Annotated in this window: 61 protein-coding genes (1 of these 61 only partly in view); 27 read left to right on the forward strand and 34 right to left on the reverse strand. The window is 65.9% G+C overall.

Annotated features, from left to right (window positions below; genetic code table 11):
- The first annotated feature begins 793 nt into the window (after positions 1–793).
- The 4 genes from N800_RS02240 to N800_RS02260 all read left to right on the forward strand — a co-directional run bounded on the left by N800_RS02240 (position 794) and on the right by N800_RS02260 (position 4726).
- A complete protein-coding gene (locus N800_RS02240; RefSeq protein WP_156962837.1) occupies positions 794–1696 on the forward strand; it encodes a hypothetical protein in 903 nt (300 codons plus the stop codon).
- A 450-nt stretch (positions 1697–2146) separates the two neighbouring features.
- On the forward strand, positions 2147–3262 hold the full coding sequence (locus N800_RS02245) for a hypothetical protein (RefSeq protein WP_036134365.1): 1116 nt from the start codon (positions 2147–2149) through the stop codon (positions 3260–3262).
- A 384-nt stretch (positions 3263–3646) separates the two neighbouring features.
- Positions 3647–3916, forward strand: a complete 270-nt coding sequence (locus N800_RS02255) for a hypothetical protein (RefSeq protein WP_036134367.1) — start codon at positions 3647–3649, stop codon at positions 3914–3916.
- Positions 3917–4048: 132 nt separating this feature from the next.
- Entirely contained in the window at positions 4049–4726 is a 678-nt protein-coding gene (locus tag N800_RS02260; protein ID WP_036134368.1) for a L,D-transpeptidase, read from the forward strand.
- Between the two features lie 29 nt (positions 4727–4755).
- On the opposite strand, the gene N800_RS02265 is transcribed toward N800_RS02260, so the two are convergent.
- On the reverse strand, positions 4756–5721 hold the full coding sequence (locus N800_RS02265) for a tetratricopeptide repeat protein (RefSeq protein WP_036134369.1): 966 nt from the start codon (positions 5719–5721) through the stop codon (positions 4756–4758).
- 198 nt (positions 5722–5919) lie between these two features.
- Complete coding sequence (locus N800_RS02270) at positions 5920–6636, reverse strand: hypothetical protein (protein WP_198032446.1); 717 nt, start codon at positions 6634–6636, stop codon at positions 5920–5922.
- Positions 6637–6942: 306 nt separating this feature from the next.
- Here N800_RS02270 and N800_RS02275 point away from each other — a divergent pair, with 306 nt between their 5' ends.
- Both N800_RS02275 and N800_RS02280 read left to right on the forward strand, forming a co-directional pair.
- Positions 6943–7221: a hypothetical protein gene (locus N800_RS02275; RefSeq protein WP_036134370.1), complete on the forward strand. Its 279-nt coding sequence runs from the start codon at positions 6943–6945 to the stop codon at positions 7219–7221.
- On the forward strand, positions 7218–7625 hold the full coding sequence (locus N800_RS02280; RefSeq protein ID WP_036134371.1) for a hypothetical protein: 408 nt from the start codon (positions 7218–7220) through the stop codon (positions 7623–7625). The genes N800_RS02275 and N800_RS02280 overlap by 4 nt, the downstream gene beginning before the upstream one ends.
- A 26-nt stretch (positions 7626–7651) precedes the next feature.
- Here the strand turns inward: N800_RS02280 and N800_RS15150 are convergent, their stop codons facing one another.
- The 3 genes from N800_RS15150 to N800_RS02295 are packed head-to-tail and all read right to left on the reverse strand — an operon-like array spanning position 7652 to position 10229.
- Positions 7652–8299, reverse strand: a complete 648-nt coding sequence (locus N800_RS15150; RefSeq protein WP_156962838.1) for a hypothetical protein — start codon at positions 8297–8299, stop codon at positions 7652–7654.
- A gap of 38 nt (positions 8300–8337) precedes the next feature.
- Positions 8338–9129 (reverse strand): hypothetical protein, encoded by a 792-nt coding sequence (locus N800_RS02290; protein ID WP_084087102.1) that lies wholly within the window; start codon positions 9127–9129, stop codon positions 8338–8340.
- Between the two features lie 32 nt (positions 9130–9161).
- Positions 9162–10229: a L,D-transpeptidase gene (locus N800_RS02295; protein WP_232227519.1), complete on the reverse strand. Its 1068-nt coding sequence runs from the start codon at positions 10227–10229 to the stop codon at positions 9162–9164.
- 237 nt (positions 10230–10466) lie between these two features.
- On the opposite strand from N800_RS02295, the gene N800_RS02300 reads away from it, so the two are divergent.
- Together N800_RS02300 and N800_RS15155 are read left to right on the forward strand one after the other, a co-directional pair.
- Entirely contained in the window at positions 10467–10670 is a 204-nt protein-coding gene (locus tag N800_RS02300; protein WP_036134374.1) for a hypothetical protein, read from the forward strand.
- The gene (locus N800_RS15155; RefSeq protein ID WP_156962839.1) at positions 10667–11212 is read left to right on the forward strand and encodes a hypothetical protein; all 546 of its coding nucleotides are present in this window, start codon (positions 10667–10669) and stop codon (positions 11210–11212) included. Before N800_RS02300 ends, N800_RS15155 begins: the two co-directional genes overlap by 4 nt.
- An 11-nt stretch (positions 11213–11223) precedes the next feature.
- Here N800_RS15155 and N800_RS02310 read toward each other — a convergent pair whose 3' ends face one another.
- Positions 11224–12027 carry an SDR family NAD(P)-dependent oxidoreductase gene (locus N800_RS02310; RefSeq protein ID WP_036134376.1) on the reverse strand — a complete coding sequence of 268 codons (804 nt, stop codon included), beginning with the start codon at positions 12025–12027 and terminating at the stop codon, positions 11224–11226.
- Positions 12024–12536 carry a hypothetical protein gene (locus N800_RS02315; protein ID WP_036134378.1) on the reverse strand — a complete coding sequence of 171 codons (513 nt, stop codon included), beginning with the start codon at positions 12534–12536 and terminating at the stop codon, positions 12024–12026. Before N800_RS02315 ends, N800_RS02310 begins: the two co-directional genes overlap by 4 nt.
- Positions 12537–12888: 352 nt before the next feature.
- Between N800_RS02315 and N800_RS02320 the strand changes: the two genes are divergently transcribed.
- Positions 12889–13773: a LysR family transcriptional regulator gene (locus tag N800_RS02320; RefSeq protein WP_036134697.1), complete on the forward strand. Its 885-nt coding sequence runs from the start codon at positions 12889–12891 to the stop codon at positions 13771–13773.
- Between the two features lie 310 nt (positions 13774–14083).
- Positions 14084–15562, forward strand: a complete 1479-nt coding sequence (locus N800_RS02325; RefSeq protein ID WP_036134379.1) for a SulP family inorganic anion transporter — start codon at positions 14084–14086, stop codon at positions 15560–15562.
- Here the strand turns inward: N800_RS02325 and N800_RS02330 are convergent.
- Positions 15559–16473, reverse strand: coding sequence for an AraC family transcriptional regulator (locus N800_RS02330; RefSeq protein WP_036134381.1), 915 nt, complete (start codon positions 16471–16473; stop codon positions 15559–15561). The two genes, N800_RS02325 and N800_RS02330, sit on opposite strands and share 4 nt — an antisense overlap.
- 96 nt (positions 16474–16569) lie before the next feature.
- Here N800_RS02330 and N800_RS02335 point away from each other — a divergent pair, with 96 nt between their 5' ends.
- The gene (locus tag N800_RS02335; protein WP_036134383.1) at positions 16570–17313 is read left to right on the forward strand and encodes an SDR family oxidoreductase; all 744 of its coding nucleotides are present in this window, start codon (positions 16570–16572) and stop codon (positions 17311–17313) included.
- Between the two features lie 261 nt (positions 17314–17574).
- Positions 17575–19176 carry a hypothetical protein gene (locus N800_RS02340; protein WP_036134385.1) on the forward strand — a complete coding sequence of 534 codons (1602 nt, stop codon included), beginning with the start codon at positions 17575–17577 and terminating at the stop codon, positions 19174–19176.
- Between the two features lie 45 nt (positions 19177–19221).
- Here the strand turns inward: N800_RS02340 and N800_RS02345 are convergent, their stop codons facing one another.
- The 8 genes from N800_RS02345 to N800_RS02380 all read right to left on the reverse strand — a co-directional run bounded on the left by N800_RS02345 (position 19222) and on the right by N800_RS02380 (position 28424).
- A complete protein-coding gene (locus N800_RS02345; RefSeq protein ID WP_036134388.1) occupies positions 19222–19893 on the reverse strand; it encodes a class I SAM-dependent methyltransferase in 672 nt (223 codons plus the stop codon).
- Between the two features lie 303 nt (positions 19894–20196).
- Positions 20197–20523 (reverse strand): RcnB family protein, encoded by a 327-nt coding sequence (locus tag N800_RS02350; protein WP_052107828.1) that lies wholly within the window; start codon positions 20521–20523, stop codon positions 20197–20199.
- Between the two features lie 137 nt (positions 20524–20660).
- Positions 20661–22106 (reverse strand): efflux transporter outer membrane subunit, encoded by a 1446-nt coding sequence (locus tag N800_RS02355; protein ID WP_036134390.1) that lies wholly within the window; start codon positions 22104–22106, stop codon positions 20661–20663.
- Positions 22100–22834, reverse strand: coding sequence for an SDR family oxidoreductase (locus N800_RS02360; protein ID WP_036134392.1), 735 nt, complete (start codon positions 22832–22834; stop codon positions 22100–22102). Before N800_RS02360 ends, N800_RS02355 begins: the two co-directional genes overlap by 7 nt.
- 30 nt (positions 22835–22864) lie before the next feature.
- Positions 22865–26029 carry an efflux RND transporter permease subunit gene (locus N800_RS02365; protein ID WP_036134394.1) on the reverse strand — a complete coding sequence of 1055 codons (3165 nt, stop codon included), beginning with the start codon at positions 26027–26029 and terminating at the stop codon, positions 22865–22867.
- A gap of 127 nt (positions 26030–26156) precedes the next feature.
- Positions 26157–27305: an efflux RND transporter periplasmic adaptor subunit gene (locus tag N800_RS02370; protein ID WP_084087104.1), complete on the reverse strand. Its 1149-nt coding sequence runs from the start codon at positions 27303–27305 to the stop codon at positions 26157–26159.
- Positions 27306–27342: 37 nt separating this feature from the next.
- A complete protein-coding gene (locus N800_RS02375) occupies positions 27343–28182 on the reverse strand; it encodes an SDR family oxidoreductase (protein WP_198032447.1) in 840 nt (279 codons plus the stop codon).
- Entirely contained in the window at positions 28179–28424 is a 246-nt protein-coding gene (locus tag N800_RS02380) for a hypothetical protein (RefSeq protein WP_036134396.1), read from the reverse strand. Before N800_RS02380 ends, N800_RS02375 begins: the two co-directional genes overlap by 4 nt.
- A gap of 126 nt (positions 28425–28550) precedes the next feature.
- Here N800_RS02380 and N800_RS02385 point away from each other — a divergent pair, with 126 nt between their 5' ends.
- Positions 28551–29573, forward strand: coding sequence for a LysR family transcriptional regulator (locus tag N800_RS02385; protein ID WP_036134398.1), 1023 nt, complete (start codon positions 28551–28553; stop codon positions 29571–29573).
- Positions 29574–29660: 87 nt separating this feature from the next.
- Here the strand turns inward: N800_RS02385 and N800_RS02390 are convergent, their stop codons facing one another.
- Both N800_RS02390 and N800_RS02395 read right to left on the reverse strand, forming a co-directional pair.
- Entirely contained in the window at positions 29661–30590 is a 930-nt protein-coding gene (locus tag N800_RS02390) for an alpha/beta fold hydrolase (RefSeq protein WP_036134400.1), read from the reverse strand.
- Between the two features lie 106 nt (positions 30591–30696).
- Entirely contained in the window at positions 30697–31446 is a 750-nt protein-coding gene (locus N800_RS02395) for an SDR family oxidoreductase (RefSeq protein ID WP_036134402.1), read from the reverse strand.
- Positions 31447–31550: 104 nt separating this feature from the next.
- Between N800_RS02395 and N800_RS02400 the strand changes: the two genes are divergently transcribed.
- The 5 genes from N800_RS02400 (at position 31551) to N800_RS02415 (ending at position 35140) form a co-directional block, all read left to right on the forward strand.
- A complete protein-coding gene (locus N800_RS02400) occupies positions 31551–32477 on the forward strand; it encodes a LysR family transcriptional regulator (protein ID WP_036134404.1) in 927 nt (308 codons plus the stop codon).
- A gap of 72 nt (positions 32478–32549) precedes the next feature.
- Positions 32550–33107: a DUF3228 family protein gene (locus N800_RS02405; protein ID WP_036134406.1), complete on the forward strand. Its 558-nt coding sequence runs from the start codon at positions 32550–32552 to the stop codon at positions 33105–33107.
- Between the two features lie 142 nt (positions 33108–33249).
- Positions 33250–34080, forward strand: coding sequence for a helix-turn-helix transcriptional regulator (locus N800_RS02410; protein ID WP_036134409.1), 831 nt, complete (start codon positions 33250–33252; stop codon positions 34078–34080).
- Positions 34081–34193: 113 nt separating this feature from the next.
- A complete protein-coding gene (locus N800_RS16040; RefSeq protein ID WP_198032448.1) occupies positions 34194–34349 on the forward strand; it encodes a hypothetical protein in 156 nt (51 codons plus the stop codon).
- Between the two features lie 8 nt (positions 34350–34357).
- On the forward strand, positions 34358–35140 hold the full coding sequence (locus N800_RS02415; protein WP_036134411.1) for an isocitrate lyase/PEP mutase family protein: 783 nt from the start codon (positions 34358–34360) through the stop codon (positions 35138–35140).
- A 28-nt stretch (positions 35141–35168) separates the two neighbouring features.
- On the opposite strand, the gene N800_RS02420 is transcribed toward N800_RS02415, so the two are convergent.
- From N800_RS02420 to N800_RS02445, 6 genes are all read right to left on the reverse strand, one after another.
- Entirely contained in the window at positions 35169–35468 is a 300-nt protein-coding gene (locus N800_RS02420; protein ID WP_036134413.1) for a DUF3303 domain-containing protein, read from the reverse strand.
- A 180-nt stretch (positions 35469–35648) separates the two neighbouring features.
- Complete coding sequence (locus tag N800_RS02425; protein WP_036134416.1) at positions 35649–36542, reverse strand: hypothetical protein; 894 nt, start codon at positions 36540–36542, stop codon at positions 35649–35651.
- A gap of 32 nt (positions 36543–36574) precedes the next feature.
- A complete protein-coding gene (locus N800_RS02430; RefSeq protein WP_156962840.1) occupies positions 36575–36973 on the reverse strand; it encodes a hypothetical protein in 399 nt (132 codons plus the stop codon).
- A 12-nt stretch (positions 36974–36985) separates the two neighbouring features.
- Positions 36986–38440 (reverse strand): hypothetical protein, encoded by a 1455-nt coding sequence (locus N800_RS02435; protein WP_156962841.1) that lies wholly within the window; start codon positions 38438–38440, stop codon positions 36986–36988.
- A gap of 194 nt (positions 38441–38634) precedes the next feature.
- Positions 38635–39114 (reverse strand): VOC family protein, encoded by a 480-nt coding sequence (locus tag N800_RS02440; protein WP_036134422.1) that lies wholly within the window; start codon positions 39112–39114, stop codon positions 38635–38637.
- A complete protein-coding gene (locus tag N800_RS02445) occupies positions 39111–39752 on the reverse strand; it encodes a dihydrofolate reductase family protein (RefSeq protein ID WP_036134424.1) in 642 nt (213 codons plus the stop codon). Before N800_RS02445 ends, N800_RS02440 begins: the two co-directional genes overlap by 4 nt.
- Before the next feature lie 280 nt (positions 39753–40032).
- On the opposite strand from N800_RS02445, the gene N800_RS02450 reads away from it, so the two are divergent.
- Complete coding sequence (locus N800_RS02450; RefSeq protein ID WP_036134426.1) at positions 40033–40704, forward strand: phytanoyl-CoA dioxygenase family protein; 672 nt, start codon at positions 40033–40035, stop codon at positions 40702–40704.
- Between the two features lie 70 nt (positions 40705–40774).
- Here the strand turns inward: N800_RS02450 and yghX are convergent, their stop codons facing one another.
- On the reverse strand, positions 40775–41662 hold the full coding sequence (gene yghX, locus N800_RS02455) for a YghX family hydrolase (protein WP_036134428.1): 888 nt from the start codon (positions 41660–41662) through the stop codon (positions 40775–40777).
- Positions 41663–41808: 146 nt separating this feature from the next.
- Between yghX and N800_RS02460 the strand changes: the two genes are divergently transcribed.
- A complete protein-coding gene (locus N800_RS02460; RefSeq protein ID WP_036134431.1) occupies positions 41809–43065 on the forward strand; it encodes an FAD-dependent oxidoreductase in 1257 nt (418 codons plus the stop codon).
- A gap of 142 nt (positions 43066–43207) precedes the next feature.
- Here the strand turns inward: N800_RS02460 and N800_RS02465 are convergent, their stop codons facing one another.
- Both N800_RS02465 and N800_RS02470 read right to left on the reverse strand, forming a co-directional pair.
- A complete protein-coding gene (locus N800_RS02465) occupies positions 43208–43825 on the reverse strand; it encodes a hypothetical protein (protein ID WP_052107831.1) in 618 nt (205 codons plus the stop codon).
- A 76-nt stretch (positions 43826–43901) separates the two neighbouring features.
- Complete coding sequence (locus N800_RS02470; RefSeq protein ID WP_156962843.1) at positions 43902–44057, reverse strand: hypothetical protein; 156 nt, start codon at positions 44055–44057, stop codon at positions 43902–43904.
- 35 nt (positions 44058–44092) lie between these two features.
- Between N800_RS02470 and N800_RS02475 the strand changes: the two genes are divergently transcribed.
- Both N800_RS02475 and N800_RS02480 read left to right on the forward strand, forming a co-directional pair.
- Entirely contained in the window at positions 44093–45457 is a 1365-nt protein-coding gene (locus N800_RS02475; RefSeq protein ID WP_036134434.1) for a hypothetical protein, read from the forward strand.
- A 38-nt stretch (positions 45458–45495) separates the two neighbouring features.
- Positions 45496–45861 carry a DUF6164 family protein gene (locus N800_RS02480; protein ID WP_036134437.1) on the forward strand — a complete coding sequence of 122 codons (366 nt, stop codon included), beginning with the start codon at positions 45496–45498 and terminating at the stop codon, positions 45859–45861.
- A gap of 30 nt (positions 45862–45891) precedes the next feature.
- On the opposite strand, the gene N800_RS02485 is transcribed toward N800_RS02480, so the two are convergent.
- Positions 45892–46257: a DUF1428 domain-containing protein gene (locus N800_RS02485; protein WP_036134439.1), complete on the reverse strand. Its 366-nt coding sequence runs from the start codon at positions 46255–46257 to the stop codon at positions 45892–45894.
- 272 nt (positions 46258–46529) lie between these two features.
- Between N800_RS02485 and N800_RS02490 the strand changes: the two genes are divergently transcribed.
- Positions 46530–47126 (forward strand): DUF6151 family protein, encoded by a 597-nt coding sequence (locus tag N800_RS02490; protein WP_084087108.1) that lies wholly within the window; start codon positions 46530–46532, stop codon positions 47124–47126.
- A gap of 53 nt (positions 47127–47179) precedes the next feature.
- Here the strand turns inward: N800_RS02490 and N800_RS02495 are convergent, their stop codons facing one another.
- Positions 47180–47998, reverse strand: coding sequence for a class I SAM-dependent methyltransferase (locus tag N800_RS02495; RefSeq protein ID WP_036134441.1), 819 nt, complete (start codon positions 47996–47998; stop codon positions 47180–47182).
- Positions 47999–48186: 188 nt separating this feature from the next.
- Between N800_RS02495 and N800_RS02500 the strand changes: the two genes are divergently transcribed.
- The 3 genes from N800_RS02500 (at position 48187) to N800_RS02510 (ending at position 50072) form a co-directional block, all read left to right on the forward strand.
- The gene (locus N800_RS02500) at positions 48187–48765 is read left to right on the forward strand and encodes a YceI family protein (RefSeq protein ID WP_036134444.1); all 579 of its coding nucleotides are present in this window, start codon (positions 48187–48189) and stop codon (positions 48763–48765) included.
- A gap of 78 nt (positions 48766–48843) precedes the next feature.
- Positions 48844–49098 (forward strand): hypothetical protein, encoded by a 255-nt coding sequence (locus N800_RS02505; RefSeq protein WP_156962844.1) that lies wholly within the window; start codon positions 48844–48846, stop codon positions 49096–49098.
- Positions 49099–49184: 86 nt separating this feature from the next.
- Positions 49185–50072 (forward strand): acyltransferase, encoded by an 888-nt coding sequence (locus N800_RS02510; protein ID WP_332257246.1) that lies wholly within the window; start codon positions 49185–49187, stop codon positions 50070–50072.
- Between the two features lie 60 nt (positions 50073–50132).
- Here N800_RS02510 and N800_RS02515 read toward each other — a convergent pair whose 3' ends face one another.
- Positions 50133–50777, reverse strand: a complete 645-nt coding sequence (locus tag N800_RS02515) for an outer membrane beta-barrel protein (protein ID WP_036134451.1) — start codon at positions 50775–50777, stop codon at positions 50133–50135.
- Between the two features lie 209 nt (positions 50778–50986).
- On the opposite strand from N800_RS02515, the gene N800_RS02520 reads away from it, so the two are divergent.
- Positions 50987–52501 carry a serine hydrolase domain-containing protein gene (locus tag N800_RS02520; protein WP_084087112.1) on the forward strand — a complete coding sequence of 505 codons (1515 nt, stop codon included), beginning with the start codon at positions 50987–50989 and terminating at the stop codon, positions 52499–52501.
- Here N800_RS02520 and N800_RS02525 read toward each other — a convergent pair.
- The 4 genes from N800_RS02525 to N800_RS02540 all read right to left on the reverse strand — a co-directional run.
- Complete coding sequence (locus N800_RS02525; RefSeq protein WP_036134454.1) at positions 52431–53093, reverse strand: glutathione S-transferase family protein; 663 nt, start codon at positions 53091–53093, stop codon at positions 52431–52433. The genes N800_RS02520 and N800_RS02525 overlap by 71 nt on opposite strands.
- A gap of 70 nt (positions 53094–53163) precedes the next feature.
- The gene (locus N800_RS02530; protein ID WP_036134456.1) at positions 53164–53385 is read right to left on the reverse strand and encodes a helix-turn-helix domain-containing protein; all 222 of its coding nucleotides are present in this window, start codon (positions 53383–53385) and stop codon (positions 53164–53166) included.
- A gap of 1 nt (position 53386) precedes the next feature.
- Positions 53387–53899 (reverse strand): DUF2975 domain-containing protein, encoded by a 513-nt coding sequence (locus N800_RS15160; protein ID WP_052107833.1) that lies wholly within the window; start codon positions 53897–53899, stop codon positions 53387–53389.
- Positions 53900–53970: 71 nt separating this feature from the next.
- Positions 53971–54309, reverse strand: partial view of an NAD(P)/FAD-dependent oxidoreductase gene (locus tag N800_RS02540; RefSeq protein ID WP_052107834.1) — the end only. Its footprint extends 975 nt past the window's final position; only the last 339 of its 1314 coding nucleotides appear in the window; its start codon lies beyond the right edge, outside the window; the stop codon is at positions 53971–53973.

Consider the following 54309-nt stretch of genomic DNA (forward strand, 5'->3'; position numbering starts at 1 on the left):
GAACCCGATCAACCGATACGACTCATCCGTGTATGGGTGCTTTTCTAGCCATGTTTCGACAAAACTGGTGGTTTGGCCCTGCGGATTCATCAAGGCAACTCCGGCGGCCATTGATATGCGACTGCCCAGTGCTCGGTAGACCACCTTGTGACATTCGTGCCATGTCTCCGGTGGTGGGGCCGTTGCGCACAGCTCAGGAAACTTGCTGCATACACCCTGTGCCAGCGCTGCTTGGCTGCAGGTAAGGGAACACGCCGCTGCAATGAAACGCCAAAAGACATTCATTTCGCTAATCCCTTTTAGTTGAGCGACTTCAATTGCTTACAACGCAGGGCCTCAAGTGAACAGGCCTTGAAAATTTCGGTGGTTGCGGGACCGGGGGACGTTTACGGCTGGCCAAGCTGCAGCCGGGTGAGCTTCGCTAGCTGCATGGGTTTGGCGCCAAGAACGAGGTCTTCGCCCGTGGCATCCTGCGGGCGCTGCAGACGCACCCGCACATCGTGCCTGAGCCGGCTCCGGCTCCGGCGGGCCGACGCCGGCTGGCTGAACCCCAAAGCCGCCTTCGGGCGGCTTTTCTTTTGGGGGCTTGGGGTGGGGGCGATGGGTGCATCCGGTTGCCGGAGCCAATCACTACGCGGCGGGCCATACAGGCTAGGCGAAGGGGGGGGACGTCGGACCCACCGCGATTGCGGTGCCGCATGGCCACCCGCGAACTATGGAAACGCCGAGGAAGCCGGGGGGCTTTCCGTCACGAGGTTAAACTCACAACGGGCAATCAAACGGAGGTGATGACGTGCAACGAACTGATAGTGCGGTGAGCGACCGGCCAGAAGGGGGGCATGCGGTTGTTGAAGCTGACAGGTCGTCGAACAGTTTGGAAGATCCGTCGAAAATGGACGCGAAGAGCGGCTCGTCCACTCAGGGGGGCGTGGTTGCAAACGGTTCGAAACGCGTTCGCCTGACGGTGCTCCTGTCGGCACTTCTTGTGCCGGTCGCGTACGTGTTTGGGCGATCCTATATTGAAGCTTGGATCAAGGCGCACGGTCTTCCTGTCGAAGCTTTCGCCATTTCAATCGAAGAGGCGTTGCTTGGTGCTTACATTGGAATGCTGCAAGGCGCGACTCGACTCATCAGGATGGTGGTTCCCGATTCTGATCTTCTTTTGCCGGGATACATCGCGCTAATCGCGCTCTGCTTCCTTCTTGCCTATATTTGGATGTGGCTCTCAGGCGCCATCATTAGGACGACCACCACGCTTCTTCGACGGATGTTGAGGTTCGCTGGAGACAAGTTGCATGCAGATCGGTTTACCCTACTTCGTCAAAGGGTGGTGCCTGCGTTCTTTGCTGGCTACTTTGTCGCTTCATTACCCCTCGTAATAGTCGCGGGATTCGGTTACTTGGTTCTTTTGTCGATATTGCCCGCATTGGCTGGTTCCAAGATCGGCGAATTGGAGGGGCTGGACGCGAAGAATAGGGCGATGAGCGCAGTTGCTAGGGGGGAATTCAACCCTGAGCATCAGTTCGCGGAACTGGATGATCACGGAGGGGGGGCGACAGCCCTCGTCGTCAAATGCGGCGACCGGGGGTGTGGGGTAATGGGGAAGGCCGGTCCTGCTTTTGTGACTTGGGAGGGGATCAAGCGGATATCTGCGGGGGGGCCGTTTCCACCCGCACCCGCCGCCGCCCGGCGCTGACGCCAGAGCCGGCCCCGGTGGGCCGACGCCGGCACGCTGAACCTCAAAGCCGCCTGTGGGCGGCTTCTCTTTTGGGGCGGGAGGGGGTGGATGGGGTCCGCGACCCCATCACATGGGGGCGGCGACTGCCTCGATGGGGTGTGGGACCCCATCACATGGGGTCAGCGACTGCCTCGTTGGGCCGGGGGCCCTGTCGCAGCGGGTGTCAGAAATCTTGTGTGCGAGGCCCGTAGCCCGTCCAGCCTGGCCAATCCTCTTGGCCGGTCGACAGTGAACTGCACCGGTTGGATTCGATGCTTGACTAGGGATAGACTGGCCGCGGCGCCCGCCCTGCTTGCACACGAGCAAAAACAGGTCTGATCTCCATTTCTGATTCGACTTCTGGCCCGGCTGCCGGGGAGTTAAACGTGTGCGCCTGACCCGGATCGGCTTGGCCATCGAGGACGAGTCATGACTATCAAAGAACAGGCCTACCGCGCACACGCGTTCCTCCGGGCACGCGGTGTCGCCTCACTCAAGCGCAGCCACGTCCACGAACTGCTAGCAGCCGCGGTGGGCTATTCCACCCACGCCGCGTTCCAGCACGACGCGACCTGGTGCGACATGCCGTTTAGCGTCACCGGTATCGATCCCGACCTCAGCGCAATCAGAGCCCGCTGCCAAGATCTCGGCCTTCCAGCGGACGAGGGTGAGCAAATCGTCGAGGTGCTGCCGTTTTTTCTGCGGGACGCCGGCCACGCGCCGGTGCGGTTCGACGCCCTGATCGCGGCGATTGAGGGGTATGACGATGACCCCGACTGGCTCGAATGGGTTTGGCATGTAGTCGAGCCCAGGTACACGGCTTCGGGTCGCGACATTGAACACCAACGGGTACTTCGAGAAGGCTTGGAACAGGCGGCCGAGCGAGGGGTGTCGGCTGCGCACTTGGCCATCGCGAAGCTGCTGGAGGCCGAGGCGATGCTGTTTGGCGACGAAGAAGAACGGATGAGGAGGCAAGTAATGCGCGAGGGCACGTGGACAAGCCCGTTCGTGAGCTTTGCAGAGATTGAGGCCAACGGACTGCGCGTGTACGACAAGCACCGCCATCACCTGCTGGCCGCTGCGCGGGGCGGAAACATTCGCGCGCTCATGGAAACGGCCCAACGCTACGGCGATCCGGCGGTTCTGGAGCAGGCGCCCTCGGATGAAATGGATCCGATGGCCATGGCTGAGATTGCTGCCGAGCATGACGATATAGAGAAGGTACGTTTTTGGCTGACGGTCGCAGCTCAGGAAGGCGACATCGGCGCAATGCGCGAGCTAATCCTCGGATATGGTGAGCAAGGCGAGCAGGCTTGGGTGTGGATGCACCTGTCTCGACTGCTGGACGACGATCTGAGTCAGGACCGGTACGAGGCTATCAATGAGGACGGCTCGCCCTACGACGATGACATAGGGGGGGCGGCTTACGTCGGCGGCTACGAGGGCATCAATTTGAAACCACTACCGAGTGAAGCGGATGCCGCTGCTCGGCAGATGGCGAGGCAGCTTTTCGCTCAGATCAACGCCGAATGCGGCCCAATCTGACAACGCCGCTGCACAGAGCCCTGGGGACGCCGGCAAACGCCGGCGTTCCCCTGCCGAGACTGGACCACTTCGCGGGCACCTACATCGATCACTGCGCGAAAGGTGCGTCCGCTAGCACGGTCACTGAGGCGGAAATGCGCGAGCAACAACGCGGGGCTGACGAGGCCATCAAGGTCATCGAGGCCACAACACCTGAGGTGAGATAACCCCGCATCTTTTCGCCGCGGATGCGTGAAGTAGCAGTTTTCGCGCGATGAAGTAGTGCTTTTGGATGAGACACGCTTCACAGCTTTTATGCCTATCCCAACCTCAGCTGAAGCTCAGGTCATGACTTAGGCAAAAACGCCGTTATATTCCCGGCACCACAAACAAAGGAGAGTTGGCATGTTTTTGACCAAGCAGCATCTCGTGATGGCGCGTACGCTCGGCGTGGCTATCGTCGCCACCGTAGGCCTTTCCGCGTGCGCCACCTACAAGGACGAGTTTGCCGGGATCAACTCGCGCTTGGATCAGCTCGACGCGAAGGTGCAGAGCGCGGCCCAGAGCGCCGACGCCGCCAATCAGTCGGCGCAGCAGGCCAACCAGCGCCTGGATCAGATGGAAAGCCGCGTCCAGTCGCTCGAGTCGGCGCCGACCCGCGTGCCGCGCGGTTAATCGCTCTTGAAGCATGACCCGGTGGCCTTTGCGGGCCACCGGGGTTTTCACTACTGAGTCATCGTTCCAGGGAACTACCCCATCAATACGTGCATACACCCTGCGATCCGGGCCGCTTATGGCGCGCTGGCGCTGGCGCTGGCATTCGCGAGCATCGGCGTGGCCAACGCCGAGGACGCCGCCGCGCAACCGGCCGCCGCGGTCGACCAGCTGCCGCAAGACCAGGATGTTTCCAGCACGGTGATTGAACTTGCAGGCTGGGTTGTCGCCGCCAAGGACAGCCAAGGCTATCCGTTTGCGGTCATCGACAAGGCCGCCGCACAGATCCTGGTGTTCGGTGGCGACGGCCGGCTTCGTGGTGCGGCACCTGGGCTCTTTGGCTCGGCGGTCGGCGATCATTCGGCCCCCGGCATCGCCGGCCTCGCGCTTCGCGAGATTCCGGGCAGGGATCGCACGACGCCTGCGGGTCGTTTTGTGGGCGGTTTCGGTCCGTCAATCGACGCTGGGCGCGTGCTGTGGGTGGACTACGATTCAGCGGTCTCCATCCACCCCACCGCTAACGTCCCGGCCGAGAAACGCGCCGAACGCCTTGCATCGCCTTCGCCGGACGACAACCGCGTCACGCATGGCTGCATCAACGTCTCGCCCGAGTTTTACGAGCAGGTCATCCGTCCGACGTTCGAGCGGGGCGGGGTGTTCTACGTCTTGCCGGATGAGGCGTCGATAGCGGAGACCTTCCCGGAGTTCGCGCAAAGTCGCACGACTACGAAACGCAAGGGTTGGAGACGCGCAGGGCGCGCGCGCAAATAGTTGGTTGGCAATGCGAGGCGCGTCAGCAGCTAGGCATCCAACTCGTCTGCTGCATCCTCGTCCGGCCCCCGCCACCATGTGAATCCATGTTCCACCTTCGGTGGTTCATGGTCCGGGCTCTCGATACCGTCGAGGTGGCGACCGGGCCCGCGCGACACCCATTCCTTGAGCAGGCGGCTCACCGCGGCCTTGCTCTGCGACCCGATGCCCAGGTTGCGCTCGCTTTCCCAGTCCAGCGATTCGGTGGCCTCATCGTCGTGACGATGCGGAGTGCCGTAGCTACAGCGCAGGCAGTAGTGGGAAATGGAACCGGTCCAATCCTCCGTGTAGCCGATGCCGGGTAGCGTGGCATTCCTGAGATCTTCGATATCGGCAGGCGAGTCGCAGCGGACGAAAGCCACATAAGTGCGGTAGTCGGACGGCGCCAGCCGCGCGAGGCCGTTGAACACTGGCACGACGCCGCCTTCGATCCGGCGCTCGCCGGTCTTGGCTCCATCGTGCAGCACGATGTCGAACAGCCGGTGCCCGCTCTCTGGCAGCGGCACATTCAGTAACCGGGCCCGTACCACGTCGATGCGCCGTGCGAACACCGTCTCACCCTCGGCCCACGGGTTGAGGCGGATGCTGACCAGCCCGAAGTCGCCCTCGATGGGACCTTCGCCTTCCGGAATCCCGATACCGCACTGGGTCCACTGTCGCCGTGCTTCCGCCCAGTCGCCCAGCGCGGTGGCCGCGATGCCGGCATTCCACGCGGACGACTCGTCGAACTCCTCGTCCAACTGCTGCGAGCGCAGGTTGTGGTGCAACGACTCCTGCCAGTCCAGCTGGTACTTGTGGCTCAGGCCAAGCATGTAGTGGAAGTGGGCGGTGGTCGGTTCCTGTTCCACCAGCTTGCCGAAGAGCCGGGACGCTTCCTGCAGGTCGCCACGGTCGAATGCCTGATAGGCGTCCTTTTCCAAGGACTGCGCAGCGGACGTTTCTGGGCTCGGGGTCATGTGAGGCTTCGAGAGGGGACGTGCCGAAGGATAGGGGAGTCCGGTTGCTCAGGGGAGCGCCGCGCCGGTGGAGGGCCAGCCCCTGCGCGATGGCGCCGACCGCAGACAGCAGCAGCCAGGCCGAGACCGGGCGCCGCAGGAACAGCGTGGACGGTTCCAGCGCCTGACGCGGTGCCATGGGCATCGCATCGCTGCCTGCTAGCCGCCGACGATCAATGCATCCGTGATGACGTAGTGCTCAGGGCCGTAATCGATGATGGTGTTGTCGCTGCTGCGCGTCGCCTTGAAGGTGTATCCCGAGGCGCCATCGGCCTGGCTGCCATCGGCACCGATCGCGGTGGTGGCGCGGAACGAAATCACCCGCTTGCGGCCATCGGGCCGGGTGATCTCCACGGTGGTGAACTGGTCGGGGGCCTGTGCCCGTATCACGCCTGCCTCGCAGGTGGCCATCGTCCTGCCGCCGTCCGCCGAGCACGGTAGCGAAGTGGTGGCATGGAACGCGGTGCCGGGCACCAGCGCGTCTGTCGTCCCTTCCACCGGCTGGGAGGCGGGAGGAACTGCGCGGGGGACGGAGACCACGGTGGCCCCCTCGATGGTGGCGACGACCTTGCCGCCGAGCGCTGCGGCCGACGCGGCATCGGGGCAGCCGACCAGGTCGGCGCTGTCGTCCAGCCATTGCAAGGTTGCCTCGCTCTCGCCGAGCCTGAGGCAGGGCGAGCCCGCCGTCGGGTACCCGTTCCCGAACGGCGCCAGCGAGGCGGGGATCGCGGACAGCGCGGGGGCCGCAGCGGGCGTGGCATTCGTGGCGGACGCGGGGGGCGCGGGCTGCGGTGCGGCGTCGGTCGCGGTTGGTTCGACACGTTGGCAGGCGCTCAGCAGGCCAACGCACAGCAAGGCGGGGATCATGGCGTTCATGCGGCGTCTCCGGTGACAGGACACGAGGATGCGGGCTGGGTGATGCGTGTATGCGGCAAACCGTGTCGCGTAGACAGGTTCGCGGGATCGAGCCGCGGCCGGGCCGACACGGCGATGCTACACCCGGCGCCGCAGCCCATTGCCCGGGACGACCGACGGGCTGATTTCGACACGTCGCGCCGGGTCGGCGCTTCTGCGCGAGGCACACGCCTGCCTTGACTTCACCCCGCGACGCGCGCATACGGGAACCGGGCCGCGAGGGCGGGAACGCCTCGGGCATCAACATGCCAACCGTGCAGGTGTCCCATGACTCCGATCGTGCTTTTCACGCTGGTTGCCGTGGTCGCCGCCGCGGTGGGCGTCACCCTCTTCCTTGCGGGACGCCGGCGCGGCGTGCGGGTGGCGAAATGGGTGGGCGTCGCATGGCTTGCCTATGCGGCCTACGAGGTGGCGGTGCAGGTGGCGACACCCGATGCGAACATCCGGGTCGACTTGCTCCTCTTCTATCCCGTGCTGGTGCTGGGGCTCATCTGGTCCCTCGTCGCGCTTGCCCGGCGCGGCCATCCAGCGAACCGGACGTCATGACGTCTGCATGGCGGGTCAGCGTACGCCTCGCGTGCGTTGTCGCGCTGGCCGGCTGCGCCAGCGGCGTCGTGTCGGAGCCTGCGCAGTCGCCGCCGCTCGACGCGCCGGCCGACATGGCGCCGGACTTCGTGGCCGTCATCCATTCGCCCGATTGGAAGGTGAGCATCGCGGGCAAGCGCGTGATGCTGCTCGGCCCGCAGGGCACGCGTGAATTGGCGCTGGAATCGAACGATGTCCTGTTCGATGGCCGGAACGTCGTCGCGACGGACGCGCTCGGGAGGGTGGAGGTCAGGGTGACGCCGCGTTTGTGCCAGGACGCGACGTCGGGAGCGTGGCTCCCCTACACGGCGCGGGTGACGGTGGACCGGGGCCAGCCGGCGCTCGGCTGCGCGCGCGATCCGTAGAACGCGCACGCAGCGACAGGGTCCGGTCAGGGCAACAGCGGACCTTCGGCCAGGCTGTCGAAGCGCGGCACCAGGATCTCCGCATCCGGCGGGAGGGACTTCGCCAGCGGGCGCGGTACCGTGGTGGGGTTAGACGCATAGGCCTTGCCGTCGAAGGTGACGTTCGCGAATCCCGATTCGCCTCCGCCACCACCGACCGCCACCAGCAGGTCACGCCAACCATGGGTGCGCGTGGTCGTCGCGGCGATGGGGGCTTGGGTCACGCTGAGCGTGCTCACGATCGACCATTTGCCGGTGTCGTCCTGGGCCAACACGTAGGTCGTGCAGCCACCCGTCCCGCAGACATTCGGGCCCGCCACCTGAACTACCGCTTCGGAGCGGCCGTCACCGCCCAGGTCAACCGTCCGCCCGAAATAATGGACTTCGCCCATGTCCTTGCCGAGGTCCGCCCGGATCGGCTCCAGCGCGACCGGGGGGATCGCGTTGGGGTCGTCGGTCTCGCCATCGGCCATCGGCGGCAGCATCGGTTGCACTGGCTGCGGGGCCGGGGTGGCCGTTGCACTCGCGGTTTCCACGGAAGCGGATGCAGGCGCCGGCGACTCGGCCGCCGGGGGCTGGCGCGGGGTGCATGCGACCAGGGCAAGCGCCAGGAGCGTCAATGGAACACGGGACACGGGCTCCTCCTCGTGATGGGCGTGGGGCGCGCGATCCGTCAGCGGCACTTCGGATGGGAATCGAGGGTCTGGATGGCATACACCTGGCCATCGGCCATCGTCATCTGCACGCACTGGCGCGTATTCCTGTTCCAGAAGATGCCGTACTGGGTGTTGCCGGAATCGAAGCTGTCCACGTTCGCGAAGCCGCGCGACGACATCGCGTCGATCGCGGAGATCGAATCCGATCCCTGCAGGTCACTGATGCGCTGGGCCTGCGCGTAGCCACCGCGGCCACTGTGGTAGCCGGAATCACGGTTGCGCTGGTCCACGCCTGCCTGGTAGCCCGACGCGTAGGAATCGGAACGATCGTAGTTGTGGTAGCTGTGGTTCTGCTGGCCGTCGTAGAAGCCACGTTCGTACTGTTCTTCGTCCGCGGTATTGGCGTAATGCGCGCCGTTGTCGTGGTGGCTGGACTTGTGCGCCAGCACGGCACCCAGCACCACGGCCCCGATGATCGCGGCGGCGGCACCGTTGCTGCTCTTGGCAGCCTGGTTGCAGTCGGCGGGCGTGCCATCGGTCACCGAGGAATAGCGTCCATCCCGGGTCTCGACGTGGAGGCAGTTCTTGCTCCTCGCATTCCAGTAATAACTGTGCTTCGAATTGCTGCCGCTATGGCCGGTGATATAGACGTAGCCTCGATCGATGATGCTGCCTTCCGCCTGGCCGGCCTTGGCACCCACGAGGTCGGACATCTGGCTGGCACGCTGGGCATGCGCCGGTGGGGCGGCCAGGCCTGCGGCAATCGACACGCTCAGGACGGCAACGAAAGGCAGGGCGAATCGGCTCACGACGGACTCCTCGAGGAATGGGAAGGTTGGGATCAGCGTGCAGCGGTGGCGGTCGGAGGCAGGGTATCGATCACGGCCTGCACCCGGCCGGTGGAGTGGGGCAGCATGCGTTGGTCGGTGGCGACCACCACGGTTCCCGGCACGATGAGCGGCGCCAGTTGCCGCGCGAACTCGTGCGGCATCACCAGATCATGGATGGCGTCGGCATCCAGCACGGTGCCCTGCTCATCGCCATGGCCCGGGATGCCGATGACGGTCCACTTCGGCATCTTCAGGCCCGGATAACCCGGGACTTCGCCGCCCATGTACTCGGTGCTGGCGACATAGGCATGGGTGCCGGACCGCCTGTGCGGATCGCGCACATGGATGCGGGCGCGGCCGATCTCGATGCCGTTGCGCAGGACCACGATCCGCTGGTCGGTAGTGCTGATGACCATGGAGATGGAGCCATCGGGCGATTGCTCCGGCTGCCAGCGGAAGGGCTGGCCATCATCGAGCGTCGGCATGACCGCCTGCCCTCCCGTCACGGGATCGATCGGGATGAGCGCGGTCGGATGCACCATCGCCGCGGGTGCCTTGCCTTCCTCCGCCACCACCACGGTCATGCCCATGTTGCTGGCACCGAACAGAAGGCGCGCGAACTCGCTGGGCAAGTGCACGCAGCCGTGGGATTCGGGATACCCGGGCAGCCCGCCGGCATGGAGGGCGACGCCGTCCTGGGTCAGCCGCTGCTGGTACGGCATGGGCGCGTTGTTGTACTTGCTCGAATGGTGGTCCTTGTCCTTCTGGGAAATATGGAAGACGCCGGTCGGAGTCTCGTGCCCGGGCTTTCCCGTGCTGACGGTGGTGAAACCGATAAGCACCCCATTGCGGCACACGTAACCGCGCTGTTCGGTCAGGCTGACCACCACGGCGATGGGCCCGAGCGTCTTGTCGTCGCCCCCCCAGAACCACTGGCCGGCCTTGAGTTGTGCTGGGGGCGTGTCCGCCGGACTGGAGGTCTTGGCGCCCCAGAACGGAACAGAGGCCTGTGCGGCGGCAATGACGACGGCCAGAACGCCGGCCATCCATGCGGATCGGGCGCTGCGATATCGGTGCACGGTTAGGCTCCGTGGGTGCCCCTCTGGGGCAGGTCACTCGTGCCAGAAGACGAAATCCCGCGGCACTAGCGGCCATCGTCACCATCCAGGAGCTGTTGGGGTCGTGCGGGCGGATGGAGCATAGCGACATCGTCGCTATCACGGCACTGCGACAACGGTAAAGGCCGGTTAGTGGCCTATCCGGATCTCACCCCCCATCGATACAGTCCCTGCATCGAATTCACGGAGGATGCACGGATGAGCAAGTCGCGATGGATGAATGGTTGCGTGCTGTCGCTTGCGCTGACGTGCGCGACCGTGGCGCAGGCGGGCGAAGTGCCGGTGAACCGGCGCAAGTCGACCGCTGATCCGGCTCCGCACCGATGGCCTTCGGCGGCGCCGCAAGGTCAGCTGAAACTCCCGCCCTCCCCAGACCTGATCGCCCGAAAGGAGTTCCAGTGAAACACGTGACATCGACGTTGAAAGTGTTGGTGCTCGCCGCCGCGTTGTCCTGGTCCCACGCAAGCCCGGCGCAAACCGTTGCAGTGAAAGAGGTGCCAGCAAGGCCCGCCGACGTCAGTACGCTCGACGGCCTGATGCGGGCGTTCTATGAAGTCGTCAACACCGCGCCGGACGACGACAGGCAATGGGACCGGGACAGGACGCTGTACGTGCCATGGGTGCGGTTCATTGCCACGTCAACCGATGCGTCGGGCAAGGTGAAAACCCAGATCTGGACGCATCAGCAATACGTGGACGCGACCGAACCGCTCGTGGCTGGCGGGTTCAAGGAATGGGAGGTGTCGCGGAAGACCAAGCAGTACGGAAACATCGCCCACGTTGATTCGGTGTACGAGGGGGAGGTGGTGGCCGACGGCAGCGTCGAGCGATTCAAAGGGCTGAACAGCATCGAGGCCTACTTTGACGGCCGCCGCTGGTGGATCAGTAGCGTGATGTGGATGTCCGAGTCGCCGGCGCATCCCATCCCCACGGAATTCTTGTAAGGCCGTGGGGATCAGCCTGGAGCGAGCCGGTAGCGCTCGGCGGCATGCTTGCGCGACAGCAACGGGGCAAGCTTGCGCCGCTTGTCGTTGAAGTATTCCCACTCGTCCACGTCGGGCAGCGATGGAATCGTGACCGACTCGCCCATGTCCAACCCGGCCAGCGCAGCGTCCACCAGTTCGCTGGCCTCCATCACCATGTCGGGCGGCAGCGTTTGTGGATCGACGCCGGAGCGCTCCCAGATCTCCGTGCGGGTCATCCCCGGCAGCACGGCCTGGACGCGGATGCCGCGCGGACCCAATTGCTCGTGCAGCGACTGGCTCAGCGCCAACACGTAGGCCTTGGTGGCCACATACACGGGCTCGAAGCTTTCTGGCATCAGGGCGGTGACCGAGCCGATGTTGACGATGGTGCCGCCGCCGCGTGCAACGAAGCCCTTCGCCGCCGCGGCGGCGAGCCGCGTCACGGCCATGACGTTGAGCGAGACGATGGCCTCGAGCGTGAGCGGGTCGGCGGAATCGAATGGGCCGAGGCCGGCGACGCCTGCGTTGTTGACCAGCATCGTGATGGCGTGGTCGTCGAGCAGGCGCGCTTCGACCCGCTGCAGGTCGGCCGGGTCGAGCAGGTCGGCGCGCAGCACCTCCGCCGAGGTTCCGGGGTCGCGCTGAAGGCGTTCCGCCAGTGCCTGCATGCGCTCCTCATCCCGCGCAACCAGCACCACGTCGTGGCCAAGGCGCGCAAGCCGGTCGGCGTAGACCGCGCCAATTCCAGAGGAGGCGCCCGTGACGAGTGCCTTGGGTCGGGTCTGGATGTTCATGCCGGCGCTACCTCGCGACGTGTGCGGCGAATGCGTGCGGCCTGCACCGCCGCACCGGCCAGATAGACGAGAAAGCCCGCACCGACCAATGCCTTGAGCATCGGATCCTCCGGGCCGCTGAAAGCGGGGCTGCCCAAGGGGACGCGCGTGCCCGTCTCGGTGAGTCCGGGGATCAGGTGGAAGAACAGGGTCAGCGAATAGCCGAGCACCGCGACGTAGCGCGAAAGCCCGGTCGCCGCTCGCGCGCGCCTTTCCGCGGCCCAGGCGACGGCCAGCACTGCCAGTGTCGCTATGGCAAGCATGTGCGGCGCTCCGAAACCACCGTGGCGGAAGATGAAGAGCCCGGTAATGGCGGTGGCCGCGGTGAACAGTATGTAGGTCAGCCCGGGGCGCGTCCCGCTACCGATCTCGCCACGGCGGGAGAGGTCGATGATGCCCGCGGCTACGGCCACCAGGGCGAGCAGGGTGTGGAAGGTGCCGAAGACGCTGAGGTTGAGTGTCGAGAGCATGGGATTACTCGTAAGCCGGGAGACCTGTGAAGGTCTGTGAATGGCGGCCCTCGGGACTTCAGGAAGTCCAGAAGGTCGGCGTTGAGCATTTCCTTGTGCGTGTCGGTGATGCCATGCGGCGCGCCCGGATAGCCGTGGACGATGAGCGTGGGTACGTCGAACTTTTCAGGTCCTGTTGACGAAGTGATTTTTACCCCCGTGGGGTCGCCGCGAAAACGCCCATGCCTGCAAACACGCGATGCATCCTTGCAACGCCGGCTGGCACGCTTGTTGCGCTATGTGTTTCCATGGCCGTGTGCTTTCATACAAGCGCCCGGCTCAGCCGGAAGTCCGCGACCGGAGACCGTCCGCCGTGAGCTTCGATTGGAACGACATTCCGTTGCTGCTCAAGCTTGCCGATACGGGAAGCATGAGCCAGGCCGGGCGCATCCTTGGTCTGGATGCCTCGACGGTGAGCCGTCGCGTGGCCGCCGCGGAGAAAGCCTTGGGCGTGCGCTTGTTCATCCGCGAGCCGACCGGCTACCAGGCTACCGACGCCGGACGCGTCTTCCTGGCGCATGCAGAGTCGGTGCTGGACCGCGTCCAGACCATGCTGGTGGATACGCGCGCGGAGGGGGAGGGTGTCTCCGGCGTCGTCAGCATCACCGCGATCGATGTGCTCTTCAGCCACTGGATCTTGCGGTACCTGCCCCCGCTGCTCGCACAGTACCCGGGGCTGCAGATCAATCTGATAGGCGACAATCGCGACTTGTCCTTTACCCGGCACGAGGCCGATCTCGCCATACGCCTCAGTCGGCCCAACGAGGATGCCGCGCTGCGCATGCGCAAGGTCGGCGACTTGGGGCTGGCGGTGTATGGTGCACCGTCGTTCGCGGGGCTCCCGCGTGAAGAATGGGCCGATGCACCGTGGCTTGCGTATCCGCTGGAGCTTTCGCGCATGCCGGAAATGCAATGGTTGGACCGGCTGGAGCTACGCAGGCCGCCGACGCGCCTGAGCAGTGTGTCGATGATTCTTCGTGCCTGCCAGGAGGGCGTGGGAATTGCACTGCTGCCCTGTATCGCGGCTGACAGTGCCGGACTCCAGCGGCTGGAGCCACAACCCGTCATCCATCGCGAGCTTTGGCTGCTGAGTCATCGCGATGCGGGCCACGTCACGCGGTTCCGAACGGTGGCGGACTGGATGGTCCGTCTTTTTGAAAGCCACGCAGCCGCACTGCGCGGGGATTCGACAATCTGACGTGCACGGCCTGCCGGTGGCCGGGCAGCAGTGCGAGAACCTGATCAACCATCTGGCATGCGGGAGGTTCGCGAACTTGGGCGAGCCTGGGCACCTTGGTCCACCGCAGCCCAGCCACGGCACCACCCGATTTGAGCGCTCCTCTGCACAGCCCTACAATAGCGACCCTCGCCGCCGCCGCCCGATGCGATGACGCCGCCCTGACCCGTAGCCGCAGTTCGCACGCGCCGCTGTCCATCGCGGCCGACGGGTCCGTTTACGTTTTTTTCCATCTGCAACGCGCGCCGCAATCGGCGTGCAGGAGCCATCCATGTCCGTCATCTATTCGCTGCGCGAGCAGTGGTTCGGCAATGTGCGCGGCGACATCCTCTCGGGTGTTCTGGTGGCGCTGGCCTTGATTCCCGAGGCGATCGCCTTCTCGCTGATCGCCGGTGTCGACCCCAAGGTCGGCCTGTACGCTTCGTTCTGCATCGCCGTGGTCACCGCTATCGCCGGCGGCCGGCCGGGCATGATCTCGGCGGCGACCGGGGCGATGGCGCTGGTGATGGTCGACTTGGTCAAGGACTACGGCCTGCAGTACTTGCTTGCCGCTACCATCCTTGCCGGTGTGTTGCAGATCATCGCGGCGGCGCTGCGCCTGAACACGCTGATGCGCTTCGTGTCACGCTCGGTGGTGATCGGCTTCGTCAACGCGTTGGCTATCCTGATCTTCCTTGCGCAGCTGCCGGAGCTGGTCGGCGTGCCGTGGGCGGTGTACGCGGTGTGCGCGGCGGGCCTCGCGATCATCTACCTGCTGCCGCTGCTGACCCGCGCGGTGCCTTCGCCGCTGGTGGCGATCGTGGTGCTGACCGGCGTCTGCATCAGCTTCGGCATCGACATCCGCACCGTCGGCGACATGGGCCAGCTGCCCGACAGTCTCCCGGTGTTCCTGCTGCCCGACATTCCGCTGACGATGGAAACGTTGCAGATCCTGCTGCCGGTTTCGGCCACGCTGGCCGTGGTCGGCCTGCTGGAGTCGCTGATGACGGCGCAGATCGTCGAGGACGCCACCGACACGCCAACCAATCGCCAGCGCGAATGCGCCGGCCAGGGCGCCGGCAACATCGTCGCCGGTTTCTTCGGTGGCATGGCCGGCTGCGCGATGATCGGGCAGTCGATGATCAACATTTCTTCCGGCGGCCGCGGGCGGCTGTCCTGCTTCATCGCCGGCGTGGTCTTGCTGCTGCTGGTCGTCTACGCCAGCGAGTGGGTGTCGAAGATCCCGATGGCGGCATTGGTAGCGGTGATGATCATGGTCAGCATCGGCACCTTCCACTGGAAGAGCGTGCTCGAACTGAAGTCGCACCCGAAGAGCGCCAACCTGATCATGATCGGCACCGTGATCGTAACCGTCGCCACCCACGACCTTGCCAAGGGCGTGCTGGTCGGCGTGCTGCTGACCGCGCTGTCGTTCTCGCGCCGGGTCAGCGTCATGTTGCGCGTCGACGACGAGGACCGCAGCGATGGCACGCGCGTGTACACCGTGCACGGCGAGGTGTTCTTCGCCAGCGCGGTGCAGTTCAGCAACAGTTTCGACTACCTGCACGCGACCAAGCGGGTGCTGATCGACCTCACCCACGCGCACTTCTGGGACACCAGTGCGGTGGCCGCGCTCGACCGCGTAGTAATCAAGCTGCGCAGGCATGGTGCCGAGGTCGAGGTGATCGGCCTGAACCAGGCCAGTGAGTCGCTGGTCGAGAGGTTGGCTACGCACCGCGACCAGGACGCGAGCTTGGCGGCGGGGCATTAGCGAGTAGGGGATAAAGAGCTCTCCCGCGCATAACCTCGCGGTGAGCGACCGACATGGCGGCGGAAAGCGGTGCTGAAGGCGCTGGCGGACGAGTAGCCTATGCGCGCGGCGACCTGCTCCATCGGCAGGCGCTCGCGGGCAATCAGATCCTTGGCAATCGCCATTCGCCACGTCAGCAGGTATTCCATCGGCGGCAGGCCCAGCGAATGCGTGAAGCGCTGGAAATACGCTGAGCGCGAAAGCGCCGCGACGTTGGCCAGTTGTTCAACCGTCCACGCTCGCGCCGGATCCCGGTGCATTGCCCGAATTGACGTCGCGAGCCTTTCATCCGCCAATCCGCGCATCAGGCCGGGCGGTGCGTCGTCCGCGGGCGCTGCACGCAACGCCTCGATCAACAGGACCTCCACCAAACGCGCCAGGATGAGCTCGCGCCCGGGGAGTGACTGCGCCGCTTCTTCGCGGATGAGGCGGACCAGTGCATCCAGGCGCACCAGGCCACGTACATGGACGACTTTGGGGAGGAACTGCGCGAGCAGGCTGACATCGGGAGAGCCGAACTCGAAGTACCCGCCCAACATGCGGGCATCCGGTTTACCTTCCTCCGGCCCGTAGTGCAGATCGTTCGTTCGCTGCGATGCCGCTATCGGATCGATCGGGTGGGGATCCACCGGCTCGAAACCAGAAAGGACAAAGGCCGGGGTCGTTGGCAGGAACACGAAATCGCCCGCTTCAAGGCGGATCGGGTCTGTACCTTCGACTTGCAGGAGACAGGCGCCTTCGGTCACCACGCAGAATCCGGGATGCCCGTAGGCCGTGTAGCGAACACCCCAGGCGCCCGTGCCGCTGATCCCCTTGGCGCGGATCTCTGCGGGTCTCAGCAGGGTGATCAGTTCGGTAAGCGGGTCGGACATTTTTGGATGATTGCGAATGAATATCGGACTTTACGTTATAGAGAGTCCTGCAATCGTGCCATACCGTAACTCCACCCTCAACCAAGGAGTTACGCAATGAAAACCGTCCTGATCACCGGCTGCTCGTCCGGCTATGGCTTGGAAACCGCCCGTCACTTCCATCGGCAGGGCTGGAGCGTGATCGCCAGCATGCGCACGCCGCAACCGGACATCCTTCCAGTGTCCGAGCGGATCCGGGTCCTGCGGCTCGACGTCACTGACCCGGACAGCGTCGCTGCAGCTGTACGTGATGCCGGGCCGATTGATGTCCTGGTGAACAACGCCGGTATCGGCGTGGTGGGGGCATTCGAGGCGACACCCATGGCGACCGTTCGGGAGGTCTTCCGGACTAATACCCTGGGGACGATGGCGATGTGCCAGGCGGTGATTCCCCAGATGCGTGAACGCCGTTCCGGCGTCATCGTCAATGTCACATCGAGCACGACGCTGGCCAGCATGCCGCTGGCGGCGGCCTATACCGCAAGCAAGACCGCGATCGATGGGTTCACCGGCTCCCTGGCTCACGAGTTGGGGTACTTCGGTGTGCGCGTCAAGCTGGTCGAACCGGGCTATGCGCCGTCGACGCGCTTTGCCGAAAACGGTGCGGAGCGCATGAACGGCCTGATACCAGACAGCTACGCCGGGTTTGCTGGCCCGATCTTCGAAGCGTTCGCCCAACCCGAGGCGATCACGTATCCGCAGGATGTTGCAGACGCCATTCTCCGGGCCGCAACGGACAGGACCGATCGGCTGCATTTTGCGGCGGGTGTCGATGCGGTCGCATTGGCGGGGCCCCGCTAGGGCCGTGGTGCTCGGTTGAGGGCGGTGATGGGGTCTGGGCCCCCTTGCATGGAGTCGGCAACTGCCTGGATGGGCCATGTCCCCTTCGCGTAGGGGCGCCGCCGACCGAAGCGTTATTACAATGACCGCCGCCGACCACCGACTCAGGTCGTGCACCAGGGGGCATCGCAAGCGTCTACGTCATTCCACCGTACCCAGGTGGTGTGTCGCTGTGCGCAAAACATGTCCCACCCGACATTCCACGTTGAAGGACCTGAATCGATGCGCCAACTCCTGCTGACCAGCCTCCTGCTGAGCCTCCCCGTTGCCGCCAAGGAGCAGCCCCAGTTACCCGATCAGCTGGCAGCGACGCACGGCTATGTGCATGTCGCCTTCCCCAAGGGCGGTGGTCAGGTGCTGACGGTGAAGCCCGTGGGGAAGGGCAAGCCGCAGCGGCTGGACACGTCGGCGACGGCGCATTCTGTAGGCAACGCGCAGGCCTTCGGCAAGTGGTTGCCGGCGGGGCGCTACAAGGTGGCGCAGTGGGGCCTGCTGAACTGGAATGAGGGGCCGGAGTTTGAGGTGCAGGCGGGACGGGTCACGGACCTGGGGGACCTGGCCGCGTTCGACGTGGGTGGCTATGCGACCGTGCTGGTGCCGTTGGTCCATGAGGAACACGCGGGCGCATTGCACGCGGCCACGCAGTCGTTCGCTTCGCTGTTGACGGACCCCGCGCCCATCACCGCCGGCATCGCACAGGTGCAGCCGCCGATCAACACCAACCAGGGCGGCACGGGGCTGGGGCTGGTCGCCGACCTTTTGATGGCCTATGACCGCAAGGTCAACAAACCGTCGACGCGCGAGGCGTTGAAGCAGGCGCGCGACCCCGCGGAGTTCGTGCGCCTGGCCCGCGCCGTCACGGTACCGCTGCAGGACGAGCCCGCGCGCCTGTCCGACGGCACGCTGCTGTTCCCGGCGGACCTGGGCCAGTTGCGCAAGCGCACGCCGGGCGGGGAGTGGAGCAGCGTCGGCATCGACACGTTGCGGCAGATCCTCTCGGTTGAAGCGGACGAGGGCCGCCTGCTCAGTGGCAGCGACGACGGCCGCGTGCGCGAGAGCCGCGACGCGGGTGCCACGTGGACGGAACTGAAGGCCTTTGCGCGAAACGAGGCCGTTGTCGATATCGACCACGCAGGCGGCACGTGGGTGGTGACCACCACCCAGGGCTTTGACGATCCGGACGCGCCACGCGGGGGCGGCCTGATCGCCGCAGCGAAGGGCACGCCCTCGATCCGCATGCGCGTCTACACCGGCAACGGCGCCGACCTGCGCGATCTGGTCGTGTCGAAGGAGTTTGTCATCGCGCCGAAGGACCAGATCGGTTGGCTGGGCGCTCGCGGCCAGCTCGTCGACGGCCAGTATTACGTGATGGCCGGCAACGGCCTGCAGCGCTTGGACATCGCCGGCGGACAGTGGTCAACGATCACGCCCGGAGAGCGCATCTCCTCCCATCGCGTCGACGTCGCCAGCGGGGTCATCACGGCGCTGTGGAGCCAGGGTGCGTTCTCGAAGGTGTACGTCTCGTCCGACAAGGGCGCTACCTGGGCCGCGATCGGTCGCCCGCCCTACATCATCTTCGACGTGCAGATGGACGGCCTCGACAAGGGCTGGGCGAGTCGCCTCAACATGGGCGCATTCAGCAGCAATTGGGAAACCTACAGCTACTCACCCGCGACGAAGGACTGGGCCCGTTCGGGGGAGGCACCGTTCCAGTGCAGGCTGATGCGCGTGTCTCCCGACTATCCGACCTTCTGCATCACGCCGGATGCCAGCGTGTTGGCGATGCGCGAGGGCAAGTGGGAAGTCGAGTTCTCGGGTAACTGAGGCCGGTTGCGTCGGCAGCGGGCCGCTGCGCCGGGCCGGGCGCCGTCACGCGGGGCGTCCGGCTTCGCCGCGGCGGTAGCGCAGCAGCCGGCCGCTGTAAGGAGGCAGGTCGTCGTCGTTCGTGGGCGAACGCAGGGAGTCGGCGGTATAGCCCTGCGACGCCATCAGGCGACTGAAACGCCCGCTGTTGCCGCGGCCCGGATCGACGACCCATACCTGTGCGGTGTCGCGCGCATGCCGCTGGATCACGCCGCTGACCAGCTCCGCATGCGCGGATTCGTAGAGCACGTCGCTGGCGATGATGATGTCGAAGTGGCCCAGCGAAGGGAGCGGAACATCCCAGCGCAGCTGCCGGTAGTGCACCGCGGGCAGCGCATTGAGTGCGGCGTTGTAGGCGAGGAACGGTTCGGCGAGCGGATGGATGTCGCTTGCCACGACGTCCACGCCGCGTTGCTGCAGCACCAGGCTGGCGAGGCCGATGCCACAGCCCAGTTCCAGGACGCGCTCGCCGTTGAATGTCGCGCGGTGCATCGCCTGCGCCAATGAATGGCCGGACGGCCACACCTGGCCGAACAGGCTCCACTGCGCGGATGAAATGCCGAGGCGTTCGCCATGGCCGTCGGGATCGGCGAACTGCTGCAGGTCGCTGAGGACGCGCAAGCGCCACTCATGACCACCGATGGTCACGCTCAGCTGGCGGGTGGAATAGCCGGGCACTGGCGCTCCCTTGACGTGCCCGGAGAACGGGCAATGACGCGTGAAGGGAGGCGAAGCCGGCGACGGAGTCGAAAGAAACGCGCGAATGCAGCGCTGCTGCGATCCCAGCCTACACGGAATTATCCGCCGGATGTGAAGAAGTCGCTGTCGCAACAGCAACCGATCAAGTTCGGGCCGGCACCTGCCTGGACCCCATGAAGTCCGCTTCTTGCCGGACGGAGTCACCGATGGACGGCCATTTGCGACCGGAAAAACAAATGGCCCCGCGAACGGGGCCATTTCGGAGCTTCGGTAACCTGCGCCTCAGTGGTGCAGCAGGATGTCGGCGATGACGCCCGTCGCCACGGCGATCAGGACGTACTTGCCGTCCGGGCTGCGCACCCAGCGGTGTCCACGGGGCGGCGGAGCCAGGTCATAGTGGCGGTAATCATCGACATAGATGCGCTTTTCGACGTAAACAACGCCGCGACGATAATCGTGCCGGTGCCGATGGCGATCATATCGGTCGTCGTCATCGTGATCGTGATCGTGATCGTGATGATGACGGTCGTGGTGCTTGTTCTTGGCGGTGGCCGCCATCGGCGACAGGAAGACGAAGCCGAACAGTACGGCGAACAGCAGGCGTTTCATGGGTTCCCCAAAGTTTTCGGTTGGCGTTGCGATCCTATGATGCTGCCCGCGTTTGTCCCGGTCGCAGTGAACAAACATTGACGGGCGTCGCTGTTCCTCCTTGACGTCCTTCATCCGGCCTTTAGTTTTGCGCTGGATCAGCGTCGATCCGCAATGGATTCGCGCGCCGGCGGGGACTGCGGCCAACCTCCGGCCAGCGCCTTGTAGAGGGCGATGGCGTTGAGCGCGCTGCGTGAGCGCCCATCGGCGAAGGCGTCTTCCGCCTGCAGCCGTGACCGCTCGACGTCGAGCATCTCGAACAGGCTGGTCGCACCCGCGTCGAAACGCACGCGTGCCAGGTCCGCGGCCCGTGCGCTGTCCGTCGCGGCGCGTTGCAGGTGCTCATCCTCCCGGCGCGCGCGATCCAGTCGGACCAGCGCGTCTTCGGTGTCCTGCAGCGCACGCAGGACCGATTGCTGGTAGTGCGCCAACGCCGCGTCACCGGCTGCGTCGGCACCGGCGATCCGTGCGCGGACGCGGCCTACGTCGAGGAAGGACCAGTCGATGCCGAGCGCGACCAGGCGGGTCTGGCTGTCGCGCTCGAACAAGGCGCCTGCTGCGCTTGCCTGAGTGCCCAGCAGGCCGCCCAGGGTGATGCGCGGGAACAGGTCCGCTGTGGCAATGCCTATGCGCGCGGTGGCGGCGTGCAGGCGCGCCTCAGCTGCGGCCACGTCCGGGCGGTGCCGCAGCACGTCGGCCGGGGTGCCGGGTTCGATCCGCGCAGGCAGCACGGGCAGCGGCGCCGGCTGCGAGAGCGTGGCGATCAGCGCATCCGGCGTGCGCCCGGTGAGGACCGCGATCCGGTGCATCGCCACCGCTTCCGCCGCTTCCAGGGCGGGAATGCGCGCGGACGTGGCTTCCAGTTGCGCGCGTGCGCGTGCGCCGTCGAAGTCGCTGGCGCCGCCGGCGTCCAGCCGCGCCTGCACCAGGTCGAGCGTGCGTTGCTGGTTGTCGCGGTTCTCGCGGGCCACGCGCAGGCGTTCCTGCAGGCCGCGCAGTTCGACATAGGCCGCGGCCACGTCGCCGGCCACCACGACTTGCGCGGCGCGCAGGTCGGCGGCGCTGGCCTCGGCGTCGGCCGTGCCCGCCTCGACGCTGCGCCGGATCCGGCCGAACAGGTCGAGTTCCCAACTGGCGGCGATGCCGGCCTGGTAGCTGCGCGCGTCGCGGTCATCGCGTGCCACGCCGGGAAGCTGGTCGGCACTGCTGCGCGTGTCGGCGGCCTGGCCGTCCGCGGTGATCGTGGGTAGCCGGTCGAAACGCGCGCCGCGCAGCAGGGCCGTGGCCTGGTCGTGGTTGGCAAGCGCGATGCGCAGGTCGTGGTTCGCGCGCAGCGCATCGGCGACCAGTGCCGACAGGGTGGGGTCGCCGAACGCGTCCCAGAACGGCGCATCGGCGGCGGCTGGCGCCACCGATGCCTCCGTGGCCGGCGCCCGGGCGAAGGTCGCCGATGCCGGCATGTCCGGCTTCACGAAGTCAGGCCCCACCGCGCACGCAGACAGCAAGGCGGTGGCGAGTGCGGTGAACGCCAGTCGCCTCACCACGGCAGCACCTCGTCGCGGTAGTAGTAGCCGCCGTTGGGGCCGTCTTCGTCGATCAGCGCGAGCCTGACGCTGGTGCGCGCGCCCTCGGGCACGCTGATCTCGCCCTCGCCGCCGTTCATGTCGGTCTGCACGTAGCCGGGGTGGATGGTGTTGACCTTGATGGTGCTGTCCTTCAGTTCATACGCCAGTTGCACCGTCCATGCGTTCACCGCGCTCTTGGAGACGTTGTAGGCCGGCACCTTGAAGTCGTAGATGAACGACGCCGGATCGCTGTGCAGCGCATTCGAGCCAAGGATGCTGGACACGTTGACGATGCGGCCGGCCGCGGACTTGTGCAGCAGCGGCAGGAAGGCCTGGGTGGTCGCGATCACGCCGAACACGTTGGTGTCGAAGGTCTTGCGCCAGGTCTGCTGCGACTGGCCCGACACTTTCTGCGCCGGGTCGTCGAGCAGGATGCCGGCGTTGTTGATCAGGATGTCGAGCCGGCCATGCCGTGCCTCCACCTGCTGCACTGCGGAGGCGATGCTGTCCGCATCGGTGACGTCGAGACCGATGGCCTCGACCGGAAGGCCCTGCGACTGCAGTTTCAGCGCGGCGTCGACGGCCTTGCCGCGATCGCGTCCGGCGAGCAGCACGTGCACGCCGGTTTCGGCGAGCTGGCGCACGGTCTCCAGGCCGATGCCGCGGGTGGCGCCGGTGACGAGGGCGATCTTGTCTTGTGTGGTCATGGGGAGGGTCCTTGGAATGAGGGGAGGGAATCAGGCCTCGAGCGCCGGCGCGTCCGCGGCGTGAGAGACCAGTGGCCGCCCGGCGAGCTTGCGCAGGGCGACGTAGAACACCGGGGTGAGGAACAGGCCGAACAGGGTCACGCCCAACATGCCGGCGAACACGGTGATGCCGGTGACCGAGCGCACCTCGGCGCCCGCGCCATGCGACAGCACCAGCGGCACGGTGCCGGCGATGAATGCGACCGAGGTCATCACGATCGGGCGCAAGCGCAGACGGCAGGCTTCCAGCGCGGCGTCGACCACGCCCTTGCCCTGCAATTCCAGTTCGCGTGCGAACTCGACGATCAGGATCGCGTTCTTGCAGGCCAGGCCCATCAGCACGACCAGTCCGACCTGAACGAACACGTTGTTGTCGCCACCGGTCAGCCACACGCCGAACAGCGCGGATAGCAGGGTCATCGGCACGATCAGGATCACCGCCAGCGGCAGCGTCCAGCTTTCGTACAGCGCGGCCAGCACCAGGAAGGCGAGCATCACCGCGAGCGGGAAGATCACCTGCGCGGCATTGCCCTGGGTCGCCTGCTGGTAGCTCAGGTCGCTCCAGTCGATGCCCATGCCGGGCGGCAGCGCCTTGCCGGCCAGCTCGGTGACCTTGGCCATCGCTTCGCCGGACGACAGCACGCGCGGATCCGCATTGCCCAGCAGGTCGGCGGCCGGATAGCCGTTGAAGCGGATCACCGGGTCGGGCCCGTAGGTGTGGCGGATATCCACCACCGCGCCGATCGGCACCATCTCGCCATTGGCGTTGCGCGTGCGCAGCTTGGCAATGTCGGACACGTTGTCGCGGAACGGCGCGTCCGCCTGCGCCACCACCTGCCAGGTACGGCCGAACATGTTGAAGTCGTTGACGTAGGCCGAACCCAGGTAGGTCTGCAGGGTGTCGAACAGCTCGGTCAGCGGCACGCCCTGCGCCTTGGCCTTGGTCCGGTCCACCACCGCATCCAGCTGCGGCACGTTGGCCTGGTAGCTGGTGATCGGATAGCCGAGGCCCGGCGTCTGCGCCGCCGCGCCCTGGAATGCCTGCACCGCGTTCTGCAGTTCGCCATAGCCCAGGCGCGTGCGGTCCTCGACGAACAGCGACCAGCCCGAACCGTTGCCCAGGCCCTGGATCGGCGGCGGCATGAAGGCGAAGGTGAAGCCTTCCTGGATGCCGGCGAACTTCTGGTTGAGCTCGGCGGTGATTTCCTCGGCCGTACGCGAGCGTTCGCTGAAGGGCTTCAGGGTGAAGAACACCACGCCGTTGTTCGGGGTGTTGGTGAACTGCAGGGGGTTCAGTCCGGGGAAAGCGACCTCGTTCTGGACGCCTTCGACGCCTTTCGCGATCTTGGCCATCTGCTTCAATACCGCGTCGGTGCGCTCGATGGAGGCGCCTTCGGGCATCTTCACGCCGGCGATCAGGTACAGCTTGTCCTGTTCCGGGATGAATCCGGCCGGTACCGCCTTGAACATCAGGCCCGCGCCGACCAGCAGTACGGCGTACACCACGAACACCGCGCCACGGCGGCCCAGCGCGCGACCGACCGCGCCTTCATAGCCATGCGAGCTGCGGGCGAAGAAGCGGTTGAACGGGCGGAATACCCAGCCGAACAGGCGGTCGATCAGGCGCGACGGTGCGTCCTTCGCCGCATCGCGCGGCTTCAGCAGCTTGGCGGCCAGCGCCGGCGACAGGGTCAGCGAATTGATCGCGGAAATCACCGTGGAGATCGCGATGGTCACCGCGAACTGCTTGTAGAACTGCCCGGTGACGCCGCTGAGGAAGGCCATCGGCACGAACACCGCGCACAGCACCAGTGCGATCGCGATGATCGGCCCGGAAACTTCGCGCATGGCCAGGTGCGCCGCCTGCAGCGGCGTCGCGCCATGCTCGATGTGGCGCTCGACGTTCTCCACCACCACGATGGCGTCGTCGACCACGATGCCGATGGCCAGCACCAGTCCGAACAGGGTCAGGGTGTTGATCGAGTAGCCCAGCAGGTACAGCACCGCGAAGGTGCCCACCACCGACACGGGAACCGCCAGCAGCGGGATGATCGAGGCGCGCCAGGTCTGCAGGAACAGGATCACCACCAGCACGACCAGCAGGATCGCCTCGAACAGCGTGGTCACCACCGACTTGATCGAGTCGCGCACGAAGATGGTGGTGTCGTAGATCGACTGGATCTCCACGCCCGGCGGCAGGGTCGGGCGCAGTTCGTCCATCTTCGCCACCACCGCATCGCGGATCTGCAGTGCGTTCGCGCCCGGCGCCTGGAAGATGCCGATCGCCGCCGCGTTCTTGCCGTCCAGGCGCGCACGCAACGTGTAGTCGCCGGCTGCAAGCTCGATGCGTGCCACGTCGGCCAGTCGCACCACTTCGCCGTCGGTGCCGCTCTTGAGCACGATGTCGCCGAACTCCTTGGCGGTCTCCAGGCGGCCGCGCGCATTGATTGGCAGCAGGAAGTCGCTCTTGCCCGGCATTGGCTCCGCGCCGATCTGCCCTGCCGAGACCTGCACGTTCTGTTCGCGCACAGCGCGCAGCACATCGCCGGCGGTCAGCCCGCGCGAGGCGACCTTGTCCGGGTCGAGCCACAGCCGCATCGCGTAGTCACCGCCGCCGAACAACTGCGCGTCGCCCACGCCCGGGATCTTCGCCAGCGAATCCTTGACGTGCAGGCGCATGTAATTGCGCAGGTACAGCGAGTCGTAGCGGCCGTCCTTCGAGGTCAGGTGCACCACCATCAGGAACACCGGCGACTGCTTCTGGGTGGTGACGCCTTGCCGGCGCACGTCCTCGGGCAGGCGTGCGAGGGCCTGCGAGACGCGGTTCTGCACCTTGACCGTGGCTTCGTCCGGGTCGGTGCCCGGGCGGAACGTCACGGTGGTCTGCAGTACGCCGTCGGAGCCTGCGACCGACTTGTAATACATCATGCCTTCGACGCCGTTGATCGCTTCCTCCAGCGGCGTCGCCACGGTTTCCGCGATCACCTTGGGGTTGGCGCCGGGATACACGGTGCGCACCACCACCGAAGGCGGGACGACGTCGGGGTATTCGCCGACCGGAAGCAGCGGGATGGTGATCAGCCCCGCGGCGAAGATCACGATCGACAGCACCGCCGCGAAGATCGGTCGGTCGATGAAGAATTTGGAGAAGTCCATGGCCATCCTTCCTGCGGACAAGCCGCGGGCGTGCCGCGCGTGGCGCGGCGAATCAGAATCCGGTCCGCGACCTGCCCGTATGGGGGAGGGGCAGGGCAGGCCGCGACCGGCGGGGAGGAGAAAAAAATCAGCGCTGGGCGACGGCGGCCTCTGCTCCGGTGCGGGTGGCCGCTCGCATCGCTACCACCTTCGGTGCCACCGGCATGCCGGGCATGAACACCTTCTGCAGTCCGTTCACGATCACCTTGTCGCCGGGCTTGAGGCCGGAGTCGATCACACGCAAGCCGTTGACCACCGGGCCCAGTGACACGTCGCGCCGTTGCGCGGTGTTGTCCGCGCCGAGCACGTAGAGGTACTTGCGGTCCTGGTCGGTAAGCACCGCCTTGTCGTCCACCAGCAGCGCCTGCGCGGTGCCGGTACCGGCCAGGCGCACGCGCGCGAACAGGCCCGGCATCAGCACGCGGTCAGGATTGGGGATGCGTGCCCGCGCGCGGATCGTGCCGGTACCCGGATCCACCTGGTTGTCGACCGAGGCCACCGTGCCTGCGTGCGGATAGCCGTCCTCGCTGACCAGCCCGACCTGCACCGGATTGTGCGCGACGGCTTGCGCACCATCGCTGGACTGCTGGCCGTATCGCAACCAGGCGCGTTCGTCGGCTTCAAAATCCACGTACACCGGATCCTGCGAGACCACGGTGGTCAGCAAGGTGGCGTCCGCCTGCGCGAGGTTGCCTGCGGTGACCAGCACGCGCCCGGCACGGCCGTCGATCGGCGAACGTACTTCGGTGAACTGCAGGTCGAGCCGGGCCGCGGCGACGGCGGCTTCGGCGGCGCGCACTGCGGCGTTGCCCTGGCGGCTGGCGGCGGTGCGGGATTCGAAGTCCTCGCGCGAGATGGCCTTGGCTTCGATCAGGGTCCGGGCGCGCGCGTTCTGTGCGGCCGCAAGACTGGCCTCGCTGCGAGCGCGTTCCAGTTGTGCCTGCGCCTGGTCCAGCGCGGCGCGGTAGGGGCGGGGATCGATCACGTACAACAGTTCGCCCTTGCGCACATCCTCGCCTTCGACGAAAGCCACGCGCTGCACGTAGCCGCTGACGCGCGGGCGCAGTTCGACCGAATCCACCGCCGATACCCGGCCGGTGAATTCGTCCCAGCGCTGCACGGGTTCGGACAGCACGGTGGCGACGCTCACTTGCGGGGCGGGCATCGCTGCCGACGGTGCGGCTTCGCTGCCGCAGGCCGCGAGTACCGCCGCGGCCAGGATGCCGAGCAGGGGCATTGCGAAGGGGGGGCGCCGGCGCTGCGGCGCGATCGTTTCAAGGGGTTTCATGGGGAAGGCGTCCGGGCAGGAGAGGGGGGAGGGAGCGGATCGAGGCGAGCAGGGCACGCGCGTCACGGAGGTCGCGCGCAGGGGCATCGTTTTGGGTGGCCGCGGCCTTTGGATGGTCAGTGCGGAAGTCGATGACCGGCGGGGTGCGTGTGCGGCCCGCATCCAGCATGGCAAGCGCGCGCTGGCCCACGGCGAGCGCCTTGGGCCAGGCGCTGCCGGCCCGCGCGGTGTTCGACTCGGTGTGCACGGGCGCATCGAGCGCCAGCAATTGCACGCGTACGCCCTGGCCGGCAGCTTCGTCATGCAGGACCCGCACCATCATGCGCAATGCTGCGGCGGCTATCGAGCAATGACCGTAGCCCGCCCACGGATAGTCACCGCCGGGTCCACCGATCAGCACGTAGCCGCTGCTGCCGTCGCGCGGCAGCAGCGGCAGCAGGTGCCGCGCCGCGAACAACTGTGGCATCAGGTCCTGGTCCAGCGTGTCGCGGAGCATGTCTGCCGGTTGATCCAGCAGGCGCGCACAGTCGTGGCGACCGCCAATGCTGGCGACCACCGCGGCAATGCCTGCACGCGCATGTGCACGCACCAGGGCGGCCAGTTGCGCGGCATCGGCATCGCTGGTGATCGACGCCGGGAGGGTGGCCAAGGCCGCGCCCTCATGCCGCAGCTGCAATGCCTTGAGCGCGGCGGTGTCCTGATCGACCGCCAATACCGACCAACCGGCTTCAATCGCTGCCTGCACCACGCCGCGGCCGACATTGCCACCCGCGCCCAGCACCAGAATGGTCGGTACGATTGTCCCGATTTCGACTGTCCCGCTCACAGGAAAGATTCTCCCGCCCGTGGGATGGTGCCGTCATTGCCGCCCTTCGCGAATATCTTGTCGGCCCAGCGCAACAGGGCAGGGAAGACCATGGCGACGACTACCGCGGCGGCGGCCCAGGCGATCGGCATGGGAGCGCCAAGTACTTGAACGATAAGGATGGCGGTCAGAGCGATCGCATCCAAGGCCAACAGCGCTACGAAGCTGGCATAGGACAGCAGGCGGCGGGGCGAGGAGCGCATGGCGGCGAATCCGGCAGTGGTAACGGCGCCTACCTTAGGCCTGTATACCGGACTTGATTAGTCCCGAATTAGGGGAATAATTGTCCATCAGGTGGGCCAATCGCCCATCCCTCCCCGGAGCCACGCATGTCCCACGATCTCAACGACACCCTGATCTTCGTCAAGGTGGTGGAGCACGGCAGTTTCATCAGCGCGGCGAAGTCCCTGCGCCTGCCCAAGACCACGGTCAGCCGCAAGGTACAGGAACTGGAAACGCGGCTGGGCGCGCAACTGCTGAACCGCACGACGCGCAAGCTTGGCCTGACCGAAGCCGGCAACGTGTATTTCGAACACTCACAGCGGATCGCGCGCGATCTCAATGAAGCCGAGAGCGCGGTGAGCCAGTTGCAGGCCGGGCCGCGCGGTTGGCTGCGCTTCACCGCGCCGTATTCGATCGGCATCGACAAGATCGCGCCGCTGCTGGGTGAGTTCCACATGCGCCATCCCGAGGTGCGCGTGGAAATGCTGCTGTCGAATGAGCCGCTGGACCTGATCGGCAGCGAGATCGACGTCGCCCTGCGCATCGGCGCGTTGCCCGATTCCTCGCTGGTGGCGCGCAAGCTGGGCACGCTCAACACGCAGGTGTATGCGGGCAGCGCCTACATCGCGCGTTACGGTGAGCCGCTGCATCCCGACGAGTTGCAATACCACCGCACCCTCGCCATGCAGAAGAATCGCCAGGGCAACGGCTTCCAATGGTCGTTGGACGACGGCAGCGGCAGGCGCAATTTCACGATCCACCCGGTGCTGGTGGCCAACGATCCCGCTGCGCTGAAGGGCGCGTTGATGTGCGGCGAGGGCGTGGCCATCGCCGCCGACGTGATGGTCAAGCCGTACGTGGAGCAGGGCTTCGTCAAGCGCGTGCTGGCGGGCTGGGCCGGCGGAGAGTACGAACTGAACGCGGTGTTCCCGCGCGGGCATGCGCGCTCGCCGAAGGTGCGCGCATTCGTCGACTTCCTGCTGGAGCGGTTGAACCTCGACATCGACTACATGTCAGCGCATTGCCCTTACTCGAAACGCGACGGCTCCGGCGTGGATGCGATGGTTGCAAGCCAGGGCAGCGACGAGGAGGTCGGGAGGCGCATCCTGGAAGCGGCGGCGGGCGACTGAGGCGCGCTTGAGCTTTCGATTGTTGGCTGCGAGCCTTGCGCCTGTCTGCCGCATCAGCAACGGACGGGCGCGAAGCCGGTTACAGGATTACTTGTCGAGGAACTTAACGAGTGCGGGAATCGTCTGGTCCGGTGCTTCTTCCATCAGCCAGTGCCCGGAGCCCTTGATGATCACGCCTTCAACGTTGGTAGCCACGAGCCGACCTTGGTCGATCAGGAACTGGCCGCCTGCCTTTTCACCTGACAGCACCAGCATGGGCATCTGTAGCTTGGTCTGGGCGAAACCCGCAAAGTCCTTGGCGTCCTGCTCGAAATTCTTGAAGTACTCGAAGCCAGCCCGCATGCCACCGGGCTTTGCATACTCGGCTGCGTAGAACTGGCGGTCTGCTTCGGAAATGGAGTGGGTGCGGTCGGCCGCAAAGTCGTTCCAGAAGTGCTCGAAGTAGGTACGTTCGCGGCCATCAACCAGCTTCAGTGGCGTTTCGCCGTAGAAGTGAAAATGCCACAGGTCGCGCAACAGCCAGACCTTGGTCCAGTCGCCGACCCCGGGTAGGAAGGCGTCCATCAGCACGATGCTCTCGACTTCGTCCGGGTACTGGGCCGCGTAGGCATAGGCGACCATCAGGCCGATGTCATGGCCCACGATCTTGACCTTGGGATAGCTGAGGGACTTCACCAGCGCGTGGATGTCCTGGGCCAAAGTCTTCTTGTCATAGCCCCCCTCCGGCTTGGAGGACGAGCCCGCACCGCGGAGGTCGGGCGCTATCACTACATGGCGATCGGCCAGTTGAAGCATCAGGGGGCGCCACATGTGGCTGGTTTCGGCATAGCCATGCAGCAGCACGATCGGCGATTCACCGCCTTTGCCGGCCTGGAGGTAGTGCAGGGTGACGCCGTTGACGGTTGCGGAGTGACTGCTGATGGCGTCGTTGCCGGCTGCCTGGGCAGTCGACTGCATGGCCAGGATCATCAACAGTGCCGTGGCAGCACGTTGAAGGGGACGTAGCAAGGTGTTCATGACGATATCCTTGAGGTGGGGGCGCCGTACCAACGGGTACTAGACTGCAACGCGGAAGCAAGTACCCATCGGCCGGGGCGAAATGTGGCGAGAGTCTGTTTTGCGCCTAGAGTTGGCTCATGCCGCCGTCGGCGATGATCTCCGTGCCGATGATGTAGGCGGATTCGGGTGACGAAAGATGCAGCACCGTCGCCGCGATCTCCTCCGGCGTGCCGAAGCGGCCCAGCGGAATCTGGTTCTGGATCTGCGCAGCCGTGGCTTCGAGTGTGGCGGCATCCAGGCCGAGCTTTCCGTAGATCGGGGTCGACACCGGTCCCGGACTGAGCACATTGACGCGAACGCCGCGTGGCAGCAGCTCGGCTGACAGTGTCCTGGCCAACGAAATGACGGCGGCTTTGCTGGCGGCATACACGGAGGTGTTGGGCATGCCGATGCGTGCATTGATCGAACCGTTGATGACGATCGACGCACCCGGGTTGAGCAGCGGCAACAGAGCCTGGACCTGGAAGTACGGGCCCTTGATGTTGGTGTTGAATATCTGGTCCCACAGGGCCTCGTCCACGTCCGGGAAGGCGGCAAACTTCGCGGCGCCGGCATTGACGAACAAGGCGTCGAGGCGCAGGTCGCTCGCCGCCAGGGCCGCGGCGAGCGATTTGGCATCCGCCGTGTTGCCGGCGTCGTTTACCAGCGCGATGGCGTGGGGCCCCAGGTCAGCCTTGACCTGTTCGAGTGTCGTGGCGTCGCGGCCCGTAATGACCACGCGCGCGCCTTCTGCGATGAACGCCTTGGCGGTGGCCAGGCCAATGCCGCTACTGCCGCCGGTGACGAGAATGGTCTTGTTTGTGAAACGGTTCATGGTGATGTCCTTCGATGCCAGCCAAGTGCTGTGACCGCATACTGGCGCCTCGTTTCCGGGTTTCCGTGCCACAATCACGATGAACTCGTTCGAAGGTGTCGAACATGTTGTCGGCAGACGAATTGGCCCTGCTGGAAGCCATCCGGGAAAGCGGCAGCCTGTCTCGAGCTGCCGCCAGATTGGGGAAGGCACCTTCCACGGTTTCGCATGCGGCGCGTCAGCTCGAGGCGCGTTTCGATGCGCTGTTATTCGACCGCCGCCGCTACCGTCTGCAACTCACCCCAGCCGGCCACCTGCTGGCGCAGGAAGCCGCCCGCCTGATGTTGGACGTGTCGCGATTGACGCAGCGGGTCAAACAGGTGGCGGGAGGCTGGGAGGATCGCCTCTGGATCGTCACGGACGAAATCCTCGAATTCGAAACCTTGTTGCCTGTCATTCGCGCATTCGACGCGCTGAAGTCTGGCGTCACGCTGCGTATTACCCATGAAGTCCTCACCGGAACCTGGGATGCATTGCGTGATGGCCGCGCGGACCTGGTAGTGGGCGCAACCAACGAGCCGCCCATCATTCCCGGCCTGCGCTGGTTCGAGCTAGGCGTCATGGACTGGGTGTTTGCGGTGTCGCCACGCCATCCACTGGCCAAGGCCAGCGAACCGGTGGAGGGGTCTGCGGTCCTCCAGCACCGCGCCGTAGTGGTGGCCGATACGTCGAGAAGAGTGGATGTTCGTGGTTACGGCGTGCTTGGTGGGCAGCCATTGCTGGCGGTGCCCAGCATGTACGCCAAGATCCTGGCCCAGTGCGAAGGGCTGGGGGTGGGCTGGTTGCCGCGCGATCGCATTGCCGGTCTGCTCAAGCGTGGTGATCTTGTAGAGAAGAAAATGGCAGATCCGCGCGAGCCCAATCTCCTGTATGTAGCTTGGCGCGGCGATCATCAGGGCCGCGCATTGGAGTGGTGGCTGGCGCAATTGCAGAACAAGCGTCTGGCATCGCGCCTAGTCAAGGGCATCGACATCATCGCAACGACCTGGTAGTCGATCCCGGGATCGCGCCCGCCGGCTTTACCGTAGCGGGTGCACGAGCGCAAAGGATCTAAGCTACGCCCCATGACCATCCTCCTCACCGACTTCGCCCGCCCGCGCCTTTTCCCCCGCGAACCGCGCCGGAACACCATCCAGGACATCACCCCCGAGCAGTTCGAGCGGCACCTCAACGAGGTGCCGCCGCTGAAGGTGCTGGACGGCTACGCGCCGTTCTGCAAGCTGCACGTTCACCGCAACTGGACGTCCACGCGCTGCCTGGCGGTGCCCATCACGGGTGGCAACCGGCACCTGCTACGCTCGGACTACGAGGCGCGCACCAAGGAGGAGCTGCCGGTGCTGGTGCGCTGGTTCGAGGGCCTGGAGCCGCCGGTGGCGGCCTACCTCATCGTCATCCTCTACAGCCGCGAGCAGCTCGCCAGGGAGGGCTCAGTGATCGACGCGGACTGGGGGGTGGTCGGCTGCATGTACACCGCCGATCCGGAAGAGACGCCGATGGCACCGGTCACCATGATGCGCAACGCGCTGGGCGTGGAGGAGGGCGGCTCCGGCGTGCCGCTGGACCGCGAGGCGTATGCGCGCAGCGTGGAGTTCTGGCGGGCGCATGCCAATTGGCGGGGTTGAGCCGGACGGTCGCGCCTCATTCGCCGTTCTCGCTCGTGACCGGGCTTGAACCTCATCGAGGAACTGGACCCTCCGGTGGATTGCAATGCCGTGCCGGGTCGGTAACGCTGCGCCTTCCTCCCCGTGTTGCGCCGATCTGCCCATGTCGGACTTCACCGTACAAACGCTGCTCGCCACGCCGCTGATCGAGGTCCGCGATGTCGTGTGCGCCGGTACCTGTCGCCACAAGGGCCCGGTCGAGCAGGCCGGACGTACGCAGTTGGTCTTCCCGTACCGCGGCAGTTACGTGCGCCACGCCGACACCGGCGAGGCGGTGGCCGATGCCAGCCAGGTACTGTTCTTTAGCGCCGGCGAGGACTACCAGGTCAGCCATCCGAACCCCGGCGGGGACGCCAGCCTGGCGCTGACCGTGGACGAGCAGCTGTTGCGCGAGATCGCGCCCGCGACGCTCCTGTATGAGGGCAGCCCGCTGCGCTTCCGTCTGCCGCGCCTGCGCATCGATCCGCGTGCGCAGGTGCTGGTGGCGATGCTGCGCCACGCGCTGCGCGAGGGTGTCGCCGAGCCGTTGGAAGGCGAAAGCCTGGCGCTGACGTTGGTGCACCGTGCGCTCGCGCCGCGCGCCACGCATGAGGCGGGTGCCAGCCACGGTCGACAGCGACTGGTCGACCGCGCCAAGCTGGTGCTGGCGCGCGATCTGGCGCGGCGCTGGACCCTGGCCGAGGTCGCCGCCGAGGTAGGCGTGTCGGCGGTGTACCTCACCCAGAGCTTCCGCGATGTGGAGGGCGTGCCGCTGTACCGCTACCAGCTGCGGCTGCGATTGGCGCGCGCGCTGGACCTGCTCGGCCAGTACGACGACATCACCGAACTCAGTCTGCACCTGGGCTTCTCCAGTCACAGTCATTTCACCGCGGCATTCCAGCAGGCCTACGGGCGGACTCCCAGCGAGTTCCGGCAGGCGGCACTGCACCGTTAGCTGGGATCGCGTCGCTGCCTTGGGGGCGGCTCGCTAAAGTTTTCGACAGCGCCGTCGCCGCCAGCCGCGTTCTACTGTGCCTGCCCAATCCCGGGCCTGACCAGAGCACGACCATGAGCGAGAAGACCTGTGCCGCCTGCGACTATCCGTTGGACGAGAACGCCATCCAGGTCCGCGTTGGCGGACAAACCGTGGAAGTCTGCTGCGAGGAGTGCGCGGTCAAGCTGAGGGAAGCTTACGCCTCTGCCACCTCGGCGCAGCAGGGCTGAGTGGGGGAATGACCGTGCGGAACGCCTCCACGCAGCACGCCGCCACCCGCCGTTTCCAGGCCCTGCACGTGCCCGGCGACCCCTTGGTGCTTTTCAACGCGTGGGACCCGGGCAGTGCCCGCGCGGTGGCCGACGCCGGTGCGCAAGCAATCGCCACCGGCAGTTGGTCGGTGGCAGCCGCCAATGGCTTCGATGACGGCGAACACCTGCCGCGGGCACTGGCGATGGACAACTTGCGCCGCATCGTCGCCGCCGTCCCGCTGCCGGTGACGGTGGACCTGGAAAGCGGTTATGGCGATGCGCCGGGAGCGGTCGCCGCCACCGTCGTGGCGGCGCTGGACGCCGGTGCGGCCGGCTGCAACCTCGAGGACAGCTTCCCCGCCGATGGCACGCTGCGCGATACCGCCGACCAGGTGGCGCGCCTCGTCGCCGCACGCAAGGCGGCGGACGCCGCCGGCATCGCTCTTTACATCAACGCGCGCACTGATGTGTTCTTCCAGAAGCCGGCCGCCGCGCATGACATGGCGATGGTTGACGCAGCGCTGCAGCGAGCCCGCGCCTATGCCGATGCGGGCGCCAGCGGCCTGTTCGTGCCGGGGGTGGTGGCTGAGTCGCTGATAGCGCGTCTCGCAGCGGAATCGCCGCTGCCGGTCAACATCATGGTCATGCCGGGCGTGCCCGATCGCCAGCGGCTCGCGGAACTCGGCATCGCGCGCATCAGCCATGGGCCTGGCCCATACCGGGGCGCGATGCAGTGGCTGACCGAGGCTGCGCGGGCGGCGATGGGGTGACCTGATCCACACCCGCGCAGTTTCTGGCCTACTTCACGGACTCACGCCACTGGACGTTGCCAAAGCCGATCTGAACGGCTTTCTCAATCTCAACAACAGGCACGGCCTTGAACTCAAAGAACGGCGTCCATGCGCCATGCACCTGCAACGCGGCGACCGCCGAGTCCGTTTCAACCAGCGCCAGGCCTCCTGTTCCATCGGCATACGAGTAATGGGCCTTGAACACATATTCGGTGGGCGGTTTCCAGTTGGCGAACAGAGCGAGCGCACGTTTCTGCGACTCCTCAGTGGCATTGGGGCGCACCCGGTAGCTGACTGCGAACAACATGACTGCCTCCTTCGTGGGAATGAACGATCATCCCCCTCCGCTCCCCTTACCCTGGGCGGACCCTGGAAGCAGCGTGCTACCGGATCAACGTTCATAGCCAACGCCCACCGGTGGGAAAAGCGGCCGGTCTAGTACCCCCCACACAGGTGCCTTTCATTCGCTCACGGTCAAGGATCATCACTACGGCGACAAAACCGCCCAATCCACGCCCCAGTTGAACTTGTCGCCATCGCTATACGGGCTCTTGTCGCCGAAATACACCTCAAGGTAATTGCCCGGCGTCAGTACGCCTATCTCACGGATATGTTGATCCTGGCAAGTCGAAAACAGGTAACAGCTCACCGGACGGAACTCGAAGTCGAAACCGCGGATCACGATGCGGCTCGCTGGGCCGCAGGCATCGATGGGTTTGCGTTCCCCTCCACCGATCACATCGTTTCCTGAGGAGTGGCCCAGTCGCGCGACCATCGAGGGCGGCAGATATGCGTATTCGAGCTCGAACTTGTACACGTCGTCTGAATCGCTGTCGTCCTCGTCCTTGAAGTGGGCGTGGAGGACGCCGTCCTGCTCCCACAGGCCGATACGCCGCAGGTGGTGGTCGTCCGCGGGGAAGAAGAAGCTGAAACCCACGATGACGAAGACGTGGTCGGGCGATGGCCGGTCCAGTTGCCAGCTGCAGGTTTTCCGGCAGAAGTCGAACGTCTTGCGCCGTTGGACGCCGTTCGCGGGCACGTCCGCGTGTTCGACCTTGTAGAAGATCTGATCGTCACGGCCCCTGTCCTGCAGCGTAATGAAGATCTGCCCCGGTGGCACGGCCGAGGATTCGGGACTCGGGTCCCGGATCGGAGAAGCTGGTTCCACCGCAATCGCTTCGATGTGGTTGTCGCCGTTCGTGTAGCGCATGTAGAAGGATTCCAGTAACGGCACTCCGGCGACGGGGTACGGCTGGAACGTGCCGGCGGTGGAAAAGCCTGAGGCGTCGGCGGCCGACGCGTGCATCGGCGAAGCGGAAAGGACGGCCAACAGGAGTCCACGGGCGCTGGCGCGGACGGCGGTTTGGAAGGTTTGTGCCATGGCCGTTCTCCGTTTGCTCGCCGAGCGCATCGCTACAGATGCAGGTTGAACGTCGGCTCTGATTCCTTCACGCACCGCGACTGGCGCACCTCGCAGCGTTCGTGCTCGTCGCACCCTTCGCGCCTGACGAAGCACGCACAGATCACTTGTTTTCCGTCGAGCACGCCGAAGCCGCGGCAGGGCTTGTCGTTGACACAAGTTCCCTGCTCGCCATTGCGATAGCGGGGGGCGCAATCGCCGCGGCTGGGGACCCGCGGTAGCAACGGCGCGGGCTGGCCGGTGGTACGGAATGCTTCGACCGGGGGAGCGCGACCGATCGAGACGGAGTCGACCTGCGGCTGCGTGCCAAGCGTCCCCATGGAACAGGCCGTGGCCAGCAACACCAGACTCGGTGAAAGCCACCACTTCGAGACGCCACGTGGAGTGCGCATCGGCCCTCTCCCTTACCTTGGTTGGCGCACGGACTGCACGTGTTGATGTTGCGCCGCGTGCTGCCAGCGGTAGGTGCAACCCTTGCCGTGGTCCGAGCTGGTGAAGCGGATGAAAACCGGGGTGGCCTTGTCGAATCCGACATGCAGCATGTCATCGTAGTCGCCCCAGTAGCCGCGGATGTCGGAGCAAACCCTGATGTCACCCAGCACGGTTACCGGAATCCCCAATGGCGTGCCGTTGAAGTACCCCAACGTCATGCTCGCCAAGCCGACGCCGGTGACCTTGGGGCCGTTGCGGACGTAGAAGGAGCTTGTCCAGACCGGGGGGCGCGACATCGTGCCGGCCCAGGTCGTTACGTTGGGGTTGAAGGCATCGACGGTGTCACCAGCGCCACCGGGTGAAGACCGCCACTGCGGCACGGGATGGCATTGGCCAAGATCGGCTGCACAGGCGGCGCCCTCGATGTAAAGTCGGGCGCCGTTTCTGCGCGTGTACAGGATGCGCACAGCATCGTTGCCACCCTCGGACGCAGCACCTATGTCGAAGGAAAACTGCGGGGCGCCGCGGATCGTCAGGGGACTTCCCAGGACCCTGGTGCCGAGGTCGATCGTGGCGATTCCGCCGGCGACGGCTTCGCTGACCTGGGTTGGCGTGCGCCACTGGCCGTCACGATATCGGTTCATGTAGACGAATGACTGCCCGGACGTCGCTCTTACTTCGGTAGCGACATAGAGCCAACTGTCCGCCGACGTGCGCAAGCGGGGATGGCTGCCGACGGTCAGGCGCGGGAAGGGATCGGCGATCTCCTCGAAGGGCGCGTTGTGACTGCTCGCGCGCCACACACGGATCCGGGTCGTGGTGAGGTCGAAGTAGGCTGCGTAGATCTCGCCGCATGGCGAAGCCGCCATGCTGGCCCCATCGTAGAAGTTGTGGTTCGTGGTGACGCACTGGTAATGGGTGAAGGTGACGCCGCCATCCAGCGATCGGGCGATGCAGGCACCGCCCATCGCACTGGCGGGCGTGTCGTTGAGGCCGCTCGCCGGGAACTTGGCGTCGGGTGCGGCGAGGTAGGACACGAAGACCACGGAAGGGTCGATACGCGAAGTCGTGATCGCCGGGTCGCTCCACAGGATGGACCAGCCGGCCGGAGGCGCAAGCTTGCCGCCGTAAGTCCAGGTCCGGCCCAGATCTTCCGAATACGACCAGCCTGCCAGGCTCGCGCCGCGGCGGATGACGCGTGAGTTCGGGCCCAGGACAATCGTGTCCTCGTTACCGGTCATGTCGTTGAAGGCGACCACGACGCGATGCCGGCTCGAGGCGATGCTCGTGGTGGCCGCTGTCTCGGACTGCATTGCCGCCAGGGTGGCTGGGTCCTGGCCGGTCACGACCCCGAGCGAGGCGCAGCCCGCTTGGGCGACCGCGAGCAGGACGGACAGCAGGGGAAGCAATACGGCGCGAACGTGCATGGGTCGCTCCCTGACCGGTCACCACGCAGCTGCACGGTGCGTTCTTTCCGGCGTCGTAGATGGGAACGCGGCGACGTAGGAAAACGGGCCAGTCCGATAGTCCACATGTCCAAGGTGGGAAAAGGGTCTCCCACGCGACGTCTGGCGATGCTCGCCCCGGCGACAGCCTGGGACTGCTCCGAGCTTGACCCGCCTCAACCGTTCCGCGCCGCTTCAATCGCCGCAACATCAATCTTCCGCATCTGCATCATCGCGTTGAAGACCCGCTTGGCGGCGGCGCGATCGGAGCCGGTGACCGCTTCCATCAGTACGCGTGGCGCGATCTGCCATGACACGCCCCACTTGTCCTTGCACCAGCTGCACTCGCTTTCCTGGCCGCCGTTGCTGACGATTGCGTTCCACAAGCGGTCGGTTTCGGCCTGGTCCTCGGTCACGACCTGAAACGAGAAGGCCTCGTTGTGCTGGATGCCCGGGCCGCCATTGAGGCCGATGCAGGGCAGGCCCATGACGGTGAACTCCACCATCAACGCATCGCCCTCCTTGCCCGCCGGGTAGTCCCCCGGGGCGCGGTGCACGGCACCCACGGCGCTGTCGGGGAAGGTGCGTGCGTAGAACTCGGCCGCTTCCAGGGCGGTGCCGTCGTACCAGAGGCAGAGGGTTGTCTTGCTGGTCATGCAGGTTCTCCTGTGGGGGTGGTGTTGGCGGGCGGGGCGCTGGTCCGCACCTCACCCACGCGTACGTAGCGGGATACCAGCACGCCGGTGGACGTGGTCAGCGACTCTTCCAGCCGGAACGCCGCTGCTTGTGCGTGATCGTCGAACAGGTGTTTGCCGCGGCCGAGCAGCACCGGGTAGACCAGCAGCCGCAGCTCGTCCACCAGGTCGGTGGCAAGCAGTTGGTGCAGCAGCTCGCTGCTGCCTTGGGTCAGCAGGTCAGGGCCGTCGCCGCGCTTGAGCGCGCGTACCGTGGCGGTGACGCCGGGCCCCAACGCATGGCTGTTCTGCCACTCAAGCGTCTCCGGGTGGTGGGTGGCAACGTGCTTGGTGGCGCCGTTGAACAGGTCGGCGATGTAGCGGTGCGGGGCGTCTTCCACAACGTGAGGCCAGTACGCGGCGAAGATGTCGTAGGTGCGCCGACCGAGCACCAGCTCGAACGGGCGCGTGAAGGCGCCGCCCATCGCGTCCGTGCCGTCGTCATAGGGCCAGACCCAGCCGCCGTAGGCAAAGCCGCCGCTGGTGTCTTCGTCAGGGCCGCCTGGCGCCTGCATGACGCCATCGAGGCTGATCATGGCGGCGATAGTGAGCTTTCGCATGGAGCCTCCGTTTATGGTGCATCTATGCCTACGACGGATGACCGGGCCCTGGATCGACAAGTCGGCGTTGGCATGTGATGGCTCGCCACTGCAAGCCAGCGAGACGGTGCACCTGCGGGGATTTGGCGAACGTGAAGCGGCGGGGCATCAAACAGTCGGCGCTGGGAATGTGGCGCTGCAGCAATCAGTGGCGTGCTCCCCGCCTTTGCGCCGTGGTAGGGTCGCGTCCTGCGCAGCAGGGGGGAGCCTGTTGCGACAGCCGCAAAGACAGGGGAACAGCATGGATGGGAGCGAACGGTTCGACCGAGACCAACTCCGCCGGGACGGTTACGTCGTGCTGCGTGGTGCAATCCCTGCCGAGTGGCTGGTCCCTCTGCGTGACGCATTCGACGCGGGCGTCAAAGCCAACGACCAATGGGCGGTGCCGCGCGGGCCGGGCTGGCGCCATGCGTCGCTGGATCTGGATCCGTACGTCCAGGCCGTGTGCCGCTTGCCGGTGCTGCTGGCGGCGGCCGGTGCGCTGATTGGTGAACGATTCTTCGTCGCGCAGGTAGAGGGGCGTGAACCGTTGTGCGGCGGCGGGCACCAGGGACTACACCGCGATCTGTCAGACCAGCGGCCCGGCGACACGGTGAACGCGCTGGCCTTTTTCGACGACTTCGGGCCCGACAACGGTGCGACGCGACTCATCCCCGGCAGTCATCGTCCCGTGCAACGAGAGTCGGCAATCCATCCCGCCGCCGAGTCCCAAGCCGTGCAATTGGTGGGTTCGGCGGGTGACATCCTGGTGTTCGATGCCGATCTGGTGCATGCCGGCACCCTGAACCCCAGCGACGCGCGTCGCCGCTCCATCCTGATCGGCTACTTCGCCGAGCCGTGCCATGCCTCGCACCTTGCCACGGCACATCTGCGCAGCGTAAGGATGGACACGAGCGAGCGCTTCGATCCGTAAGATCGATTGCAGCAGCCGAGGCGTGACGGAAATCCTGGCTTCGGCCGCGGGACTGTTTGCGGCGGCGGCCTCAGGCCAGATGCCGCCCAAACCACGCCAGCGTCCGCTCCCACGCCAGGTTGGCCGCAGCCTCGTCGTAACGCGGGGTGGAGTCGTTGTGGAAGCCGTGGCCGGTGCCCGGGTAGATGTGCGCCTCGTAGGTCTTGCCCGCGGCCTTCAGCGCAGCCTCGTATGCGGGCCAGGTGGCGTTGACGTTGTCGTCCTTCTCGGCGAACTGGAACAGTAGAGGCGCGCGGATGCGGCCGACGTCTTCCGGCTTGGCCTGGCGGCCGTAGAACGGCACCGCGGCCGCCAGTTCCGGGTACGCCACCGATGCCGCGTTGCATACGCCGCCGCCGTAGCAGAAGCCGGTGATGCCCACCTTGCCGGTGCTGCGCTCGTGCTTGAGCAGGAACTCGATGGCGGCGAAGAAGTCGTTCATCAGTTTTTCCGGGTTGACCTGCCGCTGCAGCTCGCGGCCCTTGTCGTCGTTGCCCGGGTAGCCGCCGACCGAGCTCAGCCCGTCCGGCGCCAGCGCGAGGTAGCCGGCCTTGGCCAAGCGCCGCGCCACGTCTTCGATGTAAGGATTGAGGCCGCGGTTCTCGTGCACCACCACGACGGCTGGCACCTTGCCCTCGGCCTTGGCCGGGCGCACCAGGTAGCCGCGCACGTCGCCGTGCCCCTTGGGCGACGGGTAGTGCAGGTACTCGGCCACGATGTCCGGGTCGGTGAACTTCACCTGTTCGGCCAGCGCGTAGTTGGGGCTGAGCGCGGCCAGCACGCCCACGGCGGTCATGCCGCCCAGGGCGAGGTGCCCGGCGCGCTCCAGGAACTGGCGCCGGCTTATGCGGCCGTGCACGTAGCCGTCATACAGCTCCAGCAGCTCAGGGGAGAAGTCCTTGGCGGTCAGGCGGTTCATGGTGGCGGGTCCTCGCATGGCGGGGTGGACGGCGCCTTTACCTTACTGGACTGGAAGCGGTCCGGCGGCATGCGGCGCTGCAGCCAGCGAACCACTTATGATCCCGGCTGGAACGCTAAGGATCGGAGCCCGGCAGGGGCAGGCGCATGCGGATCGCCATCGTGGGTTATGGAACGGGTGGGCAGGCGTCGGCGCTGCTGTTGTCGGCAGACGGTCACGAGGTTGAGGTATTCGAGCGTGCGCCACGGCCTGGTCCGGTGGGCGCGGGCTTCCTGCTGCAGCCCGTCGGCCTGTCGGTGCTGTGGGAGATGGGACTGCTCGACCAGGTGCTAGCGCATGGTGCGCCCATTCGCCGCTTGTATGGCGAGACCTCCAGTGGCCGTCCAGTCATGGATATGCGCTACCGTGAACTGGACGCGCGCTTCTTCGGCGTCGGCCTGCAACGCGGTGCGCTGTTCGGCGTGCTGGATGCCGAGTGGCATGCGGGGCGGCAATTGCATGCCGACCACGCCATCACCGAGGTGGACGCCGAGTCCGGCGCGCTGACCGATGCGGAGGGACGACGCCATGCGGGCTACGACCTGGTCATCGTCGCCGATGGCGCGGCTTCGCGCCTGCGCGGCCAGGTGGTGCCGGCGCGCGTGGACAGGCCGTATCCGTGGGGTGCGCAATGGTGCCTGGTGGAGCAGGGCGATTGGCCCTGGATCGACGAGCTGCAACAGCGCTATGTCGGCGCCCGCCGCATGGTGGGTATGCTGCCCGTGGGCACGCGGCCGGATGATCCGGTGCCGAGGTTGAGCTTCTTCTGGAGCCTGCCGGTGGCGACGCTCGACGGCGGCGCCACGGGGCTGCAATGGCGCGATCAGTTGGAGGCGCTCTGGCCCGAAGCCGGCCGGCGATTACACACGGTGGATGTCCCCGGGGGGCTGCTTGCGGCGCGTTACCGTGACGCCGTGCACCGGCACTGGTTCCGCGGCCGCACCGTGCTGCTGGGCGATGCCGCCCACGCGATGAGCCCGCAGCTGGGGCAGGGCGTCAACATGGCGCTGCTGGATGCCCGTGCGCTGCGTGACGCGTTGCGCCAGCACGCGGCGCTCCCCATGGCCCTGGCGGCCTATGAGCGCGAGCGTCGCGCCCATCTTGGCGTCTACCACTTCTGGAGCCGATGGCTGACACCGCTGTTCCAGTCCGAGCGCGACGTGGCAGCGGGTCTTCGCGATGCGCTGTTCCACCCGCTATCGCGCGTGCCGGGCGGGCGTGGGCAGATGCTGCGGGTGCTGAGTGGAACCCGGCGGGGGTGGCTGGGGACGTTCGGTTTGCCGGATGGCTTTCTGCAGGCGTTATCCGAGCTTGAGCCCACGCTGACGTGTCCCGCGCGCAAGGCAGCAGAAGGCGTGGCGTAAGGCAGCGACCAGACGCGTAGGCATCCAGCGTGCCACCGGTGGGGCGCGCGACCCTGTGTTTGTTGTTGTCGCGGTCAAAGCGTGGGGGCTGAGTCCCCACGCTTTGGGTCGGGGAGGGCGTGGCAGGCAGTCCACGCGATGCCTACGGTGCGCTACACCCAGGCAGCCGGAAGCTGGCAATACGTGTCTGCCAACCTGCGGGACTCGAAGCCTGTCCCGCAGCGGTGTAGTACTCGTTGACGTACCAGAAGGTGCAGTCGTCCACCGGGTCAAGGTTCAGTGAGGTGTAGTCCCCCCAGCGCGAGTTGGTGGAGGTCTGCACGCCGCTGCCGTCGATGATCGTGCCTTCGCCCTGCGTCATCTGCCCCAGCGCATCGCCGGCCAGGCGGCCTGTGTAGCGGATGCCTGGGAAGACGCTGGTGCCGTTGACCACGCTGTAGCCCATCGCGACGTTTCCTTGCTTGTCCATGGCCACACTGCCCATCCAGCGGTGGATGCCATCATTCGGCGCATACGTGCCCTGCTGGTATACGGAGTAAGCGCCACCGCTGCGGCGGATCTCGTACCAGCGCATGCCGGCGACGCCCGACGCCGCTTCCACCGACTGGCCGGTGACGAGCGCGTCGTAGGTCTTCATGTTGCGGTAGGCCAGTCGGTGCGTTGGGCGCTGGCGATACGACAGCACGTCCAGGTATTGCGAGGGATTGGTGATGCCCGGCTGCGGCAGACAGTCGCGAGAGGTAGGTGCGCACGGGAACATCGAACGCGGACTTTCTTAACGTCACCCGAGCGGGGGAATGACAACGCGCGAAAAGAGGAGTGTGGGGATCAGGACATTAGTCAGCGCCCATCGGGCCGTCGTAGCGCAACTTGCCGTCGGGTGGCACCTGCGACGCATACTCGGCGTGCGTGACTTCCCGTCCGCCCGGCGCGGGGCTTTCGGTAACCCCCACTTCCGGCACTCCGCGAGGTGGCGCCGGTGTGGCAATCATGGTCGCCACCTGCCCCGCATCCAGGGATGGCTCCAATGAACCTGAAATCCCTGTTTGTCGGCGTCATCCTTGCCTCGGCCTGCGTCTGCGTGCCGCCGCTGCATGCCGCGAAGAGTCGGTCACCTGTTGCTATCGAGCTAGTGCCGCACGATGCGCAATGGGAAGTGCGCTACACGCTGCCGCGCCCGGCGCACACATTGCACTTTGTGCGGGTCGATCGACGAGGCAATCGCGTGTCGTCGTGGACGCCAGTGGACCCGTCACTGGTGATCGTGCTGGAGGGCGGCGAGGAGGTCGTGCGCCGGGCTGATGGTGCGGCCTTCGACCACGCGGCCTTTCGCATGGCGCCGCGCTACGTCACGCTTGAGAAGGATTACGCGCCCTTTGCGCCGTTCGGTGACGGCGGGCTGCTGATCCACACGGGCCGCCTCCACGCCTGCGCCGAAGGTTGCGCGGGCGACGAAACTTTCCAGGTGTCATTGCAGCCGCCCGAGGGGGCGCACGCCATCGTCCACGGCCAGGTCGTGCCGTCGGTGCGCTTCGAGGATGACAACGACGGCACCAATCTCTATGTCGGACGCGCCTTCCCGGTGACGACGCCGGACGTGGTCGCGGTGATCGACCAGGCCTTTCCGCCTGACACTCGCGCGCGGTTGCAGTCTCTGCTGCCGCGCCTGATGGCGTTCTATGGCCGCGAGTTCGGTGCGCTGACCCGCCGGCCGATGCTGTACGCCTCGCGCGACGAGGCGCACCCCGGCGACGGTTACGGTTTCCAGGGCGGCACGCTGCCGGGGCAGGTGTTCATGCACCTCTACGGTCGCCACGAAGCCTTCGGTACGCCGGCGTTTGCAGCACGACTGGATTGGTTCTTCGCGCACGAGGCCGCGCACCTGTACCAGCGCTACCCCGTGATGGCGAACACAGGTGACAGTTGGATCCACGAGGGCGGCGCCGATGCGCTGGCGGCGGTGGCACTGCAGGCACTGAACGTGGTGGACAGGGACGCGGTGCAGGCGCGGCTGCAGTCCTCGCTGGATGCCTGTGCCAGCGGTATCACGACGCACCCGCTGACGCAGGCGCACGTGGAGGGTTCCTTCGGCACGTTCTACGCCTGCGGCTTCGTCATGCAGATGGCAGTGGACGCTGCAGCACGTCGTGCCAGCGATGGCACCTGCGGGCTGGCCTGCGTGTGGCGCGACTTCCAGAAGCGCGTCGCCGCCGGTGAGCCCTGGAGCACTGAAACCTTCATCGCGGCGGCCGCGGAGCGCACGGACCAGCGTACCGCACGCTTTCTCGCCGCCGTTGCCAATGACGTGCCCGCGCAACCCGCCGTGCTGCTGCGCGACGGACTGGCGCAGGCGGGGTGGGAGGGTGTGCCGCAGGCGGCCGGGACGAAGTAGCGGGGGTGGCAACGCGACCGCACTGGTATCCTCAGCCGATGTCCAAGCTACTCCTGAACCTGCGCAACGTGCCCGACGACGAGGCCGACGATGTGCGCGCGATGCTCGACGCCAACCGGATTGCGTTCTACGAAACCGTGCCCAGCCGGTGGGGCATTTCCTCAGGCGGCATCTGGGTAACGGAGGATGCCGCCATCGTGGAGGCCAAGCGCCTGATGGCCATCTACCAGCAGGAGCGGCAGGCGCGCGTTCGTGCCGAATATGACGCCGCCCGGCGAGACGGCACCGCGGAGACGTTCTGGACGGTGCTGCGCGCCGAGCCCGCGCGCGTGGCGCTGACGGTGCTCGGCATTCTTGTGATGTTGGGGTTGGTGGCGCTGCCGATCGTGTTGTTGCGCGGGTAGGCCTACGCATCGGCGGCCAGGCCGAAAGACCTACCTTGTCAGCTCCAGCGCCGGCTCGAACCCACCGTAGATCAGGCGCTTGCCGTCAAACGGCATGGGGTTCTTCTCCGGGTCCATGCGTGGGTCGTTGCCCTCCATCATTTTTTTCATGCCGGCGTCGCGGGTGGCCTTGTCGGGCCACTCGATCCACGAGAACACCACGGTCTCGTCTTCCGTGGCCTTCACGGCGCCGTAGAAGTCGGTGAGCTTGCCGTGGGGCACGTCGTCGCCCCAGCACTCCAGCACGCGCAGCGCGCCGTACTCGATGAACACCGAGTCACCCATGCGGGCGTGCGCAATAAACTTGTCCTTGTTGGCGGTTGGCACGGCGAGGATGAATCCATCGACGTAGGACATGGCGGTCTCCGGGCATGTGGGTGTGCCGAAGACTCTGCGCCCGGTGATGGTAGCTGCGCGTGAAAGGGCGCGCCCTCGGAACTTCACGCGCACTCTGCCATTGACCACGAAATCACCGGGCGGCCCCGGGGGGGGCGGGGTGTTGCGATGGGCGGCTGGGCCATCGCCAGATGGTGCGTGACGGCGGAGCAGTGAGCGCTGTCGCTGGCAGGCAAGCCAGCGCATGATGGAGCCGGAAATCGGGATCGACTACGGAATTTGGCGAGGAGGGCATGGACATGAAGATGGCGTTGCGTTGCCGTTGCGGTTCGGTAAGGGGCGAGATGGAAACCAGCCGCGCCTACGCGCGCGCGACGTGTTACTGCAAGGACTGCCGCGCCTTTGCGCGCTTCCTCGGCGTACCCGATGTGTTGGATGAGGCTGGCGGCACGGACATCGTGCCGGTGGCGCCAGCCGCGGTGCGCTTTACCGCCGGCAGTGAGCACGTGGCGTGCATGTCGCTGAGTCCAAAGGGGTTGCTGCGCTGGTATGCCAAGTGTTGTCGAACGCCATTGGCCAACACCCCGCGAGAGCCGAAGTTGCCTTACGTGGGCATGGTGAGCGCGTGTTTTGACGCGCCGCCGCAGGCGGTCGACGCGGCTTTCGGCCCGCGCGCTCGCGTCGTGCTCAACACGCAATCTGCGACGTCGCCGGTGCCGGGTACGCTCATGGCCCTCGCTATCGGCAGCCTGCGCATCCTGATGGGGGTGCTGGGCGTGAAGCTGCGTCGCGAACGGGCTTCGCCCTTCTTTGATGCCACTGGACAGCCATTGCGCGTGCCGGAGGTGGTCAGCCGCGAGCGGCGGACGGAGCTGGAGCGTGCCGGCTGAGGCTAGGGGATGGTGAAGTCGCCGCGGTCGCAGCACACACGCGGGCAGGGTGGCTACGCGCTGACCTGGACCACGAGCGCCTGCATTCTGCCCGCGATGGGCCCGTCGCCGAATCGCCTGGACAATGCCTGCTCGACCACTTGGGTAGCGTGCTCCAGCCGTGCAGGATCGCGCGCTTCGATCTCGTTGCGCACCGGCGTGGCTTGGCAGTAGGCAATGGCCGGAATGCTGGGAACGTCGGCGTGGCTGGTGTTGGAAAGGGTGTCGATGTGCGGTGGATGCGTGAATCCGCCGGCGACGAGGTCGCGCGCGATGGCTTCACGGTCGAAATAGCCGTGTGGCGTACGGGCCAGGAAGCCTGGCGGGTTGTCCGGAAACACTTCTGCCAATGCGTCGGTGACCGTCTGTGCCAGGACGTTTTCCTCGATACGGTCCCAGGTGTTGAACAGGAATGTGCCGCCGGGGCGAAGCACGCGCCGCGCTTCGGCGAAGGCCTTGGGTTTGTCGGGAAAGAACATCACGCCGAACTGGCACACGACCGCGTCGAACGAGGCATCGGCGAACGGGAGTTGCTGCGCATCTGCGGGGCGCCATTCCACCGGGCGCGACGTGCCCGTGCGCTCGGCCTGCTCCAGCATGGCGGCATTGAGGTCGGTGGCAACGATGGAGGTGTCCCCGGGTAGGCGCATCGCCAACTGGCGGGTGACCACGCCGGTGCCGGCGGCGACCTCCAGGACAGCGTGGGCGGACAGCCTGGCCACGCGCGCGGCGAGGTCGTCCGCGTAGGGCTGGAAGAGCATGGGGACGAGGTAGCGTTCATACAGCGCGGGAATCGAACCGCTGAACTGGGCATCGGATGGGATGTGTTCCATGACGTGCCTCCTGTTCGCAACGGGGGCGAAAGGGCGAACCCCGCCTGGCAGGCTCGGCGGGACACTGGGTGCGCTGGCTCCGGCATGCTACTCCTTGGGCGAGTGTGGCGTGTCGAAGTCCGCGCCCTCCGTTCGTCTTAGGAAAGACAGCCGGCCATTGGGCCGTTCACCAACCAAGGAGATTCGCCATGTTCCACGCCCGTTTTGCCATCGCCCTGTTGGGCGTGCTCGCCACTGCATCCACCGTGGCCGGCCCGACGACCTACAAGATCGATCCGGACCACACTTTCCCCAGCATCGAGGCCGATCACATGGGCATGTCGGTGTGGCGCGGCAAGTTCAATCGCACCACGGGGCAGGTGACGCTGGACAAGGCGGCCGGCGCCGGCACGTTGTCGGTGGACATTGACCTGGGCAGCATCGACTTTGGGCAGGATGCGCTGAATGCGTTGATGGCCAAGCCGGAGTACTTCGACACGGCGCGCCAGCCCAAGGCCGCCTATGCCGGCACGCTTGCGGGTTTCGTGGACGGCAGGCCCACGCGGGTGGACGGCACCCTGACCCTGCGCGGCGTTACGCGCCCGGTGACGCTGGACATCAAGTCGTTCAAGTGCATGCCGCACCCGGTGTTGAAGCGTGACTGGTGCGGTGCCGATGCCTACGCGACGCTCAACCGCGAGGACTTCGGCATCGTGGCCGGCAAGGACTGGGGGTTCTCGATGGAGGTGGGGCTGCGGATCCAGGTGGAGGCGGTGGCGGAGCATTGAACGTGGATGGATCGCCACCCATCCGGGTGAGGGTTCCAGCCGTCCCGTCGTCGACGATTCGGAGCAGAATTGTCCTCGATGCCACATTGCACCGTCCGCTACAACGTACGACTCGTTCCGAAGGCGATTGACGGTCGGGCGATGGATGCTGTCGGCATTTTCTACGAGGAGCGCGCCCCCGATCTGCTGGGTGAACCTGGAAACTTGCTGCATCGCCGCCTCGTCACCTTTAGCGGCGCAGCCGGCTATGCTCTCCGGGACATGGTGACCCGTGGCAACGATTGGAAGATGGATGTGCTTGGTCGGATCGACCCACTGAAGTGGGATAGCTGACTGGTTTTCCCATTGCGGCGCAGGGGCAGGGCCGCACTGGGGGCATGGTCGGAGCAATCGCGTCGCCCTCAGGTAACATGGCGGCCATGCTGCCATTACGCCTTGCATTGCTCTTTCTGTTGATTGCCGCCAGCACCGTGCTGCACGTGTTGCCCCTGCTGCTGGTGGCGCTGGTGAAGGCGGCGCTGCCTTCCAGACGCCTGCGCGTGGCCAGCAACCCGATGCTCACCGGGCTGGCGGAGAGCTGGATCGGGGTGAACAACTGGCTGTGGGAGCGCTTCACGGGCACCCGCGTCACGATCAGTGGTGACGCGCCGCTGAAGGCCGATGGCCATTACCTGGTGCTGGCCAACCACCAGAGTTGGGTCGACATCCTGGTGTTGCAGAAAGTGTTCAACCGGCGCATCCCGTTGATGCGCTTTTTCCTGAAGCGACAACTGATCTGGGTGCCGCTCTTGGGCTTGGCGTGGTGGGCGCTGGATTTTCCGTTCATGGGCCGCTATACGCCCAAGCAGATCGCGCGTCGGCCGGAGTTGGCCGGGCGCGACATCGCGGCCACCCGCCGCGCCTGCCAGAAGTTCCGCGCGATCCCGGTGGCGATCATGAACTTCGTGGAAGGCACGCGGTTCACGACGGCCAAGCACGGGAAGCAAGGCTCGCCATACCAGCACCTGCTCAAGCCCAAGTCCGGGGGCGTGGCCTTCGTGCTGGACGCGATGGGCGATGGCCTGCATGGGATCCTGGACGTGACGATTGCGTACCCCGGTGGGTCGCCGTCGCTGCTGGACCTGCTGGCCAATCGCATCCCCGAGGTGCGCATCCACATGCGCCAGCGTCCGATTCCGGAGGAGATGCTGCGTGGCGACTACCAGGGCGACAGGACCTTCCGCGCTCAGTTCCAGCAATGGATGAATGGGTTGTGGCGGGAGAAGGACGCAGACATGGTGCGGCTGCTGCAGGACGAGAGCGCCTGATCCGACAACGAAAGAAGCCCGCATTCGGCGGGCCTCTTTCTGGTGCGTCGTGGGCGAACTTTAGAAGCGGTATTCCACCGTCAGGCTCACGCTGCGGGCATCGCGCTTGTCGTCCGACAGTTCGTACTCGTCGTTGACCGGGTTGTACTGCACCTGCGAGTAGCGGTACTGGTTGACCATCAGGCCCACGTCCAGCAGCGGCATGATCGTGGTGCCCACGCCGACACCCACGTAGGTGCCGCCATCGTTGTCTTCGAAGGCGCGGTGCTCGGTGACGGGCGTCGTGTCGATGGCGTTGTTGACCGAGGTCGCCTCCAGCTCGCGCTTGAAGCCGATGTAGCCTGCGCGGCCGATGGCGTACACCGGCACCAGCGGCGGCTTGATGCGTGCGTTGAGGCCGACGAAGGCGTAGCGCGAATTCAGCGTGTAGCTGTTGTCGACGTAGCCGCCGGTGTAGTCGTAGCGGGTGTCGTCGTGCAGCTCGCCCAGCTTGCCCAAGCCGCCTTCCAGGCCCGCCTGGGCGTAGCCGATGCCCCAGCGGTAGCCGACGCTGGCCTGCATGAGGCTGCTCTGGTCGCCGTCGAAGTTGTCGCCCTCGAGGTCCATGCGGCCAACTTGGCCGTTGATGAAAAAGTCGCCCGCGAACGCGGAGGGAACAATGGCGAAACAGGCGGCGAACAGGGCCGTGCATCCAAGCTTACGCATGTGGGTACCGTGTTGATGGGAAACAAAAGTGCGCGCGTCGGGGGAGCCAGCGCGGGTGAGTAGGGTAGCGGGCCGTTGGATCCCGTGATGCGACGTCGCGCACGACGCGTTCATCGCCCGTAGGGGGGTGATGTGCTGTGACGGCTGTCAACCTTGGGCTTGCGTGCTCGTTTCCAGAAGACACATCCACTCTTCCAGGACGCGCTGTCATGCAAGGCCGCACACTCCCCCGCGTTGCCGGATTGTCCCTTTCACTGGCGTTGGCGGGCCAGGCCTGCGCGGAGGGCAGCCGCACGGATGCTACTGCCGCGCGCATCTCCGATCGGTTGCTTCAAGCCTTGGCGGACGCAAACGGGGTGCCCGGGATGGGCGCGGCGGTGGTGCGCGACGGAACGATCGTGTGGCGCGGCAGCGTGGGGTATCGGGATGTCGAGCACCGGCAAAACGTCGATCGTGGCACCGTGTTCCGGTTGGCCAGCGTATCCAAGGCCATAACCGCCACCGCTGCGGCAAAACTGATGGAGCAGGGTGCGCTCGATGTCGATGCGCCCGTGCAAGCCATGTTGCCGTGGCTGGATGTCAGATGGGCCCCCCTTACACCCCGACAGCTCGCGGCACACACATCCGGCCTGCCGCATTACCAGCCTGTGGACGATGCACGCGGCGGAGTGCACTACGCGAAGGTCCGTGACGCGGTGGCCGTGTTCCGCGACCGCGAACTCCTGTCGTCGCCTGGCACCCGCTATTCGTATTCCTCCTGGGGATACACGCTGCTGAGTGCGGTAATCGAGGCACGCGTGGGTATTCCGTTCCTGGACTTTCTGGCCAGTCGTGTCACGCAAGGGTTGGCCATTGGCCCCGATGCCACGGACACCGGCAATCCGAGCGCGGCGCGCGCATACGAGTTCGTGGACGGCAAGGCGGTGCCGGCGGCCCCGCACGACTACAGCTATACCTGGGCAGGCGGCGGTCTGGGAGCCACACCGGAAGCGCTGGCTCGGTTCGGTGGGCGCTTGATGGCGGGTGACGTGGTGGCACCGGCTACCTTCGAATGGATGTTGCGACCCACGCGGCTCAACAGTGGCTCGGCCGCCGCCGAACGCGATTACGAGGTCGGCTTCGGCTGGCGCGTGCAGCGGGACGCGGACGGTGATCGCATCGCCCACCATGCAGGCGTCACCAGTGGGGCGCGCAGTGCGCTGGTGCTGTGGCCTGATCGTAAATTGGGAGTCAGTCTGCTTTCGAACGCGATGTGGGTATCGTCGATTGAGCAGACCAGCATGTTGCTGGCAGCACCGTTCAAACCGGTTGCGGAGATACCGGAACGCAAGCCGTGTCCATTCACGGCTTCGCGCTATGAGGGGCAGTTCAATGGCAGGACATTTGTCGGCACGGCGCGCTTCAGCGTGGAAGGCGGGCTATGCACGGGCGTACTCTCGTTGCCGGCTGAGCCCTTGGGGGCGTGGCTCAACAAGTTTCCGCAGAAGGACGCCAGCACGTTGCGGATCATCGGCATCGATCCGCGAGGAAGCCTTTCGCGCGCGGTGCTGGTGACGCCGATCGGCCTGCATGAATTGCGGACCGAGGGCCGCCGTGGGTATGTCGCTCGCTTGGCAACCAGCCAGGCGGTGTCGTTGCGTTTCGTGTCTGGGATCAATCCCGATCCGGAGCCCCCAGTGGAAAGTAAGGGCGATATGGCCGGGCTTCGTCCACCGCACGCTTGACCGATGGCCTGGCCAGTAGACGGGCGCGGTAGGCGCGCACGTGGGCAAACCCCGGGTCGATTGGATGCGTCCAGTCGGCATAGAACAGGAACGGCGCCGCGCCACAATCGGCAAGGGTGAACACATCACCAATGGCCCATTCGCGTGTAGCCATCCGCGCGTCCAGCCACGCGTAGGACGTTTCCAGCATCGTGCGGGCGTCCCTTACACCGCAGGGGTCGCGGTCGGCCTCGGGCCGCAGGTGGTCAAACACCACCTTCTGCTGTGGCGTGGACACGTAGTTGTCGAAGAAGCGATCCAGCATCCGCGTTTCCAATGCGGCATCGCGATCTTCTGGGATCAGTTTCACCGGCCCGGGGTAATGCAGGTCCAGGTACTCGATGACGCAACTGGCCTCGATTACGGTGCGGTCGCCATCCACCAGTACGGGGAAGCGACGCATGGGCCACAGTGCGGTCAGTTCGGCGTTGGCCTCGGCGTCCTCAAGGTTGCGGTAGTCGAACGGGGTCTGGTTCTCGTACAGCGCGATCAGCACCTTCTGGCAATAGGAGGAAAAGGGATGCGCGTATAGGCGGGGAAGGGTGGTGGGCATGGCGATTTCTGGGTGGGCTTGCCTGTAGCGACGAACGGGCGCGGCGCGGTTCGACAAAGGCATTCGGGCCTCATGTGTCGTCCGGCGCAGCAGGGTCGAAGCCGAGCAGATCACCGGGCTGGCACTCCAGCACTGCGCAGATCGCCTCCAGGGTGGAGAAGCGGATTGCCTTCGCCTTGCCGGTCTTGAGGATCGACAGATTGGCGAGGGTGATATCCACGCGCGACGCCAGTTCGGTGAGCGTCATGCGGCGGGCATGCAACAACTCGTCTAGGCGGACGACGATGGCCATGTCAGACGGTGCCTTCCAGGTCGGCACGCATGCGTGCGCCCTGGGCGAACACACCTGCCAGCACGAACAGCAGCAACACCGCGAACCACGACGCGATGGAGAAACCATCGATGCGGCCAGGTTCCCACACGGTCGCGGCAATCGTGGCGACAACCATGCGCAGCACTTCCAGGCCCAGTACGCTCCATGCGATGGCTTCCAGGCGGCGGGCATTTTCGAGGATGAAGGGGTCGCCGTCGCGCACGGTGTCGACGATGGCCAGCAGTCGGCGCAGGATCGTATGCACGATCACCGCACCGACGATGCCGATTACGACGATGGCGCGCAGGCCGTTCGGGGCCTGCGGATGCATCTTGACCAGGTCGAAACCCAGCGCGCGCTCCGGCCAGCCGTTCATGAAGAAAGTGGATACCAGCAGTAAGGCAATTCCGCCGCCATAGAGCAGGTTGAGGACGGTCAGGCCTTGGATCACCGGGCGGGCGACGGCAAGGGCTTGGGCGGAGGTGCGGGTCATGGCGGTGCTCCATCATTTTTACCGTAAAGCGATAATATCAATATCGAATTACAATAAAAATAGGCAGGAGGTCACCCTGTCGGGGGCTCCCGGGGCGGGGACATCGTCGCGCCCCCGTCGCCCCTTTCAAGGTCATCCCGGTCGCTGCCCAGGATGATTCTTGCCCCGCGCTGGTAGCTCCAGTACGCCCACGCCCAGTTGAGCAGCACCACCAGCCTGTTGCGGAAGCCGATCAGGAAGAACACGTGTGCCGCCAGCCAGAACCACCAGGCCAGCAGGCCGGAGAACTTGAGCCGACCGAAATCCACCACGGCGGCCATCCGGCCAATGGTGGCCAGGTTGCCGTAGTCGCGGTAGCGGAAGGTGGGCGTCGACTGGCCGGCAAGATGCGCGCGCAGCGCGCCGGCCAC

Origin of the sequence: Lysobacter daejeonensis GH1-9 (genome assembly GCF_000768355.1) — a bacterium.
In the GTDB taxonomy this organism is placed as follows: Bacteria; Pseudomonadota; Gammaproteobacteria; order Xanthomonadales; family Xanthomonadaceae; genus Aerolutibacter; species Aerolutibacter daejeonensis.

What these genes read in the sequence shown, in the direction of transcription:
- N800_RS02245 (WP_036134365.1), top strand. Translation starts at nt 2,147, where the DNA reads ATGACTATCAAAGAACAGGCCTACCGCGCACACGCGTTCCTCCGGGCA.
- N800_RS02255 (WP_036134367.1), top strand. Translation starts at nt 3,647, where the DNA reads ATGTTTTTGACCAAGCAGCATCTCGTGATGGCGCGTACGCTCGGCGTG.
- N800_RS02265 (WP_036134369.1), bottom strand. Translation starts at nt 5,721, where the DNA reads ATGACCCCGAGCCCAGAAACGTCCGCTGCGCAGTCCTTGGAAAAGGAC.
- N800_RS02270 (WP_198032446.1), bottom strand. Translation starts at nt 6,636, where the DNA reads ATGAACGCCATGATCCCCGCCTTGCTGTGCGTTGGCCTGCTGAGCGCC.
- N800_RS02275 (WP_036134370.1), top strand. Translation starts at nt 6,943, where the DNA reads ATGACTCCGATCGTGCTTTTCACGCTGGTTGCCGTGGTCGCCGCCGCG.
- N800_RS02280 (WP_036134371.1), top strand. Translation starts at nt 7,218, where the DNA reads ATGACGTCTGCATGGCGGGTCAGCGTACGCCTCGCGTGCGTTGTCGCG.
- N800_RS02300 (WP_036134374.1), top strand. Translation starts at nt 10,467, where the DNA reads ATGAGCAAGTCGCGATGGATGAATGGTTGCGTGCTGTCGCTTGCGCTG.
- N800_RS02310 (WP_036134376.1), bottom strand. Translation starts at nt 12,027, where the DNA reads ATGAACATCCAGACCCGACCCAAGGCACTCGTCACGGGCGCCTCCTCT.
- N800_RS02315 (WP_036134378.1), bottom strand. Translation starts at nt 12,536, where the DNA reads ATGCTCTCGACACTCAACCTCAGCGTCTTCGGCACCTTCCACACCCTG.
- N800_RS02325 (WP_036134379.1), top strand. Translation starts at nt 14,084, where the DNA reads ATGTCCGTCATCTATTCGCTGCGCGAGCAGTGGTTCGGCAATGTGCGC.
- N800_RS02330 (WP_036134381.1), bottom strand. Translation starts at nt 16,473, where the DNA reads ATGTCCGACCCGCTTACCGAACTGATCACCCTGCTGAGACCCGCAGAG.
- N800_RS02335 (WP_036134383.1), top strand. Translation starts at nt 16,570, where the DNA reads ATGAAAACCGTCCTGATCACCGGCTGCTCGTCCGGCTATGGCTTGGAA.
- N800_RS02340 (WP_036134385.1), top strand. Translation starts at nt 17,575, where the DNA reads ATGCGCCAACTCCTGCTGACCAGCCTCCTGCTGAGCCTCCCCGTTGCC.
- N800_RS02350 (WP_052107828.1), bottom strand. Translation starts at nt 20,523, where the DNA reads ATGAAACGCCTGCTGTTCGCCGTACTGTTCGGCTTCGTCTTCCTGTCG.
- N800_RS02360 (WP_036134392.1), bottom strand. Translation starts at nt 22,834, where the DNA reads ATGACCACACAAGACAAGATCGCCCTCGTCACCGGCGCCACCCGCGGC.
- N800_RS02365 (WP_036134394.1), bottom strand. Translation starts at nt 26,029, where the DNA reads ATGGACTTCTCCAAATTCTTCATCGACCGACCGATCTTCGCGGCGGTG.
- N800_RS02370 (WP_084087104.1), bottom strand. Translation starts at nt 27,305, where the DNA reads ATGCCCCTGCTCGGCATCCTGGCCGCGGCGGTACTCGCGGCCTGCGGC.
- N800_RS02380 (WP_036134396.1), bottom strand. Translation starts at nt 28,424, where the DNA reads ATGCGCTCCTCGCCCCGCCGCCTGCTGTCCTATGCCAGCTTCGTAGCG.
- N800_RS02385 (WP_036134398.1), top strand. Translation starts at nt 28,551, where the DNA reads ATGTCCCACGATCTCAACGACACCCTGATCTTCGTCAAGGTGGTGGAG.
- N800_RS02390 (WP_036134400.1), bottom strand. Translation starts at nt 30,590, where the DNA reads ATGAACACCTTGCTACGTCCCCTTCAACGTGCTGCCACGGCACTGTTG.
- N800_RS02395 (WP_036134402.1), bottom strand. Translation starts at nt 31,446, where the DNA reads ATGAACCGTTTCACAAACAAGACCATTCTCGTCACCGGCGGCAGTAGC.
- N800_RS02400 (WP_036134404.1), top strand. Translation starts at nt 31,551, where the DNA reads ATGTTGTCGGCAGACGAATTGGCCCTGCTGGAAGCCATCCGGGAAAGC.
- N800_RS02405 (WP_036134406.1), top strand. Translation starts at nt 32,550, where the DNA reads ATGACCATCCTCCTCACCGACTTCGCCCGCCCGCGCCTTTTCCCCCGC.
- N800_RS02410 (WP_036134409.1), top strand. Translation starts at nt 33,250, where the DNA reads ATGTCGGACTTCACCGTACAAACGCTGCTCGCCACGCCGCTGATCGAG.
- N800_RS16040 (WP_198032448.1), top strand. Translation starts at nt 34,194, where the DNA reads ATGAGCGAGAAGACCTGTGCCGCCTGCGACTATCCGTTGGACGAGAAC.
- N800_RS02415 (WP_036134411.1), top strand. Translation starts at nt 34,358, where the DNA reads ATGACCGTGCGGAACGCCTCCACGCAGCACGCCGCCACCCGCCGTTTC.
- N800_RS02420 (WP_036134413.1), bottom strand. Translation starts at nt 35,468, where the DNA reads ATGTTGTTCGCAGTCAGCTACCGGGTGCGCCCCAATGCCACTGAGGAG.
- N800_RS02425 (WP_036134416.1), bottom strand. Translation starts at nt 36,542, where the DNA reads ATGGCACAAACCTTCCAAACCGCCGTCCGCGCCAGCGCCCGTGGACTC.
- N800_RS02430 (WP_156962840.1), bottom strand. Translation starts at nt 36,973, where the DNA reads ATGCGCACTCCACGTGGCGTCTCGAAGTGGTGGCTTTCACCGAGTCTG.
- N800_RS02435 (WP_156962841.1), bottom strand. Translation starts at nt 38,440, where the DNA reads ATGCACGTTCGCGCCGTATTGCTTCCCCTGCTGTCCGTCCTGCTCGCG.
- N800_RS02440 (WP_036134422.1), bottom strand. Translation starts at nt 39,114, where the DNA reads ATGACCAGCAAGACAACCCTCTGCCTCTGGTACGACGGCACCGCCCTG.
- N800_RS02445 (WP_036134424.1), bottom strand. Translation starts at nt 39,752, where the DNA reads ATGCGAAAGCTCACTATCGCCGCCATGATCAGCCTCGATGGCGTCATG.
- N800_RS02450 (WP_036134426.1), top strand. Translation starts at nt 40,033, where the DNA reads ATGGATGGGAGCGAACGGTTCGACCGAGACCAACTCCGCCGGGACGGT.
- yghX (WP_036134428.1), bottom strand. Translation starts at nt 41,662, where the DNA reads ATGAACCGCCTGACCGCCAAGGACTTCTCCCCTGAGCTGCTGGAGCTG.
- N800_RS02460 (WP_036134431.1), top strand. Translation starts at nt 41,809, where the DNA reads ATGCGGATCGCCATCGTGGGTTATGGAACGGGTGGGCAGGCGTCGGCG.
- N800_RS02465 (WP_052107831.1), bottom strand. Translation starts at nt 43,825, where the DNA reads ATGTTCCCGTGCGCACCTACCTCTCGCGACTGTCTGCCGCAGCCGGGC.
- N800_RS02470 (WP_156962843.1), bottom strand. Translation starts at nt 44,057, where the DNA reads ATGATTGCCACACCGGCGCCACCTCGCGGAGTGCCGGAAGTGGGGGTT.
- N800_RS02475 (WP_036134434.1), top strand. Translation starts at nt 44,093, where the DNA reads ATGAACCTGAAATCCCTGTTTGTCGGCGTCATCCTTGCCTCGGCCTGC.
- N800_RS02480 (WP_036134437.1), top strand. Translation starts at nt 45,496, where the DNA reads ATGTCCAAGCTACTCCTGAACCTGCGCAACGTGCCCGACGACGAGGCC.
- N800_RS02485 (WP_036134439.1), bottom strand. Translation starts at nt 46,257, where the DNA reads ATGTCCTACGTCGATGGATTCATCCTCGCCGTGCCAACCGCCAACAAG.
- N800_RS02490 (WP_084087108.1), top strand. Translation starts at nt 46,530, where the DNA reads ATGGACATGAAGATGGCGTTGCGTTGCCGTTGCGGTTCGGTAAGGGGC.
- N800_RS02495 (WP_036134441.1), bottom strand. Translation starts at nt 47,998, where the DNA reads ATGGAACACATCCCATCCGATGCCCAGTTCAGCGGTTCGATTCCCGCG.
- N800_RS02500 (WP_036134444.1), top strand. Translation starts at nt 48,187, where the DNA reads ATGTTCCACGCCCGTTTTGCCATCGCCCTGTTGGGCGTGCTCGCCACT.
- N800_RS02505 (WP_156962844.1), top strand. Translation starts at nt 48,844, where the DNA reads ATGCCACATTGCACCGTCCGCTACAACGTACGACTCGTTCCGAAGGCG.
- N800_RS02510 (WP_332257246.1), top strand. Translation starts at nt 49,185, where the DNA reads ATGCTGCCATTACGCCTTGCATTGCTCTTTCTGTTGATTGCCGCCAGC.
- N800_RS02515 (WP_036134451.1), bottom strand. Translation starts at nt 50,777, where the DNA reads ATGCGTAAGCTTGGATGCACGGCCCTGTTCGCCGCCTGTTTCGCCATT.
- N800_RS02520 (WP_084087112.1), top strand. Translation starts at nt 50,987, where the DNA reads ATGCAAGGCCGCACACTCCCCCGCGTTGCCGGATTGTCCCTTTCACTG.
- N800_RS02525 (WP_036134454.1), bottom strand. Translation starts at nt 53,093, where the DNA reads ATGCCCACCACCCTTCCCCGCCTATACGCGCATCCCTTTTCCTCCTAT.
- N800_RS02530 (WP_036134456.1), bottom strand. Translation starts at nt 53,385, where the DNA reads ATGGCCATCGTCGTCCGCCTAGACGAGTTGTTGCATGCCCGCCGCATG.
- N800_RS15160 (WP_052107833.1), bottom strand. Translation starts at nt 53,899, where the DNA reads ATGACCCGCACCTCCGCCCAAGCCCTTGCCGTCGCCCGCCCGGTGATC.